This is a genomic window from Pseudomonas sp. efr-133-TYG-103a (genome assembly GCF_030209235.1).
Taxonomy (GTDB): domain Bacteria; phylum Pseudomonadota; class Gammaproteobacteria; order Pseudomonadales; family Pseudomonadaceae; genus Aquipseudomonas.
In genome coordinates this window covers 1-57,671 of sequence record NZ_JARVSK010000026.1, presented here as the reverse complement: position 1 = coordinate 57,671, position 57,671 = coordinate 1, and the positions used below count along the sequence as shown (strand labels likewise).

Here is a 57,671-nt window from a genome sequence, read left to right as displayed (position 1 = left end):
TCTCCTGCAGCAGGCGCAGGCGGTTCATCGCGTTGATCTTCGCCGCCAGCACGATCTGGTTGTATGGCTTGGCGACGAAGTCGTCGCCGCCGGCGTCGAGGCAACGGGCGAGGTCCTCGCCTTCGGTCAGCGAGGTCAGGAAGATGATCGGCACCAGCGACTCGCCGGCCAGCTCCTTGATCCGCCGCGCAGCTTCGAAGCCGTCCATCACCGGCATCATGGCGTCCATCAGCACCAACTGCGGACGCCTGCGTTCGAACAGGCCGACGGCTTCGGCGCCATCACTGGCCGCGAGCACGTCATGGCCCTGCCGACTGACGATCGCCGACAGCAGCATACGGTCACTGGCGTTGTCGTCGGCGATCAGAACCGTCAGGCGCTCAGCCGCAGACACCGCCATCAGCCGATGTTGAAAAGTTTGGAGAAGTTGGAAATCGCGAGGATTTTGACGACGTCGGGGTTGCAGTTAGCCAGCCGTACATCCGCCCGTTCGCCGCCAGCGTGGTCACGCAGCAGCAGGAGCATGCCCAGCGCCGAACTGTCGAGGTAATTGGTTTCCTTCAGGTCGACCACGTACCGCTTCGCCTTGGTCTCTTTCTCATAGGCTCCGCGAAAATCCTGATGCGTCGAAAAATCGAAGCGTCCCTTGATCTTGATGGTCAGCTGCTGCTCGTCGGGGGAACGATCGGAGGTTACTGACATAGGCAAATCCCTTGTATGAAACAGCGTCGGACGCTTGAAGTTTTAGCACTGCTTGAGAGGCGCGGCAAATGGTTGGTGATGTGCGCTGATGAAACCTTGAGCGGCATGAGCGGTGCGGGCGCGTTCGGTCGATCGGTCAATCAGAACGCATCGTGCCTGGGCAGGCGCTGGGACAGCTCGTCCAACAGTTTCTGCTCGCGCTTGTCTTCCAGCGCGCGGGCTTCGTCGATGTAGCGTTGCACCAGCTTGCGCAGTCCCTCGACCCGGGCGTAGGCCTTTTGCCACTCGCCGCGCGCCTTGTTCAGGTTGTTCTGATGCCAGTTCAGGCTCTGCCGCTGCTGCGCAACCGCCGTTTCCAGCTGATTGAGAAAGCGCTGGTAGTTCATCAGCCACTGGCCCGACACGCCGTGGGCGCCTTTGTCGATCCATTGTTGCTGATAATCCGAGCGGAATTTTTCCAGTTCGCCCAGTTTGGTTTCGGCAATTCGCACCTGACCCTGGAAATGCCCCAGACGCTGCACGGCGGTCTTTTCGGCCTTTTCGGCCATTTCCACCACCGGCGCCAGACGGGATGCGCGGCTCTGCGCCATGGGCTATCAGCTCCCGCCCTGGGGATTGAAGATCTTCGCCAGCTGCTCTTCGCTGCTCTGCATGCTTTCGTTGTCGTGCAGGCCCTGGCGCAGGTACTTCACCAGCTGCGGCTGCAAGTTGATGGCAAGGTCGGTCTCGCGATCACCGCCTGCCACATAGGCACCGACGCTGATCAGGTCACGGCTTTGCTGATAGCGCGACCAAAGCTGCTTGAAATATTGCGCCTGAACCATGTGCTGCGGATCGACCACCGATGGCATGACCCGGCTGATCGAGGCTTCGATGTCGATGGCCGGGTAATGCCCCTCCTCCGCCAGTCGCCGTGAGAGCACGATGTGACCGTCGAGCACGCCCCGCGCCGAGTCGGCGATCGGGTCCTGCTGATCGTCGCCTTCGGACAGAACGGTATAAAACGCGGTGATCGAGCCACCGCCTTTCTCGGCATTACCGGCGCGCTCGACCAGTTTGGGCAGCTTGGCGAACACCGAAGGCGGATAACCCTTGGTCGCGGGCGGCTCGCCGATGGCCAGCGCGATCTCCCGCTGCGCCTGGGCGAAACGGGTCAGCGAATCCATCAGCAGCAGGACATTCTTGCCTTTGTCGCGGAAGTATTCGGCTATTCGCGTGCAATACATGGCCGCGCGCAAACGCATCAGCGGCGCATCGTCGGCAGGCGACGCCACCACCACCGAGCGCTTGAGGCCTTCTTCGCCCAGGATGTGCTCGATGAACTCCTTCACCTCGCGGCCCCGTTCGCCGATCAGACCAACGACGATGATGTCGGCCTCGGTAAAGCGGGTCATCATGCCCAGCAGCACACTCTTACCCACGCCGGTACCGGCGAACAGACCCAGACGCTGACCGCGTCCGACCGTCAGCAATCCGTTGATGCAACGAATGCCCACGTCCAGCGGCACGCTGATCGGATCGCGTTTGAGCGGGTTGATGGTCGGGCCGTCCAGCGGCACCCAGTCTTCGGCCTTCATGCCGCCCTTGCCGTCCAGCGGCCGACCCGCGCCGTCGAGGACGCGACCGAGCATGGTCATGCCCATGGGCAGACGGCCGGTGTCCGGCAACGGAACGACTCGCGCGCCAGGGGCGATGCCGGCGACGCTGCCCACCGGCATCAGGAACACTTTGCCGCCGGCAAAGCCCATGACTTCGGCTTCGACTTCCACGGGATGATGGCTGTCATCGTTGATCACCACGCAGCGGCTGCCCATGGCGGCGCGCAGACCTTCGGCTTCAAGCGTCAGGCCCACCATGCGCAACAGCCTGCCTTCGACCACCGGCTGCACAGGCAGACTGATCGCGTCAGCGTACGTGCTCATACGCTTGCCGAAACTGGTGCGCTCAAGACGCATCGCTGGCTTCCGCCCTGTTCAGGCTCTGTTCTTCCGCGCTTTTGATCGCCGCTTCGAGGTCGACACTGACGTCAGGCATTGCCGGGTGCAGCGCCTGCTCGTGCAGTTGGTCGAACATCTTCGCAATCGCCACGCTCAAGCGCGTCTCGATGGACGCATCGATGCGGCTGTGCTCCGTCTCGACCCGGCAACCACCGGGCTGCAGGGTGTCATCTTCGAGGATGCGCCAGTTCTCTTCATGACGCTCGCGCAGGGCTTTGACCTGGGCGAAATCCTGGGAGTTGACGAGAATGCGTACGTTATTGGCGCCCATCGGCAGCAGCCGCAGGGCATCCTGCAGCACCTTGCCGATCTGGCTGGATTCGGTTTTCAGCTCACGCTGGATCACTTCGCGGGCCAGATGCTCGACCAGTTGAACCAGCGACTTCTCGATCTGTGCGTCCTGATCGGCGATGGGCTCGAACAGGTGACTCATCAGGGTTTCCAGACTCTCGAGCTTGGCCGCCAAAGCCGCGTCCGCTTCCTGACGCACCTTGAGCTGGGCGCTGTGAAAGCCGTCTTTCTCGCCAATGGCAAAGCCTTCGTTGTAAGCGTCCTGACGGATGCTTTCCAGCTCTTCCAGGGTCAGTGGCTGGACTTCCTCCAGCGGCACTTCTTCGCTCTCGGCCAGCTCCGGCTCTTCGACCGGCTCAGGCTCGGGTGCTTCCACATGAGGATCGAAGCTGGGCAGCGCCCAGACGTCGAGACTGCTGGCATCCTTGGCGCGGATGAGCTCGCTGGGTGCTGCTTTATCGGAGCTGAACATCGACTGCACCTGTTGTTAAATCATTTCCTCGCCACCTTTGCCGCCGAGAACGATTTCCCCGGCCTCCGCCATACGACGGGCAATGGTGAGGATTTCCTTCTGGGCCGCTTCCACGTCGCTGACGCGAACCGGACCCTTGGCTTCCAGGTCGTCGCGCAGCAGTTCGGCGGCACGCTTGGACATGTTCTTGAAAATCTTTTCCTTGATCGCGTCGTCCGAGCCTTTCAATGCCAGTACCAGCACATCGGAGGAGACTTCGCGCAGCAAGGCCTGAATGCCACGGTCGTCGACGTCGGACAGGTTGTTGAAGACGAACATGAGGTCTTCGATCTGAGTCGACAGGTCTTCGTCCACTTCGCGGATGGAGTCCATGAGCTGGCCTTCGATCGAGCTGTCGAGGAAGTTCATGATATCCGCGGCACGCTTGATACCACCCAATGTGGTACGCGACGTGTTGGCGTTGCCCGAGAACTGCTTCTCGAGGATCTGGTTCAATTCTTTCAGTGCCGCTGGCTGAACGGTGTTCAACGACGAGACGCGCAGGATGATGTCCAGACGCACCTTGTGGTCGAAATGGCTCAGCACTTCACCGGCCTGGTCGGCGTCCAGATACGCGACGACGATGGCCTGGATCTGCGGGTGCTCGTAGCGGATGACGTCCGCGACGGCGCGCGGTTCCATCCACTTCAGGCTGTCCAGACCACTGGTGTTGCCGCCCAGCAGAATGCGGTCGATCAGGCCGTTGGCCTTGTCCTCGCCCAGTGCCTGAGTCAGCATTTTGCGAATGTAGCCGTCCGAGCCGATGCCCACGCCGGTCTGATCGCCGACCACGTCGACGAACTCGCTCATCACCTGTTCCACCTGCTCGCGGTGCACATTGCGCATCTGCGCCATGGCCACACCGACGCGCTGAACCTCTTTAGGGCCCATGTGGCGCAGAACCTGGGCGGCGTCAGTCTCACCCAGGGTGAGCAGCAGGATCGCAGCCTTATCGACGCGGCTCAGTTTGACCGCAGCAGCACGACTATCACTCATCTGTGTTGATCCACTCTTTTACGACCTGAGCCACCCGAGCCGGGTCTTCAGCCACCAGGCTCTTGATTGCGTTGAGCTGCGCGTCATAACCCTCGGTCGGGCTAGGCAGCAGAATGCTTTGCGGACCGCCCAGACTCACGCGGTCGTTTGCCAGTTCGCCATCCAGACCCACCATGCCGCCCAGTTCGACGTCACCGTCGGCCATCTTGCTCTTCGGATTGGTGATGTTGTTCAGCACCGGACGCAGCACACCGAACACCAGCACCAGGATGAAGATCACACCCATGGCCTGCTTAAGAATGTCCCAGAACCAGGGTTGCGAGTAGAACGGAATATCCGGAATCACTTCGCCACGATCGGTCGAGAACGGCACGTTGATCACGCTGACGCTGTCACCGCGGCTGGCATCGAAGCCCACGGCGTCCTGCACCAGACGCGTAAAGCGCGCCAACTGGTCGGCGGTCCACGGCACCATCGTGGTTTCACCGTTGGCCGGGTTGACCTTGACCTGATCGTCGACCACCACCGCTACCGACAGGCGATTGATCTTGCCCTGCTGTTGCTTGGTGTGGCTGATGGAACGGTCCAGCTCGAAGTTCTTGGTCGACTGATTACGCTTGTCCGACGGATAAGGCGCAAGCATCGGCTGACCGGTGGCCGGGTCCATGATCTGCTGACCGTTGGCGTCCAGCAGCGGCTGACCTGGGGCGATCGGACCGGTTGCGCCAGCGGCACCGGCGGCAGCGTTCTGTGGCGCAGTGGCCGGACCAGGCGGCTGGTTGCTCAGAGCACCCGGAACGCCTTGCGGACCGCTGCTGCTGGAGCGTTGTTCGTTGACGGTCTGCTCGCTGCGCAGTGCCGGCTGATCAGGGTTGAAGCTTTCGGCAGTGGATTCGACCGCGCTGAAATCGACGTCAGCCGAGACCTCAGCCTTGTAGCGGTCATTGCCCAGTACCGGTTGCAGGATGTTCTGTACACGCTGGGTCAGCATGGTTTCCATGCGACGGGTGTAATCGAATTGCTTGCCGGCCATGGTCAGTTCGGAATTTTCCGCCTGATCGGACAGCAGGTTGCCTTTCTGGTCGACAACCGTGACCTGAGACTTGGTCAGCTCAGGAACACTGGTCGCCACCAGATTGACGATGGCGGCAACCTGACCTGGCTCGAGCGAGCGACCGGCATACATTTCCACCAGCACCGAGGCGGTGGGTTTGCGGTCGTCACGCACGAACACCGAGCTTTTCGGAATCGCCAGGTGCACGCGAGCGGCCTTGATGTTGTTCAGGCTGGAAATGGTGCGCGCCAGTTCGCCTTCCAGACCACGGCGATAACGCGTGGCCTCCATGAACTGGCTGGTGCCCAGACCCTGATCCTTGTCCAGAATCTCGAAGCCGACGTTGCCGTCGGTCTGCGCGATTCCGGCGCCGGCCAGCTTGATGCGGGCACGGGACAAGTCGTCGGACTTGACCAGCAGCGCGCCGGAGTTGGGCTCGACGGTGTAGGGAATGTCGGCCTGCGCCAGCGTATCCATCACCTGCTTGGTGTCCATGCCCGACAGGCTGCCATACAGCGGCTTGTAGTCCGGCTGTTGCGACCAGAGCACGACGGCAAAACCAATCGCCACGCTGGCGGCCAGACCGACCATGAGGCCGACCTGACGCAGCATGGTCATCTCGGAAAGATTTTGCAGGAACGCCAAACCGAACATCGGCGGTTTGCTTCCTGTCGCACCTGCCTTGGCAGGTACGTTATCGGCGACGGCTTCAGCCATGACTTAAATCGTCCTCAAACCGGCATTTGCATGATGTCTTGGTACGCCTGAACCAGCTTGTTGCGTACCTGGGTCAGCGCCTGAAACGAAACGCTGGCTTTCTGCGAGGAGATCATCACGTCGGTGAGATCCACGCCGCTCTTGCCCATCTCGAAAGCAGTCGCCAACTGGTTGGACGCCTGCTGGGTGTCGTTGACCTTGTTCACGGCCATGCCGAGCATGTCGGAAAAGCTGCTTGCACCCACTTGTTCCGGAGCCGTGAGGGCTTTGGGTCTGGCCATGGCGTCCATCTGCATGGAGCGCATGTCCAACATCAAGCGATTAAATTCAACACCTTGGTTCATGGACGTCTCTCTCAAAAGGGCCGCAAATTTTTGACACGGATTCAGCGGTTACCCATGTAGTAGCAACAACGGTGCCAGACCAATAGCGGCACATTGCCACCTTTCAATGAAACTATTTGGGTGTTATCAGACCGAGCATTTGAAACGGCAGGCGCGCACTCGCCCACGATTGCGCTGTGCCAGCCAGCAAGAGGTGGCTGACACGCAGCAATCGGAGGGAAGCGCGCTCCTACAGGGGGTTATTTCATTTAGCTGGCGAACAGATAGCCTTCGACATCCATCCCTGCATCGCGCATCTGCGCCAGCTTGTAGCGCAGGGTGCGCGGGCTGATGCCCAGGCGTTCGGCGGCTTCCTTGCGGCGGCCGCGCTCGGCGCGCAGGGTGTCGATGATCATCTGAAACTCGCGGCGACGCAGATCCTCACCCAGTGCACCCGCCTGCTCAGCGCCGCCCGCCTCTGGCGACGAATCCATGACGCTGGACGTTGTCGGCACGGCGGGCAAAACCTGAAGGACGGGGGCAGCGGTCGGGATCGACGCAAAGGTGATCGGCCCGGCCAGACAGAAGTCCTGCGCCTGGATCACCCCACCCTGCTGCAGGATGAGCGCGCGCTGCACGGCGTTGTCCAGTTCGCGAACATTGCCCGGCCAGCTGTATCCGACCAGACACTTTTGCGCATCGGCCGACAAACGAACCGGCGCATGTTTCATTTTATTGACGTGTTTGGCGAGTAATCGCTCAGCCAGCGGCAGAATATCGGCGGGTCGCTGACGCAACGCCTGCCACGCCAGCGGGAACACCGACAACCGGTAGAACAAGTCTTCACGGAAGCGCCCCGCCGCCACCTCGCCCGCCAGATCACGGTTGGTGGTCGCCAGCACGCGGATGTCCAGCTCGATCGGCTTGCGCGCACCGACGCGCTCCACTTCCCGCTCCTGCAGCACGCGCAGCAACTTGGCTTGCAGCCCCATCGGCATCTCGGAAATTTCGTCGAGCAGAATCGTGCCGCCGTCAGCCTGCTCGAACTTGCCCGCCTGCGCGGCAATGGCGCCGGTGAACGAGCCTTTTTCATGGCCGAACAATGTCGCTTCGAGCATATTGTCCGGGATCGCCGCGCAGTTGATGGCAATGAATGGTTTGCCGGCACGCGGCGATTGCTGATGAATGAATCGCGCCAGAACTTCCTTGCCCGTCCCCGACTCGCCGGAGATCAGCACGGTGGAATCGCTCTTCGCCACGCGGCTGGCCAGATTGAGCAACTGCACGCTGGCAGGTTCAACGGCAATCGGACCTTCACCGTCGGCCGGCCCGAGTCGACCCAGTGCGTGACGCGCCACCAGCGCCAGCAGCGCCTTGGGCTCGAACGGCTTGACCAGATAATCGGCGGCGCCCTGACGCATGGCTTCCACCGCACGATCGACCGCGCCGTGGGCCGTCATCAACAGCACCGGCAATTGCGGGTAGCGGCTGCGCAATTGCGCCAGCAACTGATGACCGTCCATGCCAGGCATGTTGACGTCGCTGACCACCAGACTGAATGACGCCTCGCCTGCGGCCAGCAGCGCTTCTTCGGCCGAGCCGACAGCGTGGTAATCGTGACCGGCCAGCTCGAGCGTTTCGCCCAGGGCTTCGCGCAGGGAATGATCGTCCTCGACCAGCAATACCTTGATCGTCATGAATAATTACCCGTCGCGCCGGTGCCCGGAACCAGCGGCAAGGAAACGATGGCACAGGTACCGCGCCCCGGACGCGAACGGAATTGCACCTGTCCCTGGTGAGCGCGAGCAACCGCCGTGACCACTGCCAGTCCCAGACCGGTCCCCGTGGTTTTGGTGGTGAAGAAAGGCTCGCCGATACGTGCCAGCGCCGCAGGCTCGATGCCGCTGCCGCTGTCACTGATGCACACCCGCAGCATGTTGCCGCGGTTGTACGCATGAATCTTGACGCGCGCCTGACCGGCACTCGCCTGCACCGCATTTTCGATAAGGTTGAGCAGCGCGCCGACCAGCGTGTCGCGATTGCAGAGCAGTTCGCCGTGGGGACTGTTGCACTGCCAGCGCACGGCGACATCGCGCACATGCGTCTGTGCCGCCGATTCCAGCGCAGACACCAGCGCCGACGGACTGACACGGTCGGTCAGCGGCAGCTCGCCGCGGGCGAACACCAGCATGTCGCGCACTTGATGCTCAAGCTCATGCAGCCGCTCTTTGAGCCGGCCGGCGAAACGTTGTTGGGTCTCGACATTCAGCGCCTGCTCGGTCAGGTGGCTGGCGTAGATCATGGCCGCCGACAACGGCGTGCGGATCTGATGGGCAAGCGAGGCGACCATGCGCCCCAGCGACGACAACCGTTCATGACGCGCCAGCTGGCTTTGCAAATGACGGGTTTCAGTCAGGTCGTTGAGCAGCACCAGTTGCCCGGGCTCGGCGTCCAGCGAACGCGTTGCGATCGACAGCCGACGACCGTCCTTGAGGGAAATTTCGTGACCGTCGTCTTCGCGCGGAGCGAAGCAGCGAGCGATGACATGACGCCAGAGCATGCCCACCAAAGGCTCTCCGAGCAGGTCGCATGCTGCCGGATTGGCTTCACGGACCCTGCCGGTGCCGTCGATGACGATGACCCCGCCCGGCAGCAGATCCAGCAGGTTCTGCAGACGGTTGGCCAGACGCTCCTTCTCCGCCAGCTCTTGCATGCGCTGAGCACTGACCACCGCCAGCTCACCCTTGAGCTCGGTGACGCGCGCTTCCAGCAAGCTGTACGAGTCAGTCAGTTGCGTCGACATCTGATTGAACAAAGCGAAAGCATGTTCGAGCCCTTGTCGACTTTCCACTTCCAGGGACGGCTGCACTTGCGAACCCGCCGGTAATACAGGTTCGGAAGACATCTGAGCGGCCTGAGGCATAGTTGATCTCTCGTGTGGCGAACCGTCAGTAAACGGTGTGATGCAAGAGACTTAGCAATCCTCATGCCGAAAAAAAACCGCTGAAAAATCAGCGGTTTGTTTTTGGCGCGTCAAACGAGTGTCAGTCGTCGCCCTGATCATCGCCTTCACGGCGACTCATTCCGTACTTGCGCATCTTCTCCACCAGCGTGGTACGGCGGATGCGCAGACGCTCGGCGGCGCGTGCCACAATGCCGTTGGCATCGTCCAGCGCCTGCTGAATCAGGCCCTGTTCCAGGCCACCGAGGTAATCTTTCAGGTCAAGACCTTCCGGCGGCAACATGGCGCTGTTGGCGAAGTTGGGCGTGTGACCGTTGATGGCCACGCGCTCTTCGAGATCACTGCGCAGACTGTCGACCAACTGCTCGTCTTCGTCGTCGACGTAGCGGAATTTCTTCGGCAGCTCGGCCACGCCGATCACGCCATACGGATGCATGATCGCCATGCGCTCGACCAGGTTCGCCAGCTCCCGCACGTTGCCCGGCCAGCCGTGACGGCACAGCGACATGATTGCGGCGGAATTGAAGCGAATCGAACCGCGCTTTTCGTGCTCCATGCGCGAGATCAGTTCATTCATCAGCAGCGGAATGTCTTCCACCCGCTCGCGCAGCGGCGCCATTTCGATTGGGAATACGTTCAGACGGTAGTAAAGGTCTTCGCGGAAACCACCGGTCTCGATCATGTCTTCGAGGTTTTTGTGGGTGGCTGCAATGATGCGCACATCGACGCTCTGCGTCTTGTTGCTGCCCACGCGCTCGAAGGTGCGTTCCTGCAAGACGCGCAGCAGTTTGACCTGCATCGGCAGCGGCATGTCACCGATTTCATCGAGGAACAGCGTACCGCCGTTGGCGAGTTCGAAACGTCCCGCTCGGCTGGTGATGGCACCGGTGAATGCGCCCTTCTCGTGACCGAACAGTTCGCTCTCGAGCAACTCGGCGGGAATGGCGCCGCAGTTGACCGGCACGAAAGGCGCGTCGCGACGCTTGGAGTGATAGTGCAGGTTACGCGCGACCACTTCCTTGCCGGTGCCCGATTCGCCGAGGATCAACACACTGGCGTCGGTGTCGGCCACTTGCTGCATCATCTGGCGGACATGCTGGATGGCGCGGCTGGTGCCGACCAGACTGCGGAAAAGATTGGGTTCGCGCTGACGGCCGCGCTCGCGGGCCTGGTCGTACATCTCGCGATAGACCTGGGCGCGGTGCAGGGAATCCAGCAGCTTGCTGTAGCTGGGCGGCATCTCGACGGTGGACAACACCCGTCGGCGCAGGTCTTCGGCGAGCTCGGCAGAAGAATTTTCGCCCATCAGCAGAACCGGAAGGAACTCATCCCATGCGGCAATGGTCTTAAGCAGCCCTTGGAGACTGCCTGGCGTATTGACGGTGCCGACCAGCACACAGAGGACTTCCCGAGTGGATGCCAGAGAGCCCACCACTTGCTGCCAGTCAGTGCTGGAGCAGGAGAGGTTCTCATCGCCGAGAAAATTCAGAATCACCGCCATGTCACGGCGGCGCTGGCTATCGTCATCGATCAGCAGAATTTTGATTTCACGCCACATGCAATAGCAACTTCCCTAGTCAACTCGATGCCCATTCAGGGGCAAGCTTGGCTTATGTATGGTCCGCAGAGACGCCACAGAAACCAGAAATTAGTGAACATCACTAGTTAAGTCAAAAAACCGTACACAGTCAATTTTATGGCGCACAAATTTTTTAGATCAACCAAGCGTCAACCAAACAGATGGTAAACCTTTGCAGCGCTTTTCGCTCGCTGGATCTGTGACATTTCATCGACAATTGCCTGACGTTCGCCCACGGCGATATCAATCATCTGCCGATACACCCCTAGCAGCTCCTCCAGATTGCTGCGCAACTGCGGCTCATCGTCGCTCCCCTGACTGATCACCTCATCGACACAGGCACGGCAGGCCATATCGAGTTGGCCGATCGCCTCCCAATCGCGCTGAGCGAGAGCATCGACCAAGGCCTCACGGGTTTCTTCGATTCGCTTGAGTGCAGCACTCATGGTGATCTCCTTACAGCGCGGGTTGCTGTTCGCCGATCGCATCCCAACCTTCTTTGACGGTCGTCAGCAATTCGCTGACCTCGTCGAGGATGCGTGGATCGGACTTGATATTGGCCTGGGCCAGACGCTTCATCATGTACACGTACAGATTGTCGACGTGAGCCAGTTCTTCTGCCTGCTTTTCCATGTCCAGCCCTTCGCGCAGGCCACCGATGATCTCGATCGCCTTGCCGATGAGGACGCCCTTGGCCGGCACATCCTTGCGACCGATGGCGCCTTTGGCCTGGGCAATGCGATCCAGGCCGGCTTCCATCAGCATTTGTACCAGCCGATGCGGGGTCGCCACGGCGGTCTGGGCTTGTGAGTTGACCTTCTGATACTGCCGAAGGGCTGCCATACGGTTCATGTTCTTACCTCGCACAACTCGAAGTTTTCTATATTCAGGGTATCGACACGGCCCGAAAAAACTTTAAGGCCAGATGCCAAAAACCCGGCACTAGGGCCGGGTCTCTGCGCGATCGTCAACGATCAGCTCTTGGACGCATTGAGCGAGTCGAAGAACGAGGTGATGCTGGTCGCCGAGGCCTTGAGTTGCCCCACCAGCAAGTCCATTGCGTTGTACTTGGCGGTCAAGGTCGCGGTCAGCGTCGTGACGCGCAGGTCCAGGGCAGTCTGCTGCTTCTGAAGATCATTCTGCTGCTGGTTCAGGCTGGTGGTGCGCGTCGCGAGGATGCCGCCGGTCTGCGTGTAAGGCGTGATCGCCGCATTCATTCGCGCGACCAATCCGTTGCTGCCGTCGCCCGTGCCGCTGAACAGCTGCTGCACGTCACCCGCCAGGCCTTTGGCCATGGCCGCGTCGAATTTGGTGCTGTCCAGAGAAAGCGTGCCATCGGCCTGAGCGGTGGTGATACCCAACTGGGACAAGACCGAAAGGTCTCCGCTGGCGCCGGTGGTGACCAGTTCATTGCGCAGCGCCGACAGGATCGAACGCGGCATCGAGTCACCGGTCAGGGCCGCCGGCGTGACGGTTGCACCGGTGTCCGGATCCGGCGTGTCGCTGATCGTGGCCTTGGTCACCGTACTGATGGCCTTGACCACCGAGTTGTAGGAATCGATGAACGCCTGCAGCGACGTCTTCAGACCGTCGGTGTTGGTCGCGACGGTGACCGTGACCGGAGCCCCCACACTGCCCGGCAGCAATGTCATCGAAACACCGCCGAGGTTTTTGTCGATGGTGTTGCTCTTGCTGGTGAAATTGAAGCCGTCGATGGTGACGTCCGCATTCACAGGCTTACTGCCGATGTAACCGGCAGAACTGGCGGAAGTCGTGTCCACCGCGACCCCACGATCAATCTGAAAACCGGTGATGTCACTGGTCGTGGTGATGTCAGAGTCGAGACCGGTCGTCGTGGAACCAAACACCAGACGCGAGCCATTGGCGTCAGTGATGATGTTGGCGCTGATGTTGGTGGTCTTGGTGTCGGCGTTGATCTGCTTGGCGATCGAAGCCAGGGTTGCACCATCGGCGATGGTGTAGGTCTTGCCAATGCCATTTTGACTGACGGTAAGGGAACCACCAGTCGGAATAGCACTGGTCGTGGCGCTGCCGGCGAATGCGGCGGTGGCGACACTGGAACTGGTTGCCAGCTTGTTCACGGTCACCGTGTGGGTGCCTGGAACAGCGCTGTTGTCGGAGGTCACGCTGACTTTGGTGGCATCCGAAGAAGTCGCGGCATAGCCTGCGAATTGAAGCTTGCTGGTAGTGCCTGAAGGCGGCTTGAGCAGTGTCTGAAACGCCGACAACGCCGATTGCAGCGTGCCGATGCCCGAGAGCTTGGTGGTGACCAGTTTGGTCTGGGTGGTGATCTGCGTCTGCTTCGCCAATTTGTCGGAGTTGACCAGGGCACTGACGATATCGCCAATAGCCAGGCCGGACCCGAGGCCGGTTGAAGGGGTAATTGGACTAGCCATGTAAGTCTCCTTTCAGTTTGAGTCGGTCTTTTGACTGTTCACAGCTCAAAATAACCGCGTTCACGTTTCATGCCATTTAAACTTTTGCGTCAAACAACAGGCTGTGTGCGTTCTGCAGACTGTCGGCAATCTTCAGGGCCTCGGCGGACGGCAATTGGCGTACGACCTCACCCGTTTCACTGGCAATCACCTTCACGACGACTTTTCCCGACGCCTCATCGATAGAGAATTCAAGATTACGTCGCACCGACTGAACGAATTTTTCGATTTCCTGCACGGCGGTTTTCAACGCCTGCGAGTTATCTCCGGATCCTGAGTCTTTACTCGACGCCGTGTCCGCCTTGCTGGCCGAAGCCGGGGCATTCACGACTTGAGGGACGGCAGCCGGCTTTTCCGCGACTACAGGCACCGGTTGCACAGCAGCGTAAGACAAGTTCAGCTTTGCGCTAATATCCATGTCCACTCACCTCTCAAAGTAAAAAAGCGGGAGAGTACGCAAGCACACTCCCCCGCCAAAACTCATTCCGATATTACTGAAGCAGTTTCAGTACAGCGGAAGGCAGTTGGTTAGCCTGGGCCAGAACAGCGGTGGAAGCTTGTTGCAGAGTTTGCTGTTTGGTCAGGTTAGCGGTCTCGGCTGCGAAGTCGGTGTCCTGAATACGGCCCAGTGCAGCGGTGGCGTTTTCGTTGACGTTCTGCAGGTTGGAGATGGTGCTGGTCAGACGGTTTTGCGAAGCACCCAGGTCAGCACGAGTGGAGTTGATGGTAGCCAGCGCTTTGTCGATCGCGGTGATAGCGTTGTCGATGTTGGTCGAAGCAGTGGCGCTGGTGCCGGAGATCGAAACCGAACCGCTGGCAACCGACAGGGTCGCTGCGTCGAAGTTCTTGCTCAGGGTCAGGCTGATCTGGTTAGCCGAACCTACGTCCGAACCTACCTGCAGAGTCATGGTGCCAGCCGAACCGTCCAGCAGGTTCTTGCCGTTCAGGTTGGTGGATTTGGCGATACGGGTCAGTTCGTCCGACATCTGAGCGAATTCAGCGTTCAGAGCGGTACGGTCAGCAGAACCGTTGGTGTCGTTTCGCGACTGAACAGCCAGTTCACGCATACGTTGCAGAATGTTGGTGGACTCTTGCAGAGCGCCCTCAGCGGTCTGAGCCATCGAGATACCGTCGTTGGCGTTCTTGATTGCTACAGTCTGACCACGGATTTGCGAAGTTTCGCGGGTAGCGATCTGCAGGCCAGCGGCGTCGTCTTTGGCGCTGTTGATTTTCAGGCCGGAAGACAGACGGGTCATCGAGGTTGCCAGAGCATCGGAGGAGCGGCCCAGGTTCTTCTGAACAGCCAGGGAGGCAACGTTAGTGTTTACGCTTAAAGACATGATGAATTCCTCGTTGGTTGGGTGCTGCGGCTTTCCGGCCCTGGCAACCGCCGGGTGTGGCCTAGAGAACCTTCGTAATGTTTATCGTCGTGGTTGCAAGGAGCTTGAGGCCTTTTTGAAAATTTTTTGCCACCAGAGCGCCACCCCTGCTTTTGACGGGGGTTACACAGCGTTTCGGCCCGACCTGCCCAAGCTTTAATCCAGACGCTAAGCCCTTTATTTCCAACGATTTTTGGCAGGACGCGCCTGTGGGCGCGCCCCTTTCATGCATGACTCCGATTAGCGCTAAGGCCTCACTGCAGCAGCTTGAGCACCGCCGCCGGCAGCTGATTGGCCTGTGCCAGGATGGCGGTCGAGGCTTGTTGGAGGGTTTGTTGTTTGGTCATTTCCGCCGTCTCGGCAGCGAAATCGACATCCAGTATGCGGCCGCGGGAGACCGATACGTTCTGCACGACGTTGCTGATGTTCGCGATGGTGGCGGCCAGACGATTTTGCTTGGCGCCCAGTTCGGCGGTCGCATCGTCGATCTGGGTGATGGCGTGGGTGACAATGTTGATCACGAAATCGATATTGTCGGCCTTGGCCTTGTCGTTAAGCGCGTGCTGTGCCTTGAGGTCCAGATCTACGGCAGCTTTTGCCACTGCCAACGCCTGGCTTTTATCAGCCACCTCCTGATTCGCCTTATCAATGTCAACTTGCAATGAACCGGCCGGCAGTGCTGCCAGTGCGCTCTCGGCCGCTGTCAGATCAGTCTCTTTGGCCGTTACATCGGCAGTGAGCGCAGCATCGGCCGTAAATGATGTGGACGTGTTTCGATGTCCGGTGCCATCAATGGACAACGGAACATATTCACCGGCTTTCACACCCTTGGAACCTGTCGTCTTTCCAGGTACCGCCTGCTCCGCCGCGATGGCGGTCGTGGGTCTCATCAGCGCTTGAGCTGACATGTCCCGGTCGAGGCTGATATTGATTTCCTCACTCGGTCCGGTGTTGGCACCGACATGAAAAGTGAGCGATCCGGCGGAACCATCCAATAGTCTGAGCCCACTGCCAAACTTGGTGTCCTTGGAAATACGCGTCAGTTCTTCAGTCATCTCCTGGAATTCTTTGTTCATCGCACTGCGCGATTTATCATCGTAATTCCCGTTTTTCGCCTGTATCCCCAAATCGCGCATCCGGAAGAGGATATCGGTCATCTGCTTCATCGCGCCCTCGGCAGTCTGGGCGATGGAAATACCGTCGTTGGCGTTCTGCGCCGCCACCGTCAAACCTCGAACCTGCATGGTCAGCCGGTTGGCGACTTGCAAACCCGCGGCATCATCCTTGGCGGTGTTGATTCTGAGCCCGGAAGACAGGCGCGACATGGAAAGGCTAACGGCATCAGAAGAGCGGTTCAGGTTTCGCTGAACAGACAGCGATGCGTTGTTGGTATGTACGGTTAAAGCCATGTTGAATTCCCTCGTTGATAGAAACGGCAGGCTTTCAGCAAAACGGGGAAGTCCATTTCTCCCGGAAAACCTACAACTTCTTTATCGACGATGAAGCACGACCCTTTATAAAAAAATAAAAAAACTTCTTAACTTCCAGATAGCCAGCACTACATATGTAGGGGTCAAAATATCGCACAGCCAAAAGCGTCCAAGGAACAACTGACATCATTTAGCGCAATGAAAATTAACTTTTGCCCATCCCAACAACAAGACACATCAAAAATTTCATCACAACAAAGTAATCGACAGAGAAATATCCTACGATGCGATAGGAAACGTCCATCTTCCCAGGCAGGAGCGAATACGCTTACGTCCAATTGTGGTCGCAATTAACGGCCTTTACCTAAAATGAATAAGGATCATGCAAATGATGATAAAAATTTTGCCGCCCCTAGCCGCAGTAGTTGCGTGTTTGTTCTACGCCACTGCCAACGCAACAAACGTTGAAGTCAACATCCATAACCTGTCTAACGAGGTAATCAGAACATCATCTTCAGACTTTCCTCGCACTCTCGCGCCGGGCCAAAGTCAATCTGTGATGCTAAACTTCCCCGATACTGGCAGCTATATTAACGTCATCTACACATCAGACTCGGGAAAGACTTGCAAATTTGCAGGGCGACACACCAGCCATGGGCAAATAGCGAAAAGAGAGACAAGCGCGGTAGGCTCCGCCAGCTACAATAACTGCGGAGCGATCGTCAACGCCCGGAAGTGGCAAAGACCCTTCGACTATCGTCTCGGTTTCTGGATGACTGACTGACCGTAAAAACCGCACTCGCTTGGCAGAGTTACAAGCGAGTGCCGGGGTTCATAGAGGCCTACGGTCAGCGTATAAGCTGGCCGTAGTGAAAACGGTTTTTAGATATGCCTCATTTAGGGAATTACCCTAGCCGAAAAAAGTCCTCGATGATCCGCCGCTTCGCCGGCTTCTCGACCAGCTCTCGCCCTTCGGCAAATACGATGCATCCCGGGGACACGTCACGGTTGATGACGCTGACGCCTTGGGCGATGACGGCTTCCTTGCCGATGTGGCAGCCGCCAATCACCACTGAGTTGGGGTACAGCAACACGCCTTCTTCCAGAACCGGGGCGATGCCGTGGTTCTTCCCGACGGTGCAGTTCTGATGGACCATCAGGTAGTTGCCGTAAGTCGCTTTGGCAAACACGACCCCCGTGGTATGGCCGATCAGGAAAATCTCCGGCATGTTGATCTCGTAGAAGAGATCCAGCCCATTGAGCATCTTGTTAAGCAAGAACAGCTTGGTCGGCACTTCAGTGTCGCGTGCGTCGCGCCAGATCGTGTTCGACAGGAAATAAAGGTACTGACTGTACTGGGTTGAATGCAGGTAACTGAACTGATCGGGCCTCCACGCTCTGATGGCGTTGATGCACACCTGCAGGCGCTCCAGCGCTTCGTCCAGGTACTGATCAATCACCGCGCGCACCTGCAGATCACGCCCGTCCGGCAGCAGATTGCTGATTTGCCGCGAGGTGTAATCCAGCAGCCCTTCGCGACCCAGCACGGGAATGTCGAGTTGTTTACGCATGCAATGTCCTCATTGGGAGGGCGCGCCAGGCGCGTGCGCCGAAGGGTCCGGACCGACGAGCGTTACCCACTCATATTCCAGCCAGTCCGCGACGCCGATCCAGTCTTGCCGCTCCTGACAGGCAAGTATCGCGCTCAACACCTGCGCCCACGCCTGCTGCGCCGGTAAAGGGCGCTGGACGATCAGGGGCATGGCGGCCTCGATGAGCTCGACCGTCTTGAGCGCCGCCTCGATGTCGCGGCCCAGGCGGAACAGCAAAGCACACTGCTGGGCATCGCTGACGATGCGGGCTTCGGAAATCATGGCGCGGTCCAGTCCGGGTCGAATTCAGTGCCGACGATCAGTGCGCCGTCACGGCTGGTGTTGAAAAAACGAACCTCAGGGTGCTGAACGATATAGCGCTCGAGCTCGATCAGGTAGCTGCGAAAGTTGAGCTGGGTCCTGACCTTCTCGCCGCGCCCGTCGTGCACCCAGTGCCGGGATATCCCGACCTGCGGGCCGAGGTCGCCATCGTCCCAGCCGGTGTGGGTTTTGTCGCCGGGGAAAGCAAAGTCCGCCCCGAACAAAGTGATCCGAGCAGCGCCCATCTTCACCGCCAGATCGATGGCCGGATGGATCACGCTCCCGGCCACGAACAGCTGCGCGCGCGGCACCTGCTGCCGAATCTCCGCGTACAGCGGGCTGCTCGAATATCCGACGTAACGCGGCCCTTGCCAGCCGGCGAGCAGTTCGGCGTCAATTCTCGGCAGGTAAACCAGCGTCATGAGGGCCGATTCATCGGGCGGCAGGTGTCGCGAAGTGATGTTGTGATCGATGCTGACCACCACGTCCGGGACGATGCCTTGCCTGCGCAGCGGGACCAGCGCGGTGTCCACGCAGATCAGCAGCGGCCGCTCCGGCAACTGACTCAGCGCTCGCAGGCGCGGCAAGTGCCGCTGCAGGCTGGGGCCCGTCGCAATGACGAACGCGTCCCGACCGGGTTGCGTGCCGAACAGGCCCGCGACGTCCGGGTCGGACTCCAGCAGTTTCCTGCCCCGCTCCAGCAGTCGCCGGTTTTCCGGATGACGGGGATCGAAAGGCTGATTGTTGAAGCCGACATGCACCTCGCTCACCAGGCGGTCGCGGATGCGCGCATTGGCATCGTCGCTGAGTACCAGCTCGGCAGGCAGTGCGAAGAAAGGCAGCCGGATTTCAGGATGGTCAGCCGCGTAATGCAGGCTGATGCGCGGGTCGTCGAGCCAGTCGTCCTGCTCCAGCGACTGCAGCACCAGCATGAACAAGGCGCCGTTGAGGATGTGGACGTGCACCTGATCGGCGGCTGTGGAGGCCAGCAACACACGCTGCAAATCCCCAAGACCGGTGCCGTAGACATGCAACTGCGGGCTGTCTGCCGGCAGGCTTGCCGCCTGTTGCTGCGCTTCCTTGATGCGGTCGTGTCGGCTGGTGAGCTGGATGCCGCCAACGCTGAGGGTCGGACTGGGCCCCTCGAGCAGTTCGACGGAGAGCGTCAGGCTCTCTTCGGCGAGCAGACGCTGCATGACATGCGGCCAACGCTGCATCAGGACAGCACAGTTGCGCTGGAAAATGTCGCTCATCAAAGACGTCCATTCAATGATCGGGCATGACACGAAACGGCGACCTGCCGGTCAGGTCGCCGCTCGGGATGACTCAGTTCACGGACGATAAAGGATCGCCGATCCCCATGACAACCCGACGCCGAAACCACTGACCGCGATGCGCTTCCAGCTGGAGTTGAGCACGTGCTTTTCGAGCAGCAGCGGAATGCTCGACGACACGGTATTGCCGGTCTCCAGCATGTCCTTGACGAATTTCTCGGGCGCCTTGCCGTCCTCGAAGCGACGCGCGACGGCGTCGACGATGGCGGCGCTGCCCTGGTGGATGCAGAAGGCATCGATGTCGCTCGATTGCAGCCCTGAATCACTGAGCAGCTCGTTCAGATGCGCCGGCACCTTGACCAGCGCGAAGTTGAACACCTGGCGACCGTTCATGAAGAACGCGCCATCGGTGGTCTTGAGGAATTCCGCACCCGAGCCGTCGGTGCCAAACATGGATTTGCCCAGCTGCCACGGCGCGTCTTCGCCCAGCCAGGTCGCCGTGGCGGCGTCGCCAAAGAGCATGGTGGTGTTGCGGTCTTCAGGGTCGACGATCTTCGAATAGGGGTCGGCAGTGATCAGCAGGCCGTTTTTCAGACCGGCGGCTTCCATGAAGCCCTTGATCGCATAGATACCGTAGACGTAACCGGAGCAGCCCAGCGAGATATCGAACGCGGCCACGCGGGTGGTCAGACCCAGCTTGTGCTGAACGATGGCGGCGGTGTGCGGCAGCCCTTCCTCGTCGCCGTTCTGAGTGACGACGATCAGCACGTCGATGGCGTCGCGGGACAGGCCGGGGTTGTTGGCGAACAGCTGGTTCGCGGCTTCGACGCACAGATCCGAAGTTTCCTGAGCGTCATCCTTGCGTGGCAGAAAAGCAGAACCGATCTTGCCCAGGATGAACTCTTCATCCTTCCCGAATTTGGCACCCTGCGCGTAATTGTCAACGCCGGCTGCAGGCACGTAACTCGCTATGCTTTTAATGCCAATCATCATGGCTTCCCAATAAAAAACTGCTGAACATCACCCGGCGCCCAGAGGCGGGGCATTGAAAAATCTGGGGCTTGAGGCCTGAAAAAAAGGCAACGGGAAAGCGCCGGCGCGCCCAGAAAGTCTCTGGAATCAGCCTGATGCCTTCACTGCCTGCAAGCACGATACAGTGAAGATGCCCGTTATGACTCATAGGTCACCAAAAGTTTTACAAGCTTTTAGCTGACCGATGAGTGCTGTGCAAGGGCGGATTGGACTTCAGACAGGCAATTGACATGAAGATGTCACGCGATTGTGGCGCAAGCGCATTGCGCTACGGCGCAGGCCCCTTGCGCGTCAGCCGATCGCATCCCAGCTCAATGCCGTGCCACGTATCAACGCGTGCCGGGCCTTGCGACCGAGTACGGCATCGATGTGTTTGGGCGCAAGCCCCAGCCCCGGCCGGATGGCGCGCACATTGTCCTTGCTGAAGGCTTCGCCTTCGGCGATGTCGCGCACTACGTAGAGCGAACGACGGTATTGCAGCGACTTCTGTTCTGCCTGGGTGGCGCCGTACTGCACGTGACCCAGGCCTTGCCAGGCACGTTCGGTTTCAGTGACCAGACTGGCCATTTCCGCAGGTTCCAGCGAGAAACTGGCGTCCACGCCGCCTTCGGCCCGGTCGAGGGTGAAGTGCTTTTCGATGACCGTCGCGCCCATCGCCACCGCGGCCACGGAGACGCCGACGCCCATGGTGTGATCGGACAGCCCGACCTGGCAGCCGAACAGCCCGGCCAGATGCGGGATCGTGCGGATATGGCTGTTGATCGGCGTGGCCGGATACGTGCTGGTGCACTTGAGCAGGACCAGATCCTTGCAGCCCGCTTGCCGCGCGGCGCGCACGCTCTCATCGAGCTCGGCGACGCTGGCCATGCCGGTGGAAATGATCATCGGCTTGCCGGTCGCCGCCACTTTGCGGATCAGCGGGATGTCGGTGTTTTCGAAGCTGGCGATCTTGTAGGCCGGCACATTGAGGCTTTCCAGGAAGTCCACGGCGGTCTCGTCGAACGGCGTGGAAAACGCCAGCAGGCCCAGCTCGCGGGCACGGGCGAAAATCGGTGCGTGCCATTCCCATGGCGTGTGCGCCTGCTCATATAACGCGTACAGCGACGTGCCCGCCCACAGGCTGTTCGGGTCCTTGATGAAGAACTCGCCTTCGGCGATGTCCAGCGTCATCGTGTCGGCGGTGTAGGTCTGCAGCTTCAGCGCGTGGGCGCCCGCCTTGGCCGCCGCTTCGACGATGCGCAGCGCCTGCTCCAGCGACTGGTTATGGTTGCCGCTCATCTCGGCAATGATGAAAGGCGGGGCATCGGGACCGACCGTCCGCGATCCGATCTTGAATTGACTCATCGTCGCTCACTCGTGCAATGACGCTCGACCGGCAGCACGCCGGTCAGAAAAATATGTCGGGCAGTGCGCCGCGCGCCCTGCCCTGTCCGTCAGTTATCGGCAGCTGCGGCCAACGCATCAGCGATGCGTCTGGCCCCGCGACCGTCCACCAGCGCGCGGGAACGGTCGGCGTACGCCTGACGCAGCGCAGGATCATCGCGCAAATTCGCTACGGCCGAGGTCAGCCGCTGCGGCGCCAGGTCCTGGTGAGGGCCCAGATACAGGTGCACGCCTGCATCGGCGAGCAGTTGCGCATTGAGCTGCTGATTATTGGCCACGGAAATGCAAAGGGTCGGCAAACCCAGCGCCGCTCGCTCCCAAGTGGTTCCGCCGCCTGCGCCAATGAACAGATCGGCCTGCTGCATCAGCGAAAAAAAGTCGCTGACCTGGGTGTACAAGCGCCAGCCCGGATGGGCGTCCACCCGAGCACTCATCGTCTGCCAGTGCGGGTTGTGCAGGCCGGCGACGAAATCCACCTGCAAATCGGCAAATCCCTGCAGCGCCAGCATCGTGGCATAGACCTGCCCCGCCGCATCGAAACCACCGAAGTTCACCAACACCCGCTCAACCTTCGGCCTGATCGGGATGGGCTCGCACTGAAACTCATCGCGCATCAAGGCGAAACGCGGGCCGAGAAAGGTCTGGCATCGCGCGTCAATCCATCGGGCGTAAGGCGTGTCCAGCGCCTGAGCGGTGTAGTTTTGGTCCAGCAGTACATCGACCGCGTGCGGTCGGTTGGCCAGATCGTCGATCGCCATCAGCCGTTTGGCGAAGGGCCGTGCGGCATTTTCCCAGCGCGCGTCCAGACCGTAGTGATCGACGATCAGCCAGTCGAATTTCGCCACGTCACCCACTTGTGCCGCGAGAGCGTCGATATCCTCCTGCCAGGGCAGGAAAGACTCGATGGTTGCGCCTTGCGACTCCTGCTCATAGCGTTCAGGCAGCGGATAGGTGATGAACGACTGCTCGGCCAGCCGCTGAAGCAGATGCCCCGGCAGTTGTCGACAGGCGAAGCGCACATCGGCGCCGTCGCGACGCAGCACGTTGGCCAGGGTCACGCAGCGGGCGATATGGCCGCTGCCGATGGTCATCGAGGCATCGGCGCGGATCAGTACACGCATCAGTCCAGTTCTCCGCCAGCCTTGAGGGCTGCATAAAGGTATTCGGCGCGCAACCAGTCCTGCGGCTCATCGATGTCCTGCACCAGATGCCGGGGCAGGACCACTGGCAGGCTCAGGTCCGAGTAAACCGCGTCGCCACGCAACCAGGCCTCGCTGCGCCCCCAGTAGAACTGCGCCGCATCCTGGTAAGCGGCGGGCAGATCCTGCGAGCGCACGTTGCGAAACTCCGGGTACAACGCCTGCAGGCTGCCCTGCTCGTTGATGGTCAACGCGCGCTGCACCGGGAAGCCGAAGCTGGACACCGCAAACGCGAAGGACTTGTCCGGCGCGCCGTGCAACGCGTCCAGCCCCTGGCGCAGAAAACGCGCTTGCAGCAACGGCGCTGTCGCGTAGAGGCAGCAGGTGTAATCGAAGCGCTGCTGCACCGTGCCAATGGCGTGCTGGATGACGGCGACGGTGCCGGTGTGGGCATCGGCAAGTTCGGCCGGGCGCATGAACGGCACGTCGGCACCGTAAGCGCGGGCGACCTCGGCGATGCGCTCGTCGTCAGTGCTGACGATGACCTGATCGAACAGGCCGCTGTTCAACGCCACGCGGATGGACCGCGCGATCATCGGTTCGCCGTTGAAGGGTTTGATGTTCTTGCCGGGAATGCGCTGGCTGCCGCCACGCGCGGGAATGACCGCCAGGGCGCTCCCGACCTTCTTTCCCTGCCAGAGTCGCTCGTGTTCGGTCAGCTCGCGCATGCGCATTCCATTCAGTCAGATTCGACCAACAGTCGCTTGAGCTGGTCGATCACAAAATCGTGTTGTTCGTCAGTCATCGCCGGAAACAGCGGAAGGCTGATGGCCTCGTGGTAATAGGCCTCGGCCTGCGGAAAATCGCCGGGGCGAAATCCAAGGTCGCGATAATACGGCTGCAGATGCACCGGGATGTAGTGAAGGTTGACCCCGACGCCCGCCTCGCGCAAGCCCTCGAACACTTCGCGGTGACTCAGGCGCAGGCGCGCAGTCTGCAGACGCACCACATACAGGTGCCACGCCGACTCGGCGTCGGGCTCGGACGTCGGCAGTTGCAAGGCAAGGCCCGCCAGTCGCGTCTGATAGCGCTCGGCAAGCTGGCGACGTCGGGCGAGAAACCCGTCGAGCTTGTTCAGCTGGGACAGGCCGAGCGCCGCCTGCATGTCGGTGATGCGGTAATTGAAACCCAGCTCGATCTGCTGGTAGTACCAGGGGCCGTGGCTCGGTTGGTCCATGTGCGCCGGATCGCGGGTCATGCCGTGGCTGCGCAGGCGCTGTAAACGCTCGGCCAGCTCGGCGCGATTGGTCAGCACCAGCCCGCCCTCCCCGGTGGTGACGATTTTCACCGGGTGGAAGCTGAACACCGTCATGTCAGCGAACTTACCACAGCCCACCGGCCGTCCTGCGTACCGTGCGCCGACTGCGTGGGAGGCGTCTTCGATGACCACGAAACCGTAACGACGCGACAGCGCCGCGATCCGGCGCATGTCGCAGCTCTGTCCGGAGAACGCCACCGCGACCAGCACTTTGGGCAGCGTTGCATCACGTTCGGCGGCCTCAAGCTTGAGCGCCAGCGCGTCCACGTCGATGTTCCAGGTGAGCGGATCGATGTCGACGAAATCGACATCGGCCCCGCAGTAACGCCCGCAGTTGGCTGATGCAAGAAAGGTGTTGGGGCTGGTCCAGAGTCGGTCGCCCTGCCCCAGCCCCGCTGCCAGACAGGCAATGTGCAGCGCCGCCGTTGCGTTGCACACCGCAACGCCATAGCCCGCTTCACAGCGCTGCGCCATCGCCGCTTCGAAACGTTCGATGGTCGGCCCCTGGGTCAGCCAGTCGGACTTGAGCACCTCGACCACGGCATCGATGTCCGCCTGATCAAGGCTCTGCTTGCCATACGGAATCATGGCTTGACGTCGGCATGCAGCTCGCCGATCTGGCGGACCGAGAGAAACTCGGGGTTGGTGTCCGAGCGATACTCGAAGTCATCACTCACCGCCTGGCCTTTTTCGCCCGTGGCATCGGTGGCGAAATCGGTGTCCACGTTGTTGAAACGGATCGACGGCACGATGGTGTAGTGATCGCCGAACTCCAGCGTCATGCGCGCATCGTCCTGCGGCACCATCAGCTCGTGCAGCTTTTCACCGGGCCGGATGCCGACGATTTTGTGCGGCAGATCGGCGGCCATGGCCTGGGCCAGGTCGACGATGCGCACCGATGGAATCTTCGGTACGAACACTTCGCCGCCGTGCATGCGCTCGAAGCTCTGCATCACGAAATCGACGCCGTGATCCAGGGTGATCCAGAACCGGGTCATGCGCGGATCGGTGATCGGCAACTCGTGAGCGCCGCCCGCGATCAGTTTGTTGAAGAACGGCACGATGGAGCCCCGCGATCCAGCGACGTTGCCGTAGCGCACCACGGCGAAACGCGTCTGCTCTTCGCCGCCGATGTTGTTGGCGGCAACGAACAGTTTGTCGGACAGCAGCTTGGTGGCGCCGTACAGGTTGATCGGGCTGGCCGCCTTGTCGGTGGACAGCGCGATCACTTTCTTCACGCCGTTGGCAATGGCCGCCGCGATGATGTTCTCGGCGCCATTGACGTTGGTGCGAATGAACTCGGTGGGGTTGTACTCCGCCGCCGGCACATGCTTGAGCGCCGCCGCATGCACCACGTAATCGATGCCGCGCATGCCTTGCTGAAGACGCTCGGCATCGCGCACATCACCCAGAAAATAACGCATGCACGGCGCGTTGAATTCCTGTTGCATCTCGTACTGCTTGAGCTCATCGCGGGAGAACACCACCACGCGCCGGGGCTGATAACGCGCCAGCAGCGTGCGGATGAACTGGCGACCGAACGAGCCGGTCGCGCCTGAGATGAACACTGATTTACCGTTGAACATGACTGCGTCCTTCCTGTGTCGCCTTAAGCGAGCAACGGCTCCCAGCTTACGCTGCTGGCATCGCCAAGGCTGAACCCTTTGCCGGTCAGGGACAGGTTCTTGTTGTAGGCCAGGTCCTGAGCGAACGTGCCGGCCCATTTGCCTTTCAGGGCGTCCAGCGCTTCGGGCGCCTCAGGCAGCGTGCCCGGATGAATGATCTGCACTTGCGGCGTCCACACGGTCAGATACCCGGCCTGGCCGAGTTTCAGGCACAGGTCGACATCAGCGTAGGCATCGTTGAACTGCTCTGTATCGAGACCACCGGCAGCATCGAACAGTTCTTTGCGAACCATCAGGCACACGCCGGACACGGCGCTGAAATTCTGCTCGACGACCAGACGCTGCATGTAACCGACCGCGTTTTTGTCCTCGCCGACGAAGGGAGAATGCACGCCGCCGTTCAAGCCCAGGATCAGGCCCGCTTGGGTGATATTGCCGTAGATGTCGATGAGCTTGGCGCCGACCACGCCGACTTCCGGACGCAAGCCTTTATTGAGCAGCGTGCCCAGCCAGTTCGGGTTGACGATCTCGGCATCGGCGGCCAGCAACACCAGGAAGTCGCCCTTGGCCTGCGCCACGACTTCGTTCAGCCGCGCGGAACCGACGCGGTCGTCCGTGCTGCGGACGACGCGCACGCGACTGGAGGTCTTTTCCTGCGCGGCCAGCCATTCAAGGGCCGGCGCCGAGGTGCGCTGATCGACGGAAACCAGCACTTCATACCCGCTGTAACGGGTGCGCTGGAAGATGCTCGTCACGCAACGTTGCAACGACGCGAGGTCGGCAGAGCCGTGCACGATGATCGACACCAGCGGGCGCTCGGCGTGACGGTAATCGACCTGCAGCGTACCCGGCTGACCGGAGGTCACCAGTGCCTTGTACCCGCGGGTACTCAGGTGGCGGATCAGGGTCATGCGCTCATGGGCGTTTTCTTCAAGCTTGGGCGCGTCGCTGATGAGCAACGGCTCGTCCAGGTGCGCCAGGCCCGCCAGGCCACCCTGCTCGATGATCTTGAGCAGCAGGTCGAATTCCAGCGCGTCTTTGTAATCGGCCGAATAACCGCCGGCTTCGACAAACACCTCGCGGCGGATCAGCCAGTGGCGCGACATCAGCGTCGGCACGCTCTGCAGCAGATCCAGGTTGATGCCCGGACGGAATGCATGCACCAGCGAGCCATTTTCCAGACGCTGGATTTCATCGGCGCAGACCGCGCGCACGCCTTCCGCATTGAGCAACTCCAGGCTGGCGCGCAGCAATCCGGCCGGGGTGAACACATCGCCCACCTGGGCCAGCATCAGCCAGTCGCAGTTCATCTGGCGTGCTGCCTGATTGATCTTGTCGACGTAGTTGCCGGTGGTGACCTTGATGAAGTGCAACGTGTTGTTCAGCGTGGTAGAGGTCGGCAGCTCGCCGGTGGTAAACACCACGATACGGAAGGCCTTGCTGTGGCCTTCGACCAGGCTGTCGAGGGTCACTTGCAGCTTGTCCATGTCGCTGTCGAGATCCAGCAGCAACAGGCCGAACTGAGGTCCGCCGGCTTTGGCCGCCAGGTAATCGGCGATCGCCGGAACCTGAGCGGCATCAGGACTGCGCGTTGGCAGCCAGTTGAGGATCTTGCCGGACGCCGTGGCATCCAGACGCGCGCGGCTGTCGTAGTGCGGCGCGGCGGCCAGCTTGTCGGCCCAGGCAGCCATGGCGGGCGCGTGCTCCTCGCCTTGCTGAGTCAACAGCTGCGCCAGCCGGTTGACCACTCGGCGGTTGAACGGATTCAGGTCCATCGCGGCCCACAGGCGGTTCAAGACCGTTTCGGGCACATCGTTTCCGTGGGTCTGCAGCAACGCTTCCTGACGCACCCATACGCCTTCGAGCTCCTCGAGCTGCAAACGACCGGCCGGCATGGCGTGGATCAGGAATTCGTATTCGGTCAGTTGATCGAAGAACGTCTGGTTGTAGAACGGCATCTCGACGTACTGGCGCGGGCCGAAGACGCGCGTCGGGCCGTTTTCGGTGTCCGTCCAGGTCGAGTTGAAGATGTGCTCGGCGGTCAGCCCGACGGCGTTGCGCAGACTGGCGGACAGCGTCTCGAAACTGTTCAGTGCCAGCTGCTTGGTCTGCTGACGATCCAGGCCGGTGATACCGGTAGGCAACCCGGCGAGAAACTCCGCGAACGCGTCGCGCTCGGCCACTGTTGCCGGGTCTTCACGGGTGATCTTGGTGTAGACCTCGGTGTTGTGATCCGAGTAGCCGAGCGTGATTTCACGCACGACATAGGGAATCGGCAGAATGCGCGCCTTGCCGTTCGCCAGCATGTAGTAGGCATGGCCGACTTCCATCCATTCGAACGGAGTCTTCTCAGGCAGCAGCTCGTACCAGTCGCGCATCAGTGCTGTGCGGATCACGGCATAGAACGGCGGGATGTACTCGCTGAGATAACCGAGAATGCGGTCCTGGGCGAGTTCATCGTCGTAATCCTCGCGGACTTTCTTGTCGCGACGCAGGTAATTGACGCTGTTGGCATGGGCCGCATACATCAGGCAATAGCCGTGGCACAGGCTGTAATCGGCGTTGGCTTCAAGGAATGCCACGCTGTCGAACAGGGCTTGATGAACGGTGAAGTCATCGTCGGACGCGAACACCATGTAAGGCGTCCTGACCTGCTTGATGCCGTGGTCGAGCTTGGCCTGGATGCCCCAATACGCAAACTGGGGCAGGTGCTGGTAGTCGAAGCGGGGATAGTCTTCGGCAACCAGTTTTTCGGTCGACGAGTCCAGCACCAGCACGCGGCACGGCAGCGTGCTGTAGTAGCGCAGCGCACGGCGCAGGAAGGCTGGCCGGTTGTGTGTAATCACAACGACTGTCAATAACTCGCCGAAGCGGGCTGCAACATCAAGAGTGTTCTGACCTTTCATTACTTATTCCCTGCAACCGAAACTGCGCAATTGATGTGATGTACCGGGTGGATGTCGGCCATGCTGTCAGGCCTCGTTCAAGACGAACTCAGCGCGGTCCACGGCGTGGTAGACGTAGCGGCCGGAAGTCATCCGTTTGATTTCTTCGAGATAATTGGAATTCATCACGAACAGGTTTGCCCCTTCGGGCAGGCTGTCCATTGCCTCTTGCGGCGAGGACACGCGCAGACCGCTGAGCGGCAGGAAGCGGCCCTGTTTATCCGGGTTGATGTCGATGACGTGGTCCACCGCAACGCCCACGCGCTGGAGGAACAGCGAATAGATCACGCCTTTGGACGATGCGCCCCAGATGGCCGCGCCCTGCTCGGGTGCCGTGCGGATGATCTGAACCGCGCGATCGATGCTGGCGGTGAATCCCGCAGGCAGACTGGCCTGGCTCCAGCCGGCAGGCGGCTCACGCAACGTGGCAAGGTCCGCCACCAGATAAAGGTACTGGCCGCCGAACAGATGACCCGCTTCATGGACAGTGCCGAACAGGCCGCGCAGATCCTCGAGGCGGAAGTAATTCACGTGCTCGTAGAACACGTCGAACCAGGCCTGATGTTCGAGAATCCAGTCGAAACACGGCACTTCGATGTAAATCTGCCCGCCCTGATTGGCCTTGGCGATTTCCTGCAGGAATGCCAGCGGCTGCGGAATGTGCTCCAGCACATGGCGCAGCACCACCGCATCGGCTGACAGGCCGAGGTCAGCGGTGAACGGCTGCTTGACCACGTCGGCATTGCTGCCTTCGTAAGCGGGATCGATGCCGATGATCGGGTAGCCTTTGCCACGCAGAAGCTCCAGGAAATACCCCTTGCCGCAACCCACTTCGATCAGGCTCAACCCGCCGAAATGCCGGGCAATCACCCCTTCGACATCCTCAAGATGCTGCTTGAACAAGGCCGAGTGCGCCTGCTCGTTCTGATAGTTGCTGTCGTACACCAGTTTGTCCGGGTCGAATGCCTGGTTGTGGATCAGCCCTGTGCGCAGATCCTGCACCAGCACCACATCGGCACTGGCCGATGCCCGTGCACTGGCGGCATCGGCAAACGTACGGTTCTGCAAGACCGGCAGATCGGTTGCGCGATACAGCTCATGCGACATGGTGTGCTCCCAGTAACTGTTGCAAACGTTCACAGACGCCCCAGAACGCCAGAGGCTCGTGGGCCGAATAACCATAGACGCCCAGATTCAGCGTCATGGACGACTGACGCGCCTTGAGGCGCTGCTCGACCAGACTGCGCACTGAAACCGGCTGACCGCTGCAGATATTCACCACGCCGTGGAATTCAGGGTGTTGCAGGACCGTGGCCAGGTGACTGGCAGCGGTTTCAATGGGCAAGTAATCGCGCAGTTGCTCGCCGGCGGACATGTCGAAGGCGGTCGCGCCCTGATCGATCGCCCGCTCAAGGCTCGCCAGAAGGCTCCTGGGGTTCTGCCCTTCGCCATAGAGATAAAACAGCCGCGCCCACTGCAGCGTGAACGGGTGTTTTTGCGCCAGAGCTTCGAGGAACAGGCGCAGCGAATGCTTCGCCAAGCCATAGGGATTGGCTGGCAGCGCGACGCTGGTTTCGCTCAGGGGACCGCTTTGCAGGCCGTATTCGAAACAGGTTCCGGTCACCAGAACCTGACCGACGCCCGCCTTGACCACGCGACGAATAAACGCGTAGTCCGCTGGCAGGTTGCGTTCGAAATGGAACAACCCGTCGTAGTTCGGCAAACCCGGCCACGCCAGATGCGCCATGGCGCTGACGCCGTCAGTCAGCGCAGCGATGTCCAGTTCGGCGTCGTGAATATCGGCCTCGACCCACTGCGCCTGCGCAAACCAAGGCAACCCACGCGCCGCATCGAGCGAGCGGGTAACGGCACGCACCGTAAAACCGCGATCGAGTAACGCACTCGCCAGATGCCGGCCCACGAAGCCCGTGGCCCCGGTCAGCAGAAGGGTCTTGCCCGTCACAATACGATCAACTCAGGCACGGCGATCACAAACCGTCCGCCCCACGCCCGCACCGGTGCCAATTGCTCACTGACTTCCTTGAGCAGGTTCCAGGGCAACACCAGTACGTAATCCGGTTTCTCTGCCACCAGTTGCTCCGGCGATACCACCGGAATGCGACTGCCCGGCAGGAACTTGCCCTGCTTGTGCGGGTTGGCATCGGCGACCCAGGCGATGAGGTCGGATTTGACGCCGGCGTAGTTGAGCAGCGTGTTGCCTTTGGCGGCGGCGCCGTAACCGACGACACGCTTGCCATCGGCCTTGGCCTTGAGCAGGAAGTCGAGCAGCTGAAATTTGATGCGCTCGGCGGCAGGCGCCAGCGTGGTGTAAAACGCGCGGGTCTTCACCCCTGCGCCGAGTTCCTTGTCGAGCATCTGCGCCACGGCAGGCGTGCGGGTCTGAACACCGTCCTGGCGCTGCACGAAGACCCGCAGCGAGCCGCCGTGCGTGGGCAACTCGCTGACGTCGAAGACGTGCAGGCCGTTGCGCTCGCACAGTGTGTTGACGGCGGTCAGCGACAGGTACGAGTAATGCTCGTGGTAAAGCGTGTCGAACTGATTGCCGGCCATCAGTGCCAGCAGGTGCGGGAATTCGAAGGTGGCCACGCCGGTCGGCTTGAGCAGGGTCGCGAAACCACCGAGAAAGTCATTGATGTCCGGGACGTGGGCCAGCACGTTGTTGGCGGCCATCAGGTCGGCTGACCAGCCCTCGTCGCGCAATGCCGCTGCGGTGTCGCGGCCGAAAAACACCTCGCGGATCTCCACGCCCTTAGCCCGGGCGGCTTGCGCGGTGCTGTGAGTGGGCTCGACACCGAGGCAGGCAATGCCGCGCGCTTTGACGTACTGCAGCAGGTAACCGTCATTGGCGGCGATTTCCACCACGCGGCTGTTCTGATCCAGGCCGAAGCGCTCGACCATCTGCCCCACGTACCGTTCGGCATGGCTCAGCCACGAGCTGGAATAGGAGCTGAAATACGCATAGTCGGCGTCGAACAGGCTGTCGGCGCTGGTGTAATCATTGGTCTGCACCAGCCAGCACGATTCGCACACATCCACTTTCAACGGCACCCACTGCTCGGCCTGAGTCAGTTGCTCGGCGCGCAGATAGGCGTTGGAGGGCGGAGACGTGCCCAGGTCGATCAGTGGCAATTTCAGTTGAGCGCCACAGCCACGGCAATTCATAAACGCACTCCGGCAAAGGATGGGGTCAGCAACGGATGTGAAGCGTCGCGGACCGACAGATTCTTGACAGGCAACGGCCAGGCGATGTCGAGCCGCGGATCCTGTACCGACAGCCCCGCTTCATGCTCGGGCGCATAGTCGGCGCTGTGCAGGTACAGCAATTCGGCGTCATCGCTGAGCGCCTGGAAACCATGGGCAAAGCCGGCCGGTATCAACAGGCTGCGGCCGTCGCCGGCCACCAGATGCTCGGCGTGCCAATGCAAGAAGGTTGCCGAGTCCGGGTTCAGGTCCACCGCCACGTCCCACACCGAACCGCGCAGACAGGTGATCAGCTTGGCTTCCGGCTGTGCGGCGGTCTGGTAGTGCAGGCCCCGCACGCTGCCGCGTTCGGCGGTGCAGGAATGGTTGATCTGACGAATATGAAACGGTTGGCCAAACGCGCTCAGGCTGCCTTCGCAGAACAATCGGCTGAACTGCCCGCGCGCGTCGGCATGACGACGGTGGCGAAGGCTGAAGAGGCCGGCCAGCGGCAACGCCTGTAACTGCAATTCGCTCACACCGCCTCCGTGTACAAGGCCAGTTGGCCCTGGGTGAAATCCTGCATATCGGCGCCACGTTTCCAGGCCAGATGCCAGTCGACGGTGTGCGTGAGGCACTGCTCCAGCGACCAGCGCGGTTGCCAGTGCAGACGCTGACGCGCGCGGGCGCTGTCCAGACGCAACAGACCGGCCTCGTGCATGTCGCTGGTTTCGACGCGCAGACCCGGCGCCTGAGGCCAGTGTCTGGCCAGCGTCGCCACCACGTCGCCGACGCTGCACATGTCGTTGTCGCCGGGGCCGAAGTTCCAGGCACCGTCGTAATCGGGACCGTGGGTGTAGAGCTTTTCGGCCAGCAGCAGATAACCTGCCAGCGGCTCGAGCGCGTGCTGCCACGGGCGAACCGCCTGCGGGTAGCGCAACGTCACCGGCTCATTGGCCGACCAGGCCCTGAGGACGTCGGGAATCAATCGTTCAGGAGCAAAATCGCCTCCGCCGAGCACGTTGCCCGCACGCGCGGTCGCCAGCGCCAGGCCGTGTTCGGCATAGCGCAGCGCAGGGAAAAACGAAGCCGCGTAAGACTGCGCCAGCAACTCGCAGCAGGCCTTGCTGCTGCTGTACGGATCGTGCCCGCCCAGCGGCTCGTTTTCCCGGTACGGCCACAACCATTCCTGATTGGCGTACACCTTGTCGGTGGTCACGAGCACGCAGGCCCGAACGCCACCCACCTGACGGATCGCCTCGAGCAGGTTCAGCGTGCCCATCACGTTGCTGGAATAGGTACCCAGCGGATCCCGATACCCTTCGCGCACCAGCGGTTGCGCCGCCAGATGCAGAACGATCTCGGGCCGGGTTTCGGCCATCAGCGTCAGCAAGGCGCCCAGATCACGCAAGTCACCGCGCTGATCGTTCAGGCACTGATCGACACGGGCCAGCTCGAACAGGCTTGGGCGGGTGCCCGGGTCCAGCGCGAAGCCGGTCACCTCGGCGCCCATGCGCTTGAGCCACAGCGCCAGCCAGCTGCCCTTGAAGCCGGTATGCCCGGTCAGCAGAACACGCTTGCCCTGCCAGAAACCTGGGTTCACGCCCAGCTTTTCCATGGAGCCTCCCCGCGCTGCCACAGGTCTTCAAGGTGAGTCTTGTCGCGCAGGGTGTCCATCGGGTGCCAGAAGCCCTGGTGTTCAAAGGCCTTGAGCTGCCCTTCGTTGGCGAGCTGCATCAGCGGCTCGGTTTCCCATGGGGTCAGGTCGTGGTCGATGTAAGAGATCACCTTGGGTGAAAGGACGAAGAAACCACCGCTGATCCAGCCGCCATCGCCTCGGGGCTTCTCGGTGAAGCCGTTGACGGTGTCGCCCGAGCAGTTCAGCGCGCCGTAGCGGCCTGGCGGCTGCACGGCGGTGACGGTCGCGAGTTTGCCGTGCTGCCGGTGAAAATCCACCAGCGCACCGATGTTCAGGTCGGACACGCCGTCGCCATAGGTGAAGCAGAAGGCCTCATCGTTTTCGACGTATTTGCGCACGCGCTTGAGACGGCCACCGGTCAGGGTGTCTTCCCCGGTGTCGACCAGCGTCACGCGCCACGGCTCGCTGTAGTTCTCGTGCACGTCCATGCGATTGGCGCGCATGTCGAACGTGACGTCCGAGGTGTGCAGGAAGTAGTTGGCGAAGAAGTCCTTGATGGCGTAACCCTTGTAGCCCAGGCAAATCACGAAGTCATGGATCCCGTGGGCGGAGTACTGCTTCATGATGTGCCAGAGAATTGGCTTTCCGCCGATCTCGATCATGGGTTTAGGCTTCAGATGCGACTCCTCGCTGATCCGCGTACCGAGCCCACCCGCCAGAATAATTGCCTTCACCTTCTTTACCCCTCCTGTCCCATACAGTGCTCAGCCGCGCTAGAGCGCATGGCGGGCTATCCGAACGAACCGCTGAACCGAAACCGCAACTGCCGGGCCACGCCCGCAGTGCATGTTTTATGGCGATATAAGGGGTACTTGCAGGAAACGCGCCAGCTCCACGGCGCGCGTTTTCTGGCGCGACGGCGATGGGTTCAGAGGAATGGAGACTATGAAGGGAAGGCTGCGAACGCAGGGAAAGATAGCCTTGAAAACGGACTCGGCGGCATGCTGCCATCCGCCATTGCGTGCGGATGGCAGTCAGGTCGGGTTCAGTCCGCCAGCCAGCCGTTGACCCAGTGCTGCAGGTTGTCGCCGCGCAGCATGAAGTCACGCTTGACCGCCTCGTGCAGCGCATCGCCCTGGCGATAGCTGGCGTCCGGATCGGACAAGTGTGCGCGAATCGCATCGAGCCATTCGGCCGTGCTGTTGGTGAAGATTTTCGTGCGCGGCAAATAGCCCTGATACGCCGCGGTCTCGGTGCAGATCACCGGGTAACCGCAGGCGCCGTACTCCAGCAGGCGCAAGTTGCTCTTGCAGTCGTTGAAGATGTGCTGTTCCAGCGGCGCGACCGCCAGGTCCAGGTTCAGGCTGGCCAGCTTGGCCGGGTAAGCCGACAGGTCGATGACCGGATGAAACTCGCGCACATAAGGCCGCAACGCCGGCGGGCACATGCCGAAGAACACCCAGTCCACCTCATCGGCAAGCTCGCGGACGACCTCGGCAATGATCTCCAGATCGCCGGTATGACTGGTGCCGCCGCCCCAACCCACGCGCGGTTTCTTGCTGGTCCTGCGCTGGCTGCGCAGCCCGTCCCACAAGGCCGGGGTGAGCATGTTCGGCACCACGCGAATGTCGTGATGCATCGATGACAAGGCGTCGGCCAGCGGCTGCGTCGACACCACCACACGGTCACACAGCGAAATGCCGCGCCGCACCAGGCGCTCCATTTCCTTGCTGTCCGGCATGCCGCGAATGTGCTCGTTCTTCTTCGGCACGTGAATGACGTAATCGTCGAGCTCGAAGATGCGTCGGGCGTTGGAATGGGTTTTCAGCCCGAGGATTTCATCGACACGCAACTGACTGTAACGGCCTTGCAAGACCATGATGTCAGGAGAATGACGCTCCACTTCGATAAGGTTCGGCTGGGTGTAACTGATCACACCGCACGCTCGACCGGCGGCTTCCAGCGCCAGCATCGGCTCGGTCACACGGTAGTGACCGATGGCAGAGGCGTTGATCGGCAGCGCCAGGACTTTGGGGAGTTGGGCGCTGGCAAACGGCGTCCAGCCACTGTTCAGGCCAGGCTCGAGCCCGAAACTGGCCGAGCCCAGACTGCTCAGCGACAGGTTCGGGTTGTAGGCCGGATCCCGCGCCACGATCGGCAGCCAGCGCAGATAGAAACGTTCGTCTTCCTGTTCGCGCTCGGCATGCCAGGCAGCGTCGCGCGCATGCTTGGGCTGCGAACCCTGAGCCAGCAAGGCCAGCGGCGTCCACACGACCAGATAACCGCGCTCACGGATTTTCAGGCACAGATCGACGTGGCTCAGGCTCAGGCCGAACTCCGTCTCGTTCAGTCCCGTAACTTCATCGAACAGCGATTTGCGCACCAGCAGGCAATCGGGCCCGACAGCGCTGAGGTCGTGCACCACCTGCAGGCGCTGCATGTAGCCGCCCGCTTGCAGGGTCTCGCCACAGAACGGCATGCCCGCCGGGCCATGCAGGCCAAGGATCAGACCGGCATGAACCACGTTGCCATCCGGGCCGAACAGCTTCGGGCCAACCACGCCGACTTCCGGGCGCCGGGCCTGATCGAGCAGTTCATCGAGCCAGTCGGCGTTGGTCACGACGGAATACGGATTGAGCATCATCAGATACTCGCCTCGCGCTGCCTGCGAGGTCGCGTTGTAGAGCGCTGCAGTGCTGACCTGTTCGGGTATCTCCAGCACGCGCAGGCGATTGCGATCCAGCTGGCCCATTGCGGCCAGCCAGGCGCGGGTGTCCGGGTTTTCGCTGCCGTTGTCGACGATCAGCACTTCGTAATGACCGTAGGCGGTCTTCTCCAGCAAACTCTCGACGCAGCGCTGCAGCGGCGGCAACTGGTCCTTGATGATGATCATGATCGAGACCAGCGGCTCGACGTCGTGCAGGTAACGAATGCGGTTGATCAGCGCCAGCTTGCTGTCCTGATGAATCTCGCTCGGCACCCCGCAGCGCTGCAGGTGCGCCTGAACGACTTCCAGGTTCTGCTCGACCACCTCAGGCAACGCCAGCCACTTGGACAGCGCAAACTGCGACTCGACCGCGAGCTCGCTCAGGTGCCCGACGACGCCATCGCCACCCTCTTCGACCAGCCGCCAGAGCAGGTCGTGAGGCGCGAGTTCGCCGAAGCGCGCATCCAGGCCGCCGGCCTGCAACAGGCTATCGCGACTGAACGCCAGGCAGCGGCCCACATAGGGATAGCCGCGCAGCAGATCGAGGTTGAAATCGGGCTTGAACACCGGCTCCGCCGACTCGCCGTCGAACAGCGCACCTTCATCGCTGTAGACGCAGCGCAGGCGGTCGTTCATGGCGACGCGCTCCGCGAGCATCAACAATGCCGGTTTGACCAGACGATCACCGGAGCGAAGCAGGTAGAACCACTGCGCGCCGTCCAGTTGTTCGAGAATGCCGTTGAGCTGGGTCCACGGATCCGCCTCCAGCGGCATGCTGAAGATGCGCCCGTCCAGGCGCGCTTCCTGGCAGTCACACGACAACACCAGCGTCAGTTCAGGCTGGTAAAGCTGGTCTTCCAGGCTCTGCAACGTGACGTCGAGACTGGCGCGACTGCCGGTACGATCGATGATCACAGGGACGATTTTCGGACGCGACGGCCAGTACATCAGCAGGTTGGGCAGTTGATTCTGTTGCGCATCAGTCAGCGCGCGGCATGCGAGCCACTGCGCATACAGCTCCGAAAAGCTTTCGCTCGACGTTCCGACGCGCCAGGCCTGGGTGGTCTGCTGCGTGCCCAGTGCGCGAGACAGCGACAGCTCTTTCCAGTCGCGCTCGGCGCCCATGTCGTCGGTCAGCGGCTGATAACGCACCCAGCCTTTGCCCAGCGACGGGTCGCCGCTGCGCGCCTTGATCATCTGGATGAGCCACTGCTGCTCGGTGTCCACCGACGCCTGCATGGCCTGCTGACGGCTGAGGCGCTCGGCGTGCAGACGCTCCACGCCCAGGACGTTGTTGAGCACCAGTACATTGCCGCGACGCATCATGCAGACGTACAGCGCAAGGTCCAGCAGTGCCGCGAAGCAATGCCCCGGCTGGGTCAGCCCCGGCAGGAAATCCTCGACATCGGCACGGCGGAAGAGCGAGCTGCTGAGCCCGCCCAGAAAATTCAGCGGAAACATCTCGACGATGTCCAGCAGGTCCTCGCCCTTGAACAGCGCGCTGGTCGGCGACAGCGGCGAGTTCTCCAGACGCGACGGCAGCTGGATGTCTTCCGCGTCCCAGAACAGCCGCTGCGACAGCACCAGACTCACGTCGGCATGCGCGACCAGTTGCTCGGCCTGCAAGGCCACCGATTGCGGAAAGATCTGATCGTCGTCGCAGAGAAACTTGATGAACTCGCCCTGCGCGTGCGCCAGACATTCGCGCAGGTTGCCGATGAAGCCCAGACGCTGTGGGTTGCGCACATAGCGCATCGAGACCGGGCTGCTTTTGGCGAACGTATCGAAAATCGTACGGATGTCATCGCCGCGCGAGTCGTCGCACACGATCACTTCAAGATTGGCGTAACGCTGGATCAACGCGCCTTCGAGTGCTCGCTGGAAGAAACGTGAATTGAAGGCGGGAATGACGATGCTGACGAGAGGAGCTGAATTCACGGGACTGGACTCACAGGCGGCAAGCGAGGACTGAGAGCCGCCCCTGCTGAACCGCTGAAAAAACGGTTGGCGCACTGCGCTGGCAGTACCGTTGGCCGGTACTGCCACGGGTCAGGCGATTACAGCTTGCTGAACAGGTTCAGCGAAGACAATTGAGTAAAGACCAGCTGCGAGGCCTGCAGCATGGTTTTCTGCAAGGTCAGGCGAGCGATCGCGTCCACAGGATCCGAGGCGGTGATGCTGCTCGACTCGGTGCTGGCGTTGTCGATCTGGCTCTGGTTGGTCACGCCCTGAGACGTAGCCGTCGCAGCCCGCGCACCGCCGTCACCGACCGCGGTCGACACCTGGTTCAATGCGCTTTTCAGGTTGCCGATGGTCGAATCCAGCGTCGCTTGCAGCTTCTGCTTGGCCACCGGATCGCCGTCAACTTTGCCATTGAGCGCGTTGATCACCGAGGTCAGCGTGTTGAGGACGTTCTGCGTCTGCTGGTTCGTCGACTGCACGGTGAACTGATCGCCTGCGGCCACATCAGGCGACGTCGCCGGAGGAACGAGGCTGAAGGTGAACGTCACGCCCGAAGCGGTGGCCTTGTCGCCCGCCAACGTGCCGGTGGACACTGGCGTGCTGGCCGGATCGTAAGGCGCGGCGTACAGCGCGAACGTGCTGGTGCCGGTAAAGCGCAGGACCGCGCCGCCCGAAGGAAACGCCTCGCTGAACGCAGCCGGATCGGTCACCGTCGAACCGGTGATGACCGTTGCAGCCGAGTTGGCCGGCAGGCGCGCCGTGGTGACGCTGGCCGACGATGCCGCCAGCGTGAAGCTGTGACCGGACACTGCGGCGTCGATCGTCGCGGTGCTGGCTTTGTCGGCGTCGGTCAGGTTGACGTTCAGCGTCAGCTCCAGGCCGCGGAAGCCGATGGTCTGGTTCGCCGCGCTGCCCGAGCTGAAACCACCTGCTGCGGTCGCGTCGGCGGTGACGTCCTGAAGATCCTTGTCGAGAATCTTGATCTGCGAGCCGCTCTCGAACGAGATGGTGTAAGGCTGGCCGGCAATGAAGCTGGAGTCGTACGTTGCACTGTTGGTGACGACACCGCTGGACAACGAGACCACCGAATCGGTCTTGGAGGCAGCGGTCGGGGTCAGCGTCGTGCGTGTGGTGTTGATCGCCTGCTCGAACGCGTCCCAGCCAGTGGTGTTGCTGGCCATGGAAATGCCGCCGCCGATGTCCAGGTTATTGCGGGTCTGGTCGCCCTGATAGCTGTAAGTGCCGTCCGGATTGATGGCATACGGCGGCGTCGTGGCCTTGGAGCCGGCGAACAGGTAGTTGCCGTTGGCGTCCTTGCTGTTCATCAGGCCAAGGATCTGCGACTGGAGCGAGGTGAGCTCTTCGGCACTGCTCTGGCGGTCGGCATCGGTAAACGTCGAGTTGCCCGCACCCAGCACCAGTTCCTGCGCGCGCTGGATGGCGTTGGTGATCGAGGTCAGCGCGGTTTCGGTCTGCACGACGCCGGTGTTGATCGTGTCGATGTTGGACTTGTACTGGTTGAGCATCGAGCTCATCTGCTGCAACTGCAACACGCGCGAGGCACCGACCGGGTCATCGCCGGCGGTATTGAGCTTGACCTGACTGGCCACTTCGTCGCCGGTCTTGACCACGTTGGAGTAGGTGCGCGAATAGTTCGAAGCGCTGGTTTCGTAAAACTGAGCAGTAGAGATACGCATCGGTCACGACTCCTTAAAGACTGTTGATCAGCGTGCTGAAAATGGCTTGGGCGGCTTTGATGATCTGCGACGACGCCGTGTAGTACTGCTGGTACTTGACCAGGTTGGCGGCTTCCTCATCCAGCGACACACCCGAGACGCTGTCACGCGACGACTTGGCCTGATCGAGCACGGCGGAAGTCGCCGCCGCATCGCTCTTGGCCTGATTGGCTTGCGAGCCGACCGTGCTGATCAGCTTGGCGTTGGCATCGCTCATGCTCATGCCGGTGCCGTTGCCGGCAGAGGTGTCGACCGTCTGTTTGGTCTGCAGCCCGAGCAACGATTGCGCATTGCGGTTATCGGACGAACCCGCACCGGTCATGGCGATGCTGTACGTATCGCCCGAAGCCGGCTTGCCGGCGACAGAGATATTGATCTTGAACGATTGGGCCGCATTGGCAGAGTCGGTGTAGCCGATGTCCAGCGTCAAGTCGTTGTTGCTGCCGGGCACGATCAGACCGCCCACCGCGTTGCCGGACTTGTCCAGCACTGGCTGGCCGGTGGAATCGAGCAGTTTGTACGATTGCGAACCGTCCGCGGCGACATCGCCCATGACCAGGCGCATCGGCATGGCGCCCGAAATGGCGCTCTGCAGGTCAGCCTTGGCGGTCGAGTCGTAGATGTTCGACGTCGTCGCCAGAACAGGCTGGGTGAAAGTCCCGGTGCCCTTGATGGTGCCTGTGCTGCCGGTCAGCGGCGCGGCCATGGCCAGGCTCTTGGTGTCGGTCATCACGGTCTTGATGCCGTCGGCGCCGGTCTTGGTCGGGCTGATCTTGAAGCTGTCGCCCTCGGCGGACGAACCGTTGAATTTGAGCGAGAAGCCGTCGATGACCGGCGCCGGGTCGGCGGTGTTGAACGAACCCATGTCCTTGCCGTCAGGCAGACGCTTGACGCTGTACTGGCCGCCGGTGCCGAAAGTCACCTGGTAGTCATTGGTGGTCAACGCATTGGCGTCGGTGATCGACACCGCGAAGTTACCCGAAGTGGTGTCGTTGTTCTTGTTGGCCAGGCTGCGCTGGGTCAGCAGGCTTGGGTCGTTGATGCTGTTGAACAGGTTGGAGCCGAACGCGCCATTGGCGTCCACGCCCTGCCCCAGCTGGCTGTTGATCTCGTCGGAGACCACCAGCGCCAGACGACCGAGCTCAGCGGTTGCCGGTTGCAGCACGTCGCTGCGGTAGCGCACCAGACCACCGATGGTGCCGCCGGTGACGACCGAGGTGACATCGACGGTGCTGTTCTGATAATTGAGTTTGAGCGAGTAGACGCTCGGGTCGCTGTCGCTGGGCGACGCGCTGAGGGTATTGGCTTTGCTGCCGGTTACCAGCGGCTGGCCGGTACCGATGTAGATGTCATAGTTGCCGTTGGTCTCGACGACTTTGGCACCGACCAGGTCGTTGAGCTGACGCACCGCTTCATCGCGCGCGTCGAGCAGCGAGTTGGGCTGGTTTCCGGTGGCCTTGGCCTGAGTGATCTGGCTGTTCAGGTCGGCAATCGAGGACGCCAGCGAGTTGACTTGACCGGTGAGGGTCGTCAACTGGCTGTTGATGCCGGCGTTCTGATCCTTGAGCTGGGTCGAGATCGCATTGAAGCGGCCCGACAATGCCGAAGCGCTTTTCAGGAAATCACTGCGCTCGGCCGAGCCGGTCGGCGTGGTCGACAGCTTCTGCAGACTGGTGAAAAAATTGGCCATGACCGAACTGATGCCGGTCGAGCTGTCGGACAGGATCGAGTCCAGCTTGCTGGCCTGCCCCAGATACGCCTGGGCATCGGAGTTGAGCGATGTACTGGTTTGAACCTGGGTGTTCAGGAAGCCGTTGTAGATGCGGCGCACGTCGGACAACGTGGTACCGGTGCCGATGAAACCCACACCGATGTTCTGCTGCGCACCTGCAGTGGTCATGACCTGCTGACGCGAGTACCCGAGCGTGTCAACGTTGGCAGTGTTGTTGCCGATGGTGGTCATCGCTGCACTGCTGGCGTTCAGTCCCGAAAGCCCAATTGAAATCAGTGACATGGTTCAAACCTTATAAAGTCGTGGAAGAGCCCGATGCGGCTGCGTAGTTCTGGTAACTCTTCATCTGTTTCGCTATCTGAGAAATCTTGCTGGCATAGTCCGGGTCCGTGGCGTAACCGGCCTTTTGCAGCTCTTTCACAAACTGTTCCGGGTTATCGGCAGATTTCAGCGTGGCTTGATAGCGATTGTTGTTCTGCAGGAAGCTGACCAGATCGTGGAAGCTGCTGGCGTACGAGTCGTAGGAACGGAAATCCGCCGTTTCCTTGACCATCTTGCCGTCGCGGAACTCACTGGTGATTGCACGGGCTTCCGGACCTTGCCAGCCGGTCTGCGCCTTGATACCGAACAGGTTGTGGCTGCTGCTGCCATCGGACTGACGCATGATCGATTTGCCCCAGCCGGTTTCCAGCGCCGCCTGCGCCACCAGCACGGTCGGGTCGACGCCGATACGCGCGGCAGCATCCTTGGCCAGCGGCAGCATGGTGGCGACGAATTCGTCGGCATTGGCGAACGCCGCCTTGCCGGGCGCCAGCGGGGTCTGAACGCGACTGCGCACGAAGCTGTTGGCCTGGGCACCAAACTCCGGGCCGATGGTCCAGTCGCCGTTGCCCTGGCTGCCGGCGCGCTTGGCGGCTGCCACGGCGTTGGACACGGCAATGCGATTTTTCAGGGTCGTCGCGCTGGTGGCCGCATCCTGACCGGCCGCCGTGTTCGGCACGATGCCAGCCATGATGCGATCGCTGAGCTTGCTCGGCAGCGAGATGCGACGCGAATTGAGCGCCGCGACGTCGTTGTGCACGGCACCGTCAGTGGTCGCTGGCGCCACCGAACGGCTGGCCCACAAAGGACGCTGCGCAACCCGCGTGGCAAGGCCGGTCTGCGCCGGTGCCCCATCGGTTTTCGCGGCGGCATTGAGCTCGCCCGTGGCAGGCGCCACCTGAGCATTTTTGGTTTTGGAGAGCTGACGCATCAGCACGTCCTGCAGGCCGATGCCGCCGCCCTCGCGGGACATGCTGACTGACAGCTGCTGGTCGTACATGTCCTGATACTGGCGGGTCGCGGCCGTGTTCATCGGGTTGTCCTTGGCCAACACTTCGTTGGCCGAACGCATGGCCTTGAGCATCTGGCTGACGAACAGCGACTCGAACTCCTGCGCCACCTTTTTCAGGTTCGCATCACTGTCACGATCGCCGCCGTTCTTCAGGGAGGCCAGGCGATTGAGGTCGGTGTACGCCCCCGAATCGCTGACTGTGCCTGCCGTTGAGCCAGTAGGAATACTCATCGCCCTTCCCTTAAATCACGATCAGATCGGCTTGCAAGGCGCCAGCCTGTTTCAGCGCTTCGAGAATCGCCATCAAGTCGCCAGGTGCCGCGCCGACCTGGTTGACCGCTCGCACAATCTCGTCCAGCGTGGTGCCCGGACCGAATTTGAACATCGGATGCATCTCCTGCTGCGCGTTGATCTTGGAGCGCGGCACCACGGCGGTCTGGCCGTTGGAGAACGCACCCGGCTGGCTGACGACGGGGTCTTCGGTGATGGTCACGGTCAGGCTGCCGTGGGTGACCGCAGCAGGCGAAACCTTGACGTTCTGACCGATGACGATCGTGCCGGTACGCGAGTTGATGATGACTTTGGCCGAGGTCTGACCCGGATCGATTTCCAGGTTTTCCAGCACCGACAGATAGTCGACACGCTGGTTCGGATCCAGAGGCGCCGTCACGCGTACCGAGCCGCCGTCCACAGCCTGTGCAACACCCGGGCCAAGCATGTCGTTGATCTTGTCGACAATGCGTTTGGCCGTGGTGAAGTCGTTGCGGTTGAGGTTCAGCGTCAGGGAATTGCCCTGGTTGAAGCCGCTCGGCACGGCGCGTTCCACCGAAGCACCGCCAGGAATACGACCCGAAGACGGAACGTTGACGGTGATCTTGGAACCGTCACGGCCTTCGGCGTCAAAACCACCGACGACCAGGTTGCCTTGTGCGACCGCATAGACGTTGCCGTCGATACCTTTCATCGGCGTCATCAACAGGCTGCCACCGCGCAGGCTCTTGGAGTTACCGATGGACGACACGGTGATGTCGATCTGCTGACCGGGCTTGGCGAACGGTGGCAGGTCGGCATACACAGCCACCGCTGCGACGTTCTTCAGCTGCACGGTGCCCGAGCCTGCCGGGACCTTGATGCCGAACTGCGACAGCATGTTGTTGAAGGTCTGCAGGGTGAACGGCGTCTGGGTGGTCTGGTCACCCGTACCGTTCAGACCCACCACCAGACCGTAACCGATCAACTGGTTGGTCCGCACGCCCGAGATGCTGGCGATGTCCTTCAGGCGCTCGGCGTGAGCGCCCAGCGCTGCGGTGAACAACAGCGCTGCCGCTATCAGTTGCTTGAACGTGATCATGGCTATCCCGGTATCAGAAAGGGAACAACGGGCTGAGGAAGAATCGGTCGAACCAGCCTGGCTGGCTGGAATCGGCGAAGGCTCCCGTACCGGAATAAGTGATTCGCGCATCGGCCACGCGAGTGGACGAAACGGTGTTGTCAGTGGCGATGTCGTCGGCACGGATGAGGCCTGCAATGCGCACCAGTTCGTCACCGGTATTGAGCGTCATCCACTTCTCGCCGCGCACTGACAGAATGCCGTTGGGCAAGACATCGGCCACCGTCACCGTGACCGAACCGGTCAACGTGTTGCTCTGAGCGGCAGTGCCGGCGCCCTTGGTCGCGCGGTCGCCGCTGTAGCCGGCGTTCAGGCTCAAATCACCACTGCCCAGCGGATTGTTGGTGTTCACGCCAGCGCCAAACAGCGAGGTCAGACCAATGCTGGTGTCGCTGGTCTTGCTGATGCTGGAGTTCGCAGCCTTGCTCGCCGCCATACGCTCGGACAGAGTGATGGTGATGATGTCACCGACCCGGTAAGCCTTGCGATCGCCGTAGAGGTTCTGCTCGAAACCGGCCTGATAGATCGAGCCATTATTGGCCGCCGACGGCAGCGGTGTTCGCGGCAACACAGGCGCGTAATAAGGGTCATTGGGTTTGGCCGAAGGCGCAACGCAACCGGTCAGCAGCGCGATACCGCAAAGCGGTGCTGCGAACAGGGAAAGCCGCAATACAGAAAGCCGTTTCATGACACTTAAAACCTCGCGGTGTAGCAGGCGTTTTTCAGGCGCCCCGTCGGATTGATCAGGTGTTTCGTTGCAGGACATCAGGTGTTTCAGTTTCCGTTCACTTAGTCGCACGCGGGGCGACTTACAGGTTCTGGGTCACGTACTGCAGCATCGAGTCGGCGGTCGAGATCACTTTGGAGTTCATCTCGTAGGCGCGCTGCGTGGTGATCATGTTCACCAGCTCTTCAACGGTGCTGACGTTGGAGTTTTCCAGGGTGTTCTGCTTGACCACACCCAGACCATTCAGGCCCGGCGTTCCCACTTGTGGCGCACCGCTGGAAGCGGTTTCCAGGTACAGGTTGCCGCCTTGCGACTGCAGACCGGCCGGGTTGATGAAGTCCGCAGTCTGGATGTTGCCGATGACCTGTGGGGTCGCGGCATTGGCAGCGGTGGTGACCGACACGGTGCCGTCTTCGCCGACGGTGAAGGTCTGCGAATCCTGTGGCACGACAATCGCCGGCTCCAGTGCGTAACCGCTGGAGGTCACGATCTGGCCGTTCTGGTCCAGGTGAAAGGTACCGTCACGGGTGTACGCCAGGGTGCCGTCAGGCTGACGGATCTGGAAAAAGCCACGACCGTTCACCGCCATGTCCAGCGGCTGGTTGGTGGTTTGCAGGCTGCCGGCAGTGAAGTTTTTCTGCGTGCCGACGATGCGCACACCGGTACCCAGCTGCAGACCGGAAGGCAGCTCGCTGTCCTGAGTGGACTGAGCACCAGGCTGACGCTTGATCTGATAGAGCAGGTCCTGGAATTCGGCGCGATCACTTTTGAAACCGGTGGTCGACACGTTTGCCAGGTTGTTGGAAATGGTCGTCAGGTTCATGTCCTGAGCGGCCAGACCGGTTTTCGCTACATAGAGTGCCGGAAGCATTCGTTAATCTCCTCGAGCGCCTGATTGTCGGCGCAAGCTGTCAGTCATTAGCCCATTTGCAAGACGCGAGCCATCGACTCGTCGTCCTGCTCGGCGGTCTTCATCATCTTGATGTGCAGTTCGAATTGGCGGGACAACGCCAGCACCGAGGTCATTTCCTCGACGGCGTTGACGTTGCTCGACTGCAGGAATCCGGACTCCACTTGCACGTTGGCATCGGCTTGCGCCGGTCTGCCGTCTTTGGTGTGCATCAGACCGTCGGGGCCTTTTTCCATGTTTCCAAGGTCTGGCTTGACCAGCTTGATGCGGTCGATCTGGGCCATGACCTGAGGCGATTCACCCAGGGAGCGAACGCTGATCGTGCCGTCGGCGCCGATCTCGATCTGTTGCTGTGGCGGCACGGCAATCGGCCCGCTGTTGCCCATGACCGGCAAACCATTGCCATCACGCAACACGCCCAAGGCGTCAATGTTCATGCTGGAGGTGCGGGTATAGGCTTCGCCGCCGTCAGGTGTCTGGACCGCCATCCAGCCATCGCCCTTGACGGCAACGTCCAGTTCGCGGCCGGTATCGATCATCGAACCCTGACTGAAGTCGGTGCCCGGGCGCTCGCTCATCGCATAGGCGCGCGACGGCATGACCTCGCCAAACACCGGCATCGAGCGGGCCTGTTCAAGGTCACGCTGAAACCCGTTGGTCGAGACGTTCGCCAGGTTGTTGGCATGCGCCTTTTGCGCGATGGCGTTTTCTGACGCACCGCTCATGGCCACGTAAAGCAACTTGTCCACAGTCTTCCTCCTCCGACAGACGCTTGCCGCCTGTAGCTGTACTGCTGTGGTCATAGCAATAATCGAACCAGTTTTTCGGATGCGCTACAAACGGCTGATTTTCCAGCAGTTACGGGCTGAAAAACCCACGCAGGCCCGCGCGAGGAATCCTGCGCGACGGCGGACCGCCGCTTTCCGTAAAATCCCGGTCGGCGGACGCCAAAAAACCTTCACGAGGAGCGATAATTGCAGCGCTTTGCTCACCGGCCTTTTCGCCAACAGGAAACTGTCATGCGTTTGCGTTTCGCCCTGCTCTTTTCCCTCGCTGCCGGCTCGACTGTGGTCATGGCGGCACAAGCGCCCTATTACCTGTGGCAAGGCAAGGACCGGACGGTCTGTGCGCAGACCAGCCCCGGCAAGGGCTGGACCCGTGTGAGCAACGCGTTCGTCAAGGCCGACTGCTCGATCTGACGCCAGGGACCCAAGCCGCACGACGGCGTCGGCCCGCGCGCAACCGGCTTCAGGTGGCGCGAATCAGCGTCTGCATCAATTCAGCCTCGGTGGACAGCGTCTTGGAGTTGGCCTGATACGCCGTCTGCGCCTGAATCAGCTCCACCAGTTCGTGGGTCAGCGCAACGTTCGAGCCTTCCAGCGAGTGGCTGACGATCGTGCCGAGCGTGCCGATCCCCGGCGTCTCGAAATTGGCGACGCCGGATCCGTGGGTCTCCACCCAGCGCGTGTCGCTGACCGGCTGCAGGCCCTGCTCGTTGGCAAAACTGGCGAGCATGATCTGGCCGATGTTGCGCCGCACACCGTTACTGAAACCCATGCTCATCATGCCGTTTCTGTCGATGGACAGATTGGTGGCCTCGCCTGCGCTGTGGCCGTCGACCACCACGCCGGAACTGCCCGTTTCACCCCGGTGCTGGCTCAGCTTGCCGAAGTCCAGAACGATACCGTCCGCGTTGCCCACTGCGCCGTTGCTGACCCAGCGACCGTCCGGCTTGTTGTTGACCAGAGGCTTGGCCGGCACCCAGCCATTAAGCGTCAATTGGTTGTTGTCCGCCGACAGGCCCGGGCCGCCGAGCAGCGAGCGCAGCGAACCGTCGGCGCTGAACAGCATGCTGGCCGTCAACGCCTCGGTGCTGTCGGGATTTTGCGGATTGCGCCCATCGACCAGCAGGTGCATTTTCCAGCTGTTGCTGCCGTCCTTGACGAAGTACTGAGTGATCTCGTGGCGATTGCCCAGGCTGTCGAAGATGCCATTGGTGAACGCCTTGTTGTAGGTGGAAATGTCGGACCGGTCGAATGCCGGGACCGCTCGCGGCATCAGCGCATCGGCCGGGTCGAGAAACGGGCCGCCGGCATCCGCCAACGGCAGCGCAACCGAGAGCGGACCCGCCGCAGGGCTCGGTGTCCAGCGCCCGTTGACCTGAATCGCCGGCTGCCACCTGTGCAACGACAGTTCGGTGTCGGAAACCACTTTGACCGCTGCGTCGACTCCGGTCAGGGAAAGGTTGCCTGCCGCCGAAGTCTGCAGTCCGATTTCCAGCGGCGTCGTGCTGTAGGGATCCAGCGGACTGACGCCGTCCACCAGAATGTACGAGGTCCAGTTGTTGTCTGCGGTTTTGACGAAGTACTGCTTGAGTTCGTGGTCCTGAGGCGGGACCGCTGGCTTGGCCGGCACCTGAACATACTGATTACCGTTGGCATCGGTGCCCAGCACTTCCTTGACGGCAGGCACGCCGGCGTCCTGAATCGTCAGGCTCGACACGCGGGTGTAGGTCTGCGGATTACCGGGATCGAACGCCGGCAGCACATCCAGCGACGCGGCCGCTGAATCCAGCACCAGAGTCTGTTCCACCTTGCCGGTGGCTTTGGGCGCCATGCTCGCCGTGTCGATTTTCAGGTCGCTGCGCACTCCGCTGATCACCTTGCCATCCGGCGTCACGGCGTAACCCTGCAAGCGGCTGCCGTGAGTATCGACGACGAAGTTTTCGGCATCTTTGAGGAAGGCGCCCGCGCGGGTGTAGCTGGTGGCGCCGCCGTCGCTCATGACGAAAAATCCCTTGCCCTGAATGCGCATGTCGAGCGCCCTGCTCTGGCCTGCCATTGCGTCACCGGGCTTGAAGTTCTGCGAGATGCCGGCCACGCGCACGCCATCGCCACTGGCGGAGCGGCTGGCGCCGAGGGAAGACGAGGAGTAGACGGCAGAGAATTCCGCTCGCGAAGATTTGAAGCCGGCGGTGCCGACGTTGGCGATGTTATTGCCCGCCACTTCCATGCGCGTGTGCGCCGCATGCAAACCGGACACTGCGATATTGAATGACATGAACACTCCCTGAGTCGTGTTGAACGACACGCTCGTCAATGCATTGAATGTGCGCAGACAAACCGATGCCGCTGTGCAGCCAGACGGCAGTCTTCAACGGTATTGGTTTGCCAGCGATTCGAGTCTCGCATTAACGAAAGTAGGAATTTTCTAGTTAATCAGTGGGACCGCTCTCCATGTTTTAAGCGCCCTTCAAAGGGCAGCAACAGGCATACGGCAGGCAAAAAAAAGCCCCTCCGAAGAGGGGCTTGAGTACCGCAATCAATCGACCGTTATCAGGTCATCTGAATCGTGGTCTGCATGATGGTGCTTTCAGTCGAGATGGTTTTCGCATTCGCCTGATAGTTACTTTGTGCCTTGATCAGTTCAACCAGTTGGCCGGTCAGGTCGACGTTGGATTCTTCCAGCGCAGAACCGGTAATGTTTCCCAGCGTACCCGACTCTGGAGCACCGGTGACCGGAATGCCCGAAGCGTACGTTTCGCGCCACATGGTACCGCCCGCCGGGGCCAGGCCCTGGACGTTGGCGAATGTGGTCAGCGCCACCTGGCCGATCACGCGGGATTCGCCGTTGGTGTAGGTGGCGAACAGGTTGCCGCTGGAGTCGACGTTCATGGCGCTGATCTGGCCGGTGTAGTTACCGTCCTGGCTCTTCGAAATCGCGCCTGCCGCAGCGTTGGTCTGAGTGGTCGCCAGCATGTTCAGTTTCATGTCCACCTGGGCAGCGCCGTTCTCGACCCACGTCGTGGTCGAACCTACGGTTTTGCTCTGGGCAGGCTGCCAGTCCTGAATCGTGAACGTACCGTCGGCGTTAACCGTCACACCGGCCGTGGAAACCGGCGCAGGCGTGGTGATCAGGTTGCCCGACTCGTCGAACTTCAGCTGAGTCTGATCCGCAGCAACAGCCGGCTCGGTGGTCGGATCGGACATGTTGCGACCGTCGATCAGGGTGTACATGGTCCAGGAGTTCGTGTCTGTCTTGCGGAAATACTGGGACAGGGTGTGCGCGTTACCCTGGCTGTCGTAGATCGGCGTGCTGTAAGTCGAGGTGTAAGTGGTGGTGTCCGCCGGATCGAACGCCGCGCCGGTGTTGATCGGCTCGGACGAGTTCAGGTTCGACTTGATGGTGATGTTGGCGGTGGTTTTCGGCGCCATGTTCGACGTGTCGACCTTGAGGTTGGTCAAAACGCCGGTCATCACGTTGCCATTGGCATCAACGCCATAACCCTGCAGGTTATTGCCGTTGGTATCGATGATGTTGCCGGCCGAGTCGGTGTGGAAGTTACCGGCGCGGGTGTACAGCTTCTCGCCGTTGTTGCTCATCATGAAGAAGCCGTTACCGTTGATCGCCAGGTCCAGATCGCGACCGGTGCCGGTAGTCAGAGAACCCTGAGTGAAGTTCTGAGTGACCGCTGCGGTATAAACACCGCTGCCAACGTTGGTGCCACCGGAAGTTCCACGAATGGATTGCGCGTACTGGTCGGCAAACTCCGCACGGGAAGATTTGAAGCCGACAGTCGCAACGTTGGCAATGTTGTTGCCCGTGACGTCGAGACTTTTGTTCGCTGCGTAGAGCCCACTAAGACCGATATTGAAAGACATATTTAACTCCTGCGCCGTCTAGTCGGCTCTAGATTCCGATTTGTTGAACTTTGGACAAGGCAATGTTGGTGCCGTCGGCCAGGTTGAGGGTCATTGCGCTGCCTGCCGTCCCCATGGTGACACTGGTCACCGTTGCAGGCAGGTAAGTGCTCAAGCCAGTGTTCTTGCCATCCAGGCTGCCGGTCGCCTTGAAGCTGTAATTGCCGGTGGCCAGTGTCTGACCTGCTTCGTCCTTGCCGTCCCAGGTGAAGCTGGCGTTGCCGGCTTTCTGCTCACCCAGATCGATCGTGCGCACGACGGTGCCGGTGCTGTCGTAGATGTTGACCGAAGTCGCCGTGCTGGTCGAAGGCACTACGACCGAACCGGTCATGCCTTTGGTGGTATCGACGTGGGTCGAACCGGTGTCGGCGATCACCGAGCGGCCGACCAGCGAAGACGCCTGCAACGCTTGCGAGGACTGATACATGCCACCGATCGCGTCGACCGAGGTGCTCAGGTTCTGCATGGTTTCCAGGCTGCTGAACTGCGCCAGTTGCGCCACGAACTCACTGTTGTCCTGAGGATCGAGCGGGTTCTGGTTCTGCATCTGCGTGACCAGCAATTGCAGGAACGAATCCTTGCCCAGCGTGCTTGCGCCGGTGCTGCTGTCGCCTGCCTTGCCGGAGGTGACGGTCTGCAGCGACTTGATGTAATCGCTGCTGGAGGTGTCGTTAGTAACGGTCATTGCATGAGCCCCTTATCACTGACCAAGGGTCAGGACTTTCTGCATCATTGTTTTAGCGGTGTTCATGATTTCCGCGTTGGTCTGGAACGAACGGCTGGCCGAGATCATGTCTGCCATTTCATTGACGACGTTGACGTTCGGGTAGTAGACGTAACCGTTCTTGTCGGCGGCCGGATGGTTTGGCTCGTAACGTGCTTCCAGGTTGGAAGCGTCTTCGACGATCCCGGAAACCTGAACACCGGTGCCGGCCTGGCCCTGGTCTTCGAACAGCGACGCGCTGCCGCCGGACTCCTGGCCCTGGAAGACCGTCGCGAACACCGGGTGACGGGCGCGGTAGGTCTTGTCCAGACTCGAGGACACGGTTTCGGCGTTGGCGATGTTACTGGCCACGGTGTTGAGGCGAGTGTTCTGAGCACTCATGCCGCTACCGGCAATATTGAAAACACTGGATAGAGACATGAATTACTCTCCGCGCAGGGCCGATACCAGCCCTTTGAACTTACTGTTGAGCAACGTGAAACTGGCCTGAAAACCAATGGCGTTTTCGGCGTAGTTGGCATTTTCGACCTGAGCATCGACGGTGTTCTGGTCCAGCGACGGCTGCGACGGCGTGCGGTACAGCAGGCTCGCGTCGCTGTCGGTCAGGCCTTCGGCTTCGATATGACGGTTGTTGGTCATGTTCAGGGCGAAGGTGCCTTTGTTGGCCTTGTCGCTTTCAGCGGCCAACACCTTGGAGAAATCCAGGTCGCGCGCCTTGTAGTTCGGCGTGTCGGCGTTGGTGATGTTGTTGGCCAGCACTTCGGCACGTTGAGCGCGGAAGTTCAGCGCCTTTTCGTGAATGCCCAGTGCGTTGTCAAAGCTGATGCTCATGTCGGGAACCTTTACCGGTTGACCAGATGTTCGTGACACAGAGATAGCAAGTGCCGTGCCAGATTCGCAAAGCGCCGTATTTCGGGGGCTGCAGGGGATGTCGATGGCGGAGATGCCAGAAAAGCGGCAAGCGATTTCCGCTGATGGCGAGGAAAGCGGCAAGGCAGGTGCCGTTTTTTTGCCGCTGAGGTGATGCCTGGGCCGACGAGGGCAGGAAGATCAAAAACAAGCGCACAAGCGACTTGCTTCACCGCTTTTGATTCGGCCGAAGGCGCAGGAGCGCGCTTACTCTGGGCCGCATCGGACGATCTGCCCCGACACCGCCAGAATCAACACCCCAGAAAAACAAAAACCCCGACCAGGCGGGGTTTTCATCGAATCAAAATCGCAGCCCGTCACTTGGCCTGATAAATGATCCCGGGGCTACACTGCACCATCTGATAATGATCCGGCAAACCGTTCAGCGCTTCCGACGCGCCAAGGAACAGATAACCGCCCGGCTTCAGCGTCGCATGAATGCGCAGCAAAATGTCCTTCTTTACCTCTGCCGAAAAGTAGATCAGCACGTTACGGCAGAACACAATGTCGAACTTGCCCAGCGCCGCATAACTGTCCAGCAGGTTGAACGACCGAAACTCCACTCGACTCTTGATCGGCGCCTTGACGGTCCAGCGCCCGGGCGTCTTCTGATCGAAATAACGCTGCAGACGATCAGGCGACAGCCCGCGACCGATCGCCAGACTGTCGTACTCCCCCGTCTTGCAGTTGTTCAGCATGCTCCCGGACAGATCCGTCGCGACAATCTGCACACCCGACTTCAAGTGCCCCGGATTGCTGCGCTCGAACTCATCGATCGACATCGACAGCGAATATGGCTCCTGCCCCGACGAACAGGCCGCCGACCAGATGCGCAGGCGCTGACCGGGGCTCGCCTTGATCTGCTCAGGCAAGACCTTGCTCTTGAGCACCTCGAACGGATATGTATCGCGAAACCACAGGGTTTCGTTGGTCGTCATCGCATCCACGACCTGTTCGCGCAGTCCGCTGCGCGGCTGGGTCTGGATTCGCTGGATGAGCTCGCCCAGCGACTTGATGCCCTGCTGTTCCATCAACTTGTTGAGCCGACTGGACACCAGGTACTGTTTATTTTCACCCAGCAAGATGCCACAGGCTTTTTCCAGGAAGACCCGGAACTGTTCAAAATCCAAATTACCTGTAGACATGCCGCCTCTCAAATCATGTGAACAGCAAGGAGGGAGGTTCCCTCCTCAGCTGATATCTGCCGCCCTGATACGATCTACCACTCTAGCTGCCAGATCGTCCGGCCGAAACTTGGCCAAGAAATCGTCCGCTCCGACCTTCTTCACCATTGCCTGGTTGAAAACGCCAGACAACGATGTATGCAAGATGATGTGCAGCTTCTGCATGCGCGGATCACTGCGGATCTCGGCAGTCAGGGTATAGCCATCCATTTCCGGCATTTCAATGTCGGAGATCATCATCAGGAATTCTTCTTCCGGTTTTTTCCCTTCGTCCACCAGCTTGCGCAAAAACTCCAGCGCCTGACGACCATCATTGAGCGCGGTCACTTCCACGCCAACGGTCTGCAGGCAACGCGTGACCTGCTTGCGCGCCACCGACGAGTCATCGACCGTCAGCACACGCAGGGACAACGCCTTGTGCTGCACTTCTTCGGTCACGACGCCGGCGGAAATGTTTTCTGAAACCGGCGCCACTTCGGCGAGGATTTTCTCCACGTCGATGATTTCGACCAACTGGTTGTCGATCCGCGTCACTGCCGTCAGGTAGTGGTCGCGACCGGTTCCCTTGGGTGGTGGATGAATGTCTTCCCAGTTCATGTTGACGATACGTTCGACCGAGTGCACCAGAAAACCCTGAATCTTGGTGTTGTATTCGGTGATGATCACGAACGCATTATCGATATTGCCCAGCGCTGTCGAACCGGTCGCCATCGCCAGATCGAGGATGGGAATGGTCCCGCCCCGAATATTTGCCACTCCGCGCACAATCGGACTGGATTTGGGCATGTGGGTAAGTTTTGGGCACTGAAGCACCTCTTTTACCTTGAACACGTTGATCCCATACAACTGCTTGCCGTCCAGCCGGAACAACAACAGTTCAAGGCGGTTCTGCCCTACCAGTTGAGTGCGCTGGTTAACTGAATCCAAAACACCAGCCATGCACTGCTCCTCCCCAAATCGACCAATTGCGCGTTGCTGGATCAGCATACGGCACGGGCCTTGCTATTTACCCAATCATGAACAGACAAATGACAGTATCCCGACGCCTCGCCACTGCAACCCGCAGCTTTTTCTGCGTGCTGGCTGCCGTGTGTCTGCTTGGCACCGCCGGCCTGAGCCGTGCGGACAATGTGACGCTGCCTGAACAACTTATCGGCGTCACCCAGGGCTTTCTTGAATTCACCGTTGAAGACTATCTGGCCACCAGCCAAACCGCAGGCCGTTATGAAATCGAAGTCAAACAACTGGATCCGCGCCTGCGTATGCCGCACTGCGACAAGGATTTGACAGCCACCCTGGAAAGCCCCGCGCAGCCCATTGGCCGCGTCACAGTCAAGCTGCGTTGCGAAGGCAGTGCTCCATGGACGGTGTTCGTGCCTGCCCAGGTACATCTTTATCGCAATGTCGTGACCGTGGTCCGGCCGATGAAGCGCGATGCGATCGTTGCCGAAGGCGATGTGGCGATGCGCGAACGCGACGTGGGCTTGCTGGGTCAGGGTTTCCTGGATTCGGTGGATCAGGCGATCGGGCAGAAACTTGTCCGACCAACGGTCATCGATCAGATTCTGACGCCCGTCCATCTGGAACAGCCGCAAATGGTCCGCAAGGGTGATCAGGTCGTCATCAGCGCACGCAGTGGTTCGATGAGCGTGCGCATGCCTGGCGAGGCACTGTCGGCAGGCGGTCTGAACGAGCAAATACGGGTGAAAAACCTTAATTCTCAACGCGTGATCAAGGCCAACATCGTCGCCCCCGGGCAGGTCGAGGTGCCTATGTAAAGGGTCGTAACCTCTGGCGCAACGCTTGCGCTTTTCCTACACTCGGAACCGTCATGTCCTATGCGAAGTCTATTCGAGACTGTTTTCGCACTGGCCCTAAAGTTATACCGGGTTTGGCCGAAACCAAGGCAAGCGTCCTAGAACCCAGAGGTTTTCAATCATGGTCATCGACTTCAGTCGTTTGAATAGCTCCACTGCCGTTGGGGGTACGACACGTACCTCCGGCACGAAAGAAGCCAGCAAAACCGAAGCTCCGGCTGCGGTGAGCACTTCGACGAGCGTGAACGGTAGCGGTGAGGCAGTACATTTGAGCAGTGAAGCTCAACAGTTGCAGAAGATCACTGATTCGTTGCGTGATCAGCCAGTCGTCAACAGCAGCCGCGTGGCTGAGTTGAAGGCGGCGATCGCCGACGGCAGTTACAAGGTCGACAGCAACCGTGTTGCGAACAAACTGCTTAATTTCGAAGCCCAGCGCTAGCCCCCGGTCTGCGCAGGGGCTTCTGGACGCTTAAATCCCAGGGCATGCGATGCAAGACACTACTTTGCTTCAACTGATCACGGACGATATTGCGCCGACCCGGCATCTGCTGGAGATCCTGAAGGCCGAGTCACTGGCGCTTCATGGCCGCAATATGGTCGAAATGGAACACATCCTGGCGCAGAAACAGGCGCTGGTGATTGTCCTTGAGCAGCACGGACGCAGACGCACCCAACTGATGACGAGCCTGGGCCTGCCCGCCAATCGTGCGGGACTGGAAGAAGTGGCGAAGCATTCTTCGGTTGGCGAAGCGTTGTTGAAGTCAAGCGACGAACTCAGCGCGCTGATGAGCGAATGTCAGGCGGCCAACGAGCAGAACGGCAGCCTCATTCAGTTGCAGCAGCTCACGACGGCGCAGCAGCTGCGAATCCTCAATGGTGGCGACACGCCGACGCTGTACGACAGCCGGGGTTCGACGTCCGGCAGAGCCAGACCACGTCCGCTTAGCCAGGCGTAAGTTCTTGTATCAAGGCGCGCGACATGATGGCAAAATGCCTCGCGTCGCACGCTGTCGTTTTTTGCCTGGAGATGGAAAACCGTGAATGCCTTAAGCGCGGAAGATGTTCCGCAGCCCCCAAAGGTACTGACCACGCCTTTGGAAATTGCCGCTAACCTGCGGCTTCTGATGGAAAGCCATGATCCGCTGATCATCACTTTTCACGAGCGTAGCCAACGTTTCCAGAGTTATGTGACCGACGTTGACCGTGACAGCAACGAAATCACGCTGGATGAAATGATCCCGCGCGATGGAGAGCGCTTTCTGGCCAACGGCGAGGCATTCCGGGTCGAAGGCTTCCATGATGGCGTGCGTATCGCCTGGGAAGTCAAAGCGAAGATGGACGTCATCGATGATCCGCGCTGCTATCGCGGACCGATGCCTGAAGAAGTCGTTTATCACCAGCGCCGCAATGCCTTCCGTGCGGCCCTGAAGCTGGCGTCGCTGGTCGACATCGAAATCGGTGGCGACAAGCTGAAGTCGCCGCTGCGCGGCAAACTGCTCGACATCTCCGCGACCGGCTGCAAGCTGCGCTTCGAAGGCGATGTTTCTGAACGCATGCAACTGGGGCAAGTCTACGAGCGCTTCGTCGCTCACCTGCCCTTTGGCGCCATGACCACGCCGGTGGAGCTGCGTTACCTGCACTTCGAAGAGAAGATCAACACCACTTTTGCCGGTGTGCGCTTCCACAACATGAGTGGACTGGTGCAGCGTCAGGTCGAACGTTTCGTTTACCAGCTGCAGCGCGAAGCCCGTCGCTTCGACAAAGACGACGACTTCTGATTCAACCGGCCAGCGGGCGCTTGCGGCAAGCGCCTGCCCCTACCGATCACAACCCCACCACCGGTCCCGCACTGCGCCGCAGCGATTGCGGCGACTGTCCATACCCCCGCATCAACGCCCCCGCATGCCTTCGCGTCAGCCTTCGCGAGCAAGCTCGCTTGTATGGTAGGACTCGAAGGGGTGGGTGGGACCTAAA

Annotated in this window: 53 protein-coding genes (1 of these 53 running past the window's edge); 5 read left to right on the top strand and 48 right to left on the bottom strand. The window is 60.7% G+C overall.

What is annotated here, in order from left to right:
* The 41 genes from QRN36_RS21160 to QRN36_RS20960 all read right to left on the bottom strand — a co-directional run.
* Positions 1-400, bottom strand: partial view of a fused response regulator/phosphatase gene (locus tag QRN36_RS21160; RefSeq protein ID WP_285425864.1) — the 5' end (the start) only. 1,310 nt of this gene lie to the left of the window's left edge; only the first 400 of its 1,710 coding nucleotides appear in the window; its start codon is at positions 398-400; the stop codon falls past the left edge of the window.
* A complete protein-coding gene (locus QRN36_RS21155) occupies positions 400-702 on the bottom strand; it encodes an STAS domain-containing protein (protein WP_093459645.1) in 303 nt (100 codons plus the stop codon). The genes QRN36_RS21160 and QRN36_RS21155 overlap by 1 nt, the downstream gene beginning before the upstream one ends.
* Positions 703-842: 140 nt before the next feature.
* Positions 843-1,292, bottom strand: a complete 450-nt coding sequence (gene fliJ / locus QRN36_RS21150; protein ID WP_093459648.1) for a flagellar export protein FliJ — start codon at positions 1,290-1,292, stop codon at positions 843-845.
* Positions 1,293-1,298: 6 nt separating this feature from the next.
* Complete coding sequence (gene fliI / locus QRN36_RS21145) at positions 1,299-2,657, bottom strand: flagellar protein export ATPase FliI (protein WP_285425863.1); 1,359 nt, start codon at positions 2,655-2,657, stop codon at positions 1,299-1,301.
* Positions 2,647-3,462 carry a flagellar assembly protein FliH gene (gene fliH, locus QRN36_RS21140; RefSeq protein ID WP_285425862.1) on the bottom strand — a complete coding sequence of 272 codons (816 nt, stop codon included), beginning with the start codon at positions 3,460-3,462 and terminating at the stop codon, positions 2,647-2,649. The genes fliI and fliH overlap by 11 nt, the downstream gene beginning before the upstream one ends.
* 15 nt (positions 3,463-3,477) lie before the next feature.
* Entirely contained in the window at positions 3,478-4,497 is a 1,020-nt protein-coding gene (gene fliG / locus QRN36_RS21135) for a flagellar motor switch protein FliG (RefSeq protein WP_093459657.1), read from the bottom strand.
* Positions 4,490-6,268: a flagellar basal-body MS-ring/collar protein FliF gene (gene fliF, locus QRN36_RS21130; RefSeq protein WP_285425861.1), complete on the bottom strand. Its 1,779-nt coding sequence runs from the start codon at positions 6,266-6,268 to the stop codon at positions 4,490-4,492. The genes fliG and fliF overlap by 8 nt, the downstream gene beginning before the upstream one ends.
* Before the next feature lie 14 nt (positions 6,269-6,282).
* The gene (gene fliE, locus QRN36_RS21125; RefSeq protein WP_285425860.1) at positions 6,283-6,612 is read right to left on the bottom strand and encodes a flagellar hook-basal body complex protein FliE; all 330 of its coding nucleotides are present in this window, start codon (positions 6,610-6,612) and stop codon (positions 6,283-6,285) included.
* Between the two features lie 248 nt (positions 6,613-6,860).
* A complete protein-coding gene (locus tag QRN36_RS21120) occupies positions 6,861-8,288 on the bottom strand; it encodes a sigma-54 dependent transcriptional regulator (protein ID WP_285425859.1) in 1,428 nt (475 codons plus the stop codon).
* Positions 8,285-9,496 (bottom strand): PAS domain-containing sensor histidine kinase, encoded by a 1,212-nt coding sequence (locus tag QRN36_RS21115; RefSeq protein ID WP_373568781.1) that lies wholly within the window; start codon positions 9,494-9,496, stop codon positions 8,285-8,287. The genes QRN36_RS21120 and QRN36_RS21115 overlap by 4 nt, the downstream gene beginning before the upstream one ends.
* Positions 9,497-9,635: 139 nt before the next feature.
* Positions 9,636-11,111 (bottom strand): transcriptional regulator FleQ, encoded by a 1,476-nt coding sequence (gene fleQ, locus QRN36_RS21110; RefSeq protein WP_285425856.1) that lies wholly within the window; start codon positions 11,109-11,111, stop codon positions 9,636-9,638.
* Between the two features lie 170 nt (positions 11,112-11,281).
* Positions 11,282-11,578 carry a flagellar protein FliT gene (gene fliT, locus QRN36_RS21105; protein WP_285425855.1) on the bottom strand — a complete coding sequence of 99 codons (297 nt, stop codon included), beginning with the start codon at positions 11,576-11,578 and terminating at the stop codon, positions 11,282-11,284.
* Between the two features lie 10 nt (positions 11,579-11,588).
* On the bottom strand, positions 11,589-11,984 hold the full coding sequence (gene fliS / locus QRN36_RS21100; RefSeq protein WP_093459678.1) for a flagellar export chaperone FliS: 396 nt from the start codon (positions 11,982-11,984) through the stop codon (positions 11,589-11,591).
* Between the two features lie 122 nt (positions 11,985-12,106).
* Entirely contained in the window at positions 12,107-13,549 is a 1,443-nt protein-coding gene (gene fliD / locus QRN36_RS21095) for a flagellar filament capping protein FliD (RefSeq protein ID WP_285425851.1), read from the bottom strand.
* Positions 13,550-13,625: 76 nt separating this feature from the next.
* Positions 13,626-14,006 (bottom strand): flagellar protein FlaG, encoded by a 381-nt coding sequence (locus QRN36_RS21090; RefSeq protein WP_285425850.1) that lies wholly within the window; start codon positions 14,004-14,006, stop codon positions 13,626-13,628.
* A 73-nt stretch (positions 14,007-14,079) separates the two neighbouring features.
* Positions 14,080-14,928, bottom strand: coding sequence for a flagellin domain-containing protein (locus QRN36_RS21085; protein ID WP_285425849.1), 849 nt, complete (start codon positions 14,926-14,928; stop codon positions 14,080-14,082).
* Between the two features lie 293 nt (positions 14,929-15,221).
* A complete protein-coding gene (locus QRN36_RS21080; RefSeq protein ID WP_285425848.1) occupies positions 15,222-16,376 on the bottom strand; it encodes a flagellin in 1,155 nt (384 codons plus the stop codon).
* Between the two features lie 926 nt (positions 16,377-17,302).
* Complete coding sequence (locus QRN36_RS21075; protein ID WP_285425847.1) at positions 17,303-17,968, bottom strand: hypothetical protein; 666 nt, start codon at positions 17,966-17,968, stop codon at positions 17,303-17,305.
* Between the two features lie 9 nt (positions 17,969-17,977).
* Positions 17,978-18,271, bottom strand: coding sequence for a hypothetical protein (locus QRN36_RS21070; RefSeq protein ID WP_285425846.1), 294 nt, complete (start codon positions 18,269-18,271; stop codon positions 17,978-17,980).
* Entirely contained in the window at positions 18,268-19,563 is a 1,296-nt protein-coding gene (locus QRN36_RS21065) for a motility associated factor glycosyltransferase family protein (RefSeq protein ID WP_285425845.1), read from the bottom strand. Before QRN36_RS21065 ends, QRN36_RS21070 begins: the two co-directional genes overlap by 4 nt.
* 78 nt (positions 19,564-19,641) lie before the next feature.
* Positions 19,642-20,574, bottom strand: a complete 933-nt coding sequence (locus tag QRN36_RS21060) for a ketoacyl-ACP synthase III (protein WP_177182061.1) — start codon at positions 20,572-20,574, stop codon at positions 19,642-19,644.
* Positions 20,575-20,907: 333 nt separating this feature from the next.
* On the bottom strand, positions 20,908-21,960 hold the full coding sequence (pseI, locus tag QRN36_RS21055) for a pseudaminic acid synthase (RefSeq protein ID WP_285425844.1): 1,053 nt from the start codon (positions 21,958-21,960) through the stop codon (positions 20,908-20,910).
* Between the two features lie 89 nt (positions 21,961-22,049).
* Positions 22,050-23,120 (bottom strand): UDP-2,4-diacetamido-2,4,6-trideoxy-beta-L-altropyranose hydrolase, encoded by a 1,071-nt coding sequence (gene pseG / locus QRN36_RS21050; RefSeq protein ID WP_285425843.1) that lies wholly within the window; start codon positions 23,118-23,120, stop codon positions 22,050-22,052.
* Positions 23,120-23,866, bottom strand: a complete 747-nt coding sequence (gene pseF / locus QRN36_RS21045; protein ID WP_285425842.1) for a pseudaminic acid cytidylyltransferase — start codon at positions 23,864-23,866, stop codon at positions 23,120-23,122. The genes pseG and pseF overlap by 1 nt, the downstream gene beginning before the upstream one ends.
* 11 nt (positions 23,867-23,877) lie before the next feature.
* Positions 23,878-25,044: a UDP-4-amino-4,6-dideoxy-N-acetyl-beta-L-altrosamine transaminase gene (gene pseC / locus QRN36_RS21040; RefSeq protein ID WP_285425841.1), complete on the bottom strand. Its 1,167-nt coding sequence runs from the start codon at positions 25,042-25,044 to the stop codon at positions 23,878-23,880.
* Positions 25,041-26,042, bottom strand: a complete 1,002-nt coding sequence (gene pseB, locus QRN36_RS21035; protein WP_285425840.1) for a UDP-N-acetylglucosamine 4,6-dehydratase (inverting) — start codon at positions 26,040-26,042, stop codon at positions 25,041-25,043. Before pseB ends, pseC begins: the two co-directional genes overlap by 4 nt.
* Before the next feature lie 23 nt (positions 26,043-26,065).
* A complete protein-coding gene (locus QRN36_RS21030; RefSeq protein WP_285425839.1) occupies positions 26,066-28,987 on the bottom strand; it encodes a TIGR00180 family glycosyltransferase in 2,922 nt (973 codons plus the stop codon).
* A 66-nt stretch (positions 28,988-29,053) separates the two neighbouring features.
* Positions 29,054-30,133, bottom strand: a complete 1,080-nt coding sequence (locus QRN36_RS21025; protein WP_285425838.1) for a class I SAM-dependent methyltransferase — start codon at positions 30,131-30,133, stop codon at positions 29,054-29,056.
* Positions 30,123-30,989 carry an NAD(P)-dependent oxidoreductase gene (locus tag QRN36_RS21020; protein WP_285425837.1) on the bottom strand — a complete coding sequence of 289 codons (867 nt, stop codon included), beginning with the start codon at positions 30,987-30,989 and terminating at the stop codon, positions 30,123-30,125. Before QRN36_RS21020 ends, QRN36_RS21025 begins: the two co-directional genes overlap by 11 nt.
* Entirely contained in the window at positions 30,986-32,209 is a 1,224-nt protein-coding gene (locus QRN36_RS21015; RefSeq protein WP_285425836.1) for a class I SAM-dependent methyltransferase, read from the bottom strand. The genes QRN36_RS21020 and QRN36_RS21015 overlap by 4 nt, the downstream gene beginning before the upstream one ends.
* Positions 32,206-32,766: a dTDP-4-dehydrorhamnose 3,5-epimerase gene (locus tag QRN36_RS21010; RefSeq protein ID WP_285425835.1), complete on the bottom strand. Its 561-nt coding sequence runs from the start codon at positions 32,764-32,766 to the stop codon at positions 32,206-32,208. The genes QRN36_RS21015 and QRN36_RS21010 overlap by 4 nt, the downstream gene beginning before the upstream one ends.
* Positions 32,763-33,845, bottom strand: coding sequence for a CDP-glucose 4,6-dehydratase (gene rfbG / locus QRN36_RS21005; RefSeq protein WP_285425834.1), 1,083 nt, complete (start codon positions 33,843-33,845; stop codon positions 32,763-32,765). Before rfbG ends, QRN36_RS21010 begins: the two co-directional genes overlap by 4 nt.
* Positions 33,827-34,600, bottom strand: coding sequence for a glucose-1-phosphate cytidylyltransferase (rfbF, locus tag QRN36_RS21000; protein ID WP_285425833.1), 774 nt, complete (start codon positions 34,598-34,600; stop codon positions 33,827-33,829). Before rfbF ends, rfbG begins: the two co-directional genes overlap by 19 nt.
* Before the next feature lie 311 nt (positions 34,601-34,911).
* Positions 34,912-38,511, bottom strand: coding sequence for a glycosyltransferase (locus QRN36_RS20995; RefSeq protein ID WP_285425831.1), 3,600 nt, complete (start codon positions 38,509-38,511; stop codon positions 34,912-34,914).
* Positions 38,512-38,630: 119 nt separating this feature from the next.
* Positions 38,631-40,232 carry a flagellar hook-associated protein 3 gene (locus QRN36_RS20990; RefSeq protein ID WP_285425830.1) on the bottom strand — a complete coding sequence of 534 codons (1,602 nt, stop codon included), beginning with the start codon at positions 40,230-40,232 and terminating at the stop codon, positions 38,631-38,633.
* A gap of 13 nt (positions 40,233-40,245) precedes the next feature.
* Positions 40,246-42,285, bottom strand: coding sequence for a flagellar hook-associated protein FlgK (gene flgK / locus QRN36_RS20985; protein ID WP_285425829.1), 2,040 nt, complete (start codon positions 42,283-42,285; stop codon positions 40,246-40,248).
* A 10-nt stretch (positions 42,286-42,295) separates the two neighbouring features.
* Positions 42,296-43,567: a flagellar assembly peptidoglycan hydrolase FlgJ gene (flgJ, locus tag QRN36_RS20980; protein WP_285425828.1), complete on the bottom strand. Its 1,272-nt coding sequence runs from the start codon at positions 43,565-43,567 to the stop codon at positions 42,296-42,298.
* A 10-nt stretch (positions 43,568-43,577) separates the two neighbouring features.
* On the bottom strand, positions 43,578-44,687 hold the full coding sequence (locus QRN36_RS20975) for a flagellar basal body P-ring protein FlgI (protein ID WP_093459732.1): 1,110 nt from the start codon (positions 44,685-44,687) through the stop codon (positions 43,578-43,580).
* Between the two features lie 13 nt (positions 44,688-44,700).
* Entirely contained in the window at positions 44,701-45,414 is a 714-nt protein-coding gene (flgH, locus tag QRN36_RS20970; protein ID WP_285425827.1) for a flagellar basal body L-ring protein FlgH, read from the bottom strand.
* Between the two features lie 121 nt (positions 45,415-45,535).
* Positions 45,536-46,324, bottom strand: coding sequence for a flagellar basal-body rod protein FlgG (gene flgG / locus QRN36_RS20965; protein ID WP_093459735.1), 789 nt, complete (start codon positions 46,322-46,324; stop codon positions 45,536-45,538).
* Between the two features lie 47 nt (positions 46,325-46,371).
* On the bottom strand, positions 46,372-47,112 hold the full coding sequence (locus QRN36_RS20960; protein WP_285425826.1) for a flagellar basal body rod protein FlgF: 741 nt from the start codon (positions 47,110-47,112) through the stop codon (positions 46,372-46,374).
* A gap of 270 nt (positions 47,113-47,382) precedes the next feature.
* Here QRN36_RS20960 and QRN36_RS20955 point away from each other — a divergent pair, with 270 nt between their 5' ends.
* Positions 47,383-47,562, top strand: a complete 180-nt coding sequence (locus QRN36_RS20955; RefSeq protein ID WP_285425997.1) for a hypothetical protein — start codon at positions 47,383-47,385, stop codon at positions 47,560-47,562.
* A 49-nt stretch (positions 47,563-47,611) separates the two neighbouring features.
* Here QRN36_RS20955 and QRN36_RS20950 read toward each other — a convergent pair whose 3' ends face one another.
* The 7 genes from QRN36_RS20950 to QRN36_RS20920 form a co-directional block, all read right to left on the bottom strand.
* The gene (locus QRN36_RS20950) at positions 47,612-49,423 is read right to left on the bottom strand and encodes a flagellar hook protein FlgE (RefSeq protein WP_285425825.1); all 1,812 of its coding nucleotides are present in this window, start codon (positions 49,421-49,423) and stop codon (positions 47,612-47,614) included.
* Positions 49,424-49,698: 275 nt separating this feature from the next.
* Positions 49,699-51,024 carry a flagellar hook protein FlgE gene (gene flgE / locus QRN36_RS20945; RefSeq protein WP_285425824.1) on the bottom strand — a complete coding sequence of 442 codons (1,326 nt, stop codon included), beginning with the start codon at positions 51,022-51,024 and terminating at the stop codon, positions 49,699-49,701.
* 28 nt (positions 51,025-51,052) lie between these two features.
* Complete coding sequence (gene flgD / locus QRN36_RS20940) at positions 51,053-51,748, bottom strand: flagellar hook assembly protein FlgD (RefSeq protein ID WP_285425823.1); 696 nt, start codon at positions 51,746-51,748, stop codon at positions 51,053-51,055.
* Positions 51,749-51,763: 15 nt separating this feature from the next.
* Positions 51,764-52,207, bottom strand: coding sequence for a flagellar basal body rod protein FlgC (gene flgC, locus QRN36_RS20935; protein WP_081568811.1), 444 nt, complete (start codon positions 52,205-52,207; stop codon positions 51,764-51,766).
* A 3-nt stretch (positions 52,208-52,210) separates the two neighbouring features.
* Positions 52,211-52,618, bottom strand: a complete 408-nt coding sequence (flgB, locus tag QRN36_RS20930; protein ID WP_093459755.1) for a flagellar basal body rod protein FlgB — start codon at positions 52,616-52,618, stop codon at positions 52,211-52,213.
* 395 nt (positions 52,619-53,013) lie between these two features.
* On the bottom strand, positions 53,014-53,841 hold the full coding sequence (gene cheR, locus QRN36_RS20925; protein ID WP_285425822.1) for a protein-glutamate O-methyltransferase CheR: 828 nt from the start codon (positions 53,839-53,841) through the stop codon (positions 53,014-53,016).
* Between the two features lie 45 nt (positions 53,842-53,886).
* Positions 53,887-54,819 (bottom strand): chemotaxis protein CheV, encoded by a 933-nt coding sequence (locus QRN36_RS20920; RefSeq protein WP_285425986.1) that lies wholly within the window; start codon positions 54,817-54,819, stop codon positions 53,887-53,889.
* Between the two features lie 77 nt (positions 54,820-54,896).
* Here QRN36_RS20920 and flgA point away from each other — a divergent pair, with 77 nt between their 5' ends.
* The 4 genes from flgA to QRN36_RS20900 all read left to right on the top strand — a co-directional run bounded on the left by flgA (position 54,897) and on the right by QRN36_RS20900 (position 57,475).
* Positions 54,897-55,658, top strand: a complete 762-nt coding sequence (gene flgA, locus QRN36_RS20915; RefSeq protein WP_177182062.1) for a flagellar basal body P-ring formation chaperone FlgA — start codon at positions 54,897-54,899, stop codon at positions 55,656-55,658.
* Positions 55,659-55,818: 160 nt separating this feature from the next.
* Entirely contained in the window at positions 55,819-56,136 is a 318-nt protein-coding gene (gene flgM, locus QRN36_RS20910; RefSeq protein WP_285425821.1) for a flagellar biosynthesis anti-sigma factor FlgM, read from the top strand.
* Between the two features lie 49 nt (positions 56,137-56,185).
* Positions 56,186-56,653 (top strand): flagella synthesis protein FlgN, encoded by a 468-nt coding sequence (locus QRN36_RS20905; RefSeq protein ID WP_285425820.1) that lies wholly within the window; start codon positions 56,186-56,188, stop codon positions 56,651-56,653.
* A gap of 81 nt (positions 56,654-56,734) precedes the next feature.
* A complete protein-coding gene (locus tag QRN36_RS20900) occupies positions 56,735-57,475 on the top strand; it encodes a flagellar brake protein (RefSeq protein ID WP_285425819.1) in 741 nt (246 codons plus the stop codon).
* Positions 57,476-57,671 lie beyond the last annotated feature (196 nt).

Coding starts and splice junctions, on each gene's coding strand:
- QRN36_RS21155 (WP_093459645.1), bottom strand. CDS start 702: ATGTCAGTAACCTCCGATCGTTCCCCCGACGAGCAGCAGCTGACCATC.
- fliJ (WP_093459648.1), bottom strand. CDS start 1,292: ATGGCGCAGAGCCGCGCATCCCGTCTGGCGCCGGTGGTGGAAATGGCC.
- fliI (WP_285425863.1), bottom strand. CDS start 2,657: ATGCGTCTTGAGCGCACCAGTTTCGGCAAGCGTATGAGCACGTACGCT.
- fliH (WP_285425862.1), bottom strand. CDS start 3,462: ATGTTCAGCTCCGATAAAGCAGCACCCAGCGAGCTCATCCGCGCCAAG.
- fliG (WP_093459657.1), bottom strand. CDS start 4,497: ATGAGTGATAGTCGTGCTGCTGCGGTCAAACTGAGCCGCGTCGATAAG.
- fliF (WP_285425861.1), bottom strand. CDS start 6,268: ATGGCTGAAGCCGTCGCCGATAACGTACCTGCCAAGGCAGGTGCGACA.
- fliE (WP_285425860.1), bottom strand. CDS start 6,612: ATGAACCAAGGTGTTGAATTTAATCGCTTGATGTTGGACATGCGCTCC.
- QRN36_RS21120 (WP_285425859.1), bottom strand. CDS start 8,288: ATGACGATCAAGGTATTGCTGGTCGAGGACGATCATTCCCTGCGCGAA.
- QRN36_RS21115 (WP_373568781.1), bottom strand. CDS start 9,496: ATGTCTTCCGAACCTGTATTACCGGCGGGTTCGCAAGTGCAGCCGTCC.
- fleQ (WP_285425856.1), bottom strand. CDS start 11,111: ATGTGGCGTGAAATCAAAATTCTGCTGATCGATGACGATAGCCAGCGC.
- fliT (WP_285425855.1), bottom strand. CDS start 11,578: ATGAGTGCTGCACTCAAGCGAATCGAAGAAACCCGTGAGGCCTTGGTC.
- fliS (WP_093459678.1), bottom strand. CDS start 11,984: ATGAACCGTATGGCAGCCCTTCGGCAGTATCAGAAGGTCAACTCACAA.
- fliD (WP_285425851.1), bottom strand. CDS start 13,549: ATGGCTAGTCCAATTACCCCTTCAACCGGCCTCGGGTCCGGCCTGGCT.
- QRN36_RS21090 (WP_285425850.1), bottom strand. CDS start 14,006: ATGGATATTAGCGCAAAGCTGAACTTGTCTTACGCTGCTGTGCAACCG.
- QRN36_RS21085 (WP_285425849.1), bottom strand. CDS start 14,928: ATGTCTTTAAGCGTAAACACTAACGTTGCCTCCCTGGCTGTTCAGAAG.
- QRN36_RS21080 (WP_285425848.1), bottom strand. CDS start 16,376: ATGGCTTTAACCGTACATACCAACAACGCATCGCTGTCTGTTCAGCGA.
- QRN36_RS21075 (WP_285425847.1), bottom strand. CDS start 17,968: ATGCGTAAACAACTCGACATTCCCGTGCTGGGTCGCGAAGGGCTGCTG.
- QRN36_RS21070 (WP_285425846.1), bottom strand. CDS start 18,271: ATGATTTCCGAAGCCCGCATCGTCAGCGATGCCCAGCAGTGTGCTTTG.
- QRN36_RS21065 (WP_285425845.1), bottom strand. CDS start 19,563: ATGAGCGACATTTTCCAGCGCAACTGTGCTGTCCTGATGCAGCGTTGG.
- QRN36_RS21060 (WP_177182061.1), bottom strand. CDS start 20,574: ATGATTGGCATTAAAAGCATAGCGAGTTACGTGCCTGCAGCCGGCGTT.
- pseI (WP_285425844.1), bottom strand. CDS start 21,960: ATGAGTCAATTCAAGATCGGATCGCGGACGGTCGGTCCCGATGCCCCG.
- pseG (WP_285425843.1), bottom strand. CDS start 23,120: ATGCGTGTACTGATCCGCGCCGATGCCTCGATGACCATCGGCAGCGGC.
- pseF (WP_285425842.1), bottom strand. CDS start 23,866: ATGCGCGAGCTGACCGAACACGAGCGACTCTGGCAGGGAAAGAAGGTC.
- pseC (WP_285425841.1), bottom strand. CDS start 25,044: ATGATTCCGTATGGCAAGCAGAGCCTTGATCAGGCGGACATCGATGCC.
- pseB (WP_285425840.1), bottom strand. CDS start 26,042: ATGTTCAACGGTAAATCAGTGTTCATCTCAGGCGCGACCGGCTCGTTC.
- QRN36_RS21030 (WP_285425839.1), bottom strand. CDS start 28,987: ATGAAAGGTCAGAACACTCTTGATGTTGCAGCCCGCTTCGGCGAGTTA.
- QRN36_RS21025 (WP_285425838.1), bottom strand. CDS start 30,133: ATGTCGCATGAGCTGTATCGCGCAACCGATCTGCCGGTCTTGCAGAAC.
- QRN36_RS21015 (WP_285425836.1), bottom strand. CDS start 32,209: ATGAATTGCCGTGGCTGTGGCGCTCAACTGAAATTGCCACTGATCGAC.
- rfbG (WP_285425834.1), bottom strand. CDS start 33,845: ATGGAAAAGCTGGGCGTGAACCCAGGTTTCTGGCAGGGCAAGCGTGTT.
- QRN36_RS20990 (WP_285425830.1), bottom strand. CDS start 40,232: ATGCGTATCTCTACTGCTCAGTTTTACGAAACCAGCGCTTCGAACTAT.
- flgK (WP_285425829.1), bottom strand. CDS start 42,285: ATGTCACTGATTTCAATTGGGCTTTCGGGACTGAACGCCAGCAGTGCA.
- flgJ (WP_285425828.1), bottom strand. CDS start 43,567: ATGAGTATTCCTACTGGCTCAACGGCAGGCACAGTCAGCGATTCGGGG.
- QRN36_RS20975 (WP_093459732.1), bottom strand. CDS start 44,687: ATGATCACGTTCAAGCAACTGATAGCGGCAGCGCTGTTGTTCACCGCA.
- flgH (WP_285425827.1), bottom strand. CDS start 45,414: ATGAAACGGCTTTCTGTATTGCGGCTTTCCCTGTTCGCAGCACCGCTT.
- flgG (WP_093459735.1), bottom strand. CDS start 46,324: ATGCTTCCGGCACTCTATGTAGCGAAAACCGGTCTGGCCGCTCAGGAC.
- QRN36_RS20955 (WP_285425997.1), top strand. CDS start 47,383: ATGCGTTTGCGTTTCGCCCTGCTCTTTTCCCTCGCTGCCGGCTCGACT.
- QRN36_RS20950 (WP_285425825.1), bottom strand. CDS start 49,423: ATGTCATTCAATATCGCAGTGTCCGGTTTGCATGCGGCGCACACGCGC.
- flgE (WP_285425824.1), bottom strand. CDS start 51,024: ATGTCTTTCAATATCGGTCTTAGTGGGCTCTACGCAGCGAACAAAAGT.
- flgD (WP_285425823.1), bottom strand. CDS start 51,748: ATGACCGTTACTAACGACACCTCCAGCAGCGATTACATCAAGTCGCTG.
- flgC (WP_081568811.1), bottom strand. CDS start 52,207: ATGTCTCTATCCAGTGTTTTCAATATTGCCGGTAGCGGCATGAGTGCT.
- flgB (WP_093459755.1), bottom strand. CDS start 52,618: ATGAGCATCAGCTTTGACAACGCACTGGGCATTCACGAAAAGGCGCTG.
- cheR (WP_285425822.1), bottom strand. CDS start 53,841: ATGTCTACAGGTAATTTGGATTTTGAACAGTTCCGGGTCTTCCTGGAA.
- QRN36_RS20920 (WP_285425986.1), bottom strand. CDS start 54,819: ATGGCTGGTGTTTTGGATTCAGTTAACCAGCGCACTCAACTGGTAGGG.
- flgA (WP_177182062.1), top strand. CDS start 54,897: ATGAACAGACAAATGACAGTATCCCGACGCCTCGCCACTGCAACCCGC.
- flgM (WP_285425821.1), top strand. CDS start 55,819: ATGGTCATCGACTTCAGTCGTTTGAATAGCTCCACTGCCGTTGGGGGT.
- QRN36_RS20905 (WP_285425820.1), top strand. CDS start 56,186: ATGCAAGACACTACTTTGCTTCAACTGATCACGGACGATATTGCGCCG.